This is a genomic window from Wolbachia endosymbiont of Kerria lacca (assembly GCF_051602725.1).
Classification (GTDB): Bacteria; Pseudomonadota; Alphaproteobacteria; order Rickettsiales; family Anaplasmataceae; genus Wolbachia.
In genome coordinates, this window is the sequence record NZ_CP192272.1 from 692055 (window position 1) to 749725 (window position 57671).

Here is a 57671-nt window from a genome sequence, read left to right on the forward strand (position 1 = left end):
GCCACTTTTGATCAGGCGATGGAGGGAAGAGTTAGAGTTTCTGTTCTTGCAACTGGCATTGATAGCTGTAACGACAATTCATCTGTTAATCAAAACAAGATCCCAGCAGAGGAAAAAATTTTTAAATGGCCTTATAATCAAATTCCAATATCAGAAACAAAAGAATATGCTTCAACTGAGCAAACAAATGAAAGAGTTAAGTGGGGCAGCAATGTTTATGATATACCAGCTTATTTAAGAAGAAAAAAATAATGCAATTTTGGCTACTAAAGTCAGAACCAAGCGAATACTCCTGGCAAAAAACGGAAAAGGAGCAGGTGACGCAGTGGAATGGTGTATGCAATTATCAAGCTCAAAATTACATGAGAGCTATGAAATTAGGCGATCTTGCATTTTTTTATCATACAGGTAAAGAGAGAGTTATACTTGGAATAGTTGAAGTATTAAAGGAGTATTATCATGTTTATAATTCCAAATTTGGACTAGTGAATGTAAAATTTTTGAAACCTTTAAGTAACCAAGTGACGTTAAACAGTATAAAACAAAACCCACTTTTGAAAAATATGGTTATATTAAAACAATCACGTTTATCAGTTTCTCCAGTTTTAGAGACTGAGTGGAATGAAATAATAAGGATGAGCGAATGTTAGAAGTGAGCATTCTTGATAAGAGGTGGCATAGTATTACGAAGGACCCACAGAGTTTTGTATTAAATATTATTAATGCTTCTCTAAAAGAATTAAAAATAGATCATTATAAACCAAATATATCAATAGCTCTCGCTGATGATAACTTGCTACATCAACTTAATCTTAAGTTTAGAGAAATAGATAAGCCAACTAATGTACTATCATTTCCATGCGAACAGTTATCTAGTGAATGTGATCTAGGAGACATAGCAATTGCAGTAGATACAATAGAAAGAGAGTCTCATGAGTACTGTATATCTATCCTCACTCACACTGCACACATGTTAGTTCATGGATTGCTGCATTTACTTGGCTATGATCATCAAAAAGAAGATGAAGAAATTATAATGAAAAGTTTAGAGAGCAAGATTTTAGCTTTGCTTGAATTTGAAAAGGAAAAGTATGGTAGATAATACCAAAATATGTTATTTACAAAAAAGGGGTTTTAGCTGTAAAAGGTAAGCAATATGGTTCAGTTTTCTTTACCAAAAAATTCTAAAGTTAATAAAAAGGGCAAGGTTTATCCTACTCCTACCGGAGCAAAAAATATTAGAAGATTTCAAATTTATCGTTGGTCTGCTGATGATGATAAAAATCCAAGAATAGACACATTTTTTATCGATATGGATAATTGTGGCCCTATGGTACTTGATGCATTAATAAAAATAAAGGATGAAATAGATTCAACCTTAACTTTTAGACGCTCTTGCAGAGAAGGAATATGCGGATCTTGTGCAATGAATATTGATGGTACCAACACTCTCGCATGCACTAAATCTATACATGATATAAAAGGTGAAGTAAAAATATATCCACTACCTCATATGTATATAGTAAAGGATCTAGTTCCAGATCTAAGCCAATTTTATGAGCAATACAAATCGATTAAACCTTGGTTACAAACAGATAAATCTGCCTTACAAAATAAAGAATACTTTCAATCTCCTGAAGATAGAAAAAAATTGGATGGTCTGTCTGATTGTATACTATGTGCTTGCTGTTCGACTGGTTGCCCAAGCTATTGGTGGAATGGTGATAAATTTTTAGGGCCAGCGGTATTACTGCAAGCTTATAGATGGATTGCTGACAGTCGTGATAATAAGAAAGAAGAAAGACTTGCTTCTTTAAACGACCCATTTAAGTTGTATCGTTGTCATACAATAATGAATTGTACAAAAACCTGCCCGAAAGGTCTTAACCCAGCAAAAGCGATAGCGAAAGTAAAACAGCTTATGGTAGAGAGAGGAGGAATTTGAGTGTTATTTCTGGCACTCTTCGTAAGAAAATAGTAGACCCTCTGAAGCATAGGGTATTGTTAATACTCTAAACGTTCTTCCGTTCATGAAATGTATTGTTTCACCATATGATTCCAGTAATCTTTTGAACAACTCATGTCTTTGATTATTAATAGTTTGAAAATCATTTTTTCCTAAAAGCTTTTTAGATTCAAATAGGTGAAGCATAATCTCGTGATAAGTTGGATAAGACTCCAAAAATTTTGGATCAAACTGAAAAGTTTTTATAAAAGCATTATTATAAAATTTTAGCTTTTGATTCTTACTATATATCGCTACAGCAATCGATAGCTTCTCAAGCAAACTTTCTTGTGCAGCTAAACAATTGCTTAGCTCAGTATGTAATTTTTTTTCATCACTAATATCTTTTCCATACATTACTATGCTATTAGAATTTTGCACTGGAACTTCAACAAAATTAAAAACCTTAGGTTCGTTCTTGTAAGTTATTACACACTCTCCTGGTTTTACGTTATAGGAGCCACTCGCAACAGTAAATTTTTTAGAGCTGCCTATATATTTATCATAAAATAAGTTATAAAACCTTACTTTTTTATTCTTATTGTGCTTCAGTATTGGAAATGGTAAAGAGTCAAAAATTTTTTTATAGTTCTCCAATTCTCGCATAAGCTTACTATTTTCTAACTCAAGTTCATTAGCTTTTATCTTATAATCGGAGATATTCCTTATCCATAACAACACACCAATCACATTATTAGAATAATCTATTATGCTTTTACCATAACATGTGCAATAAACCTCACTGTCTTTTGACTTTAAATCTAGAGTAAAAGATTTATTTATTTCCTTTGCCTCAGCAAAACTTTTAATTAAGCTTTCTGATTGCTCAAAAAAATTTACAAACTCATTAAATGAATAAAAAACAGTATTAAGCAAAATTAGTAAATTGGGAGAAAATTTTTCTATACGTTTTTTTGCGTCCCAAATATAAAATCCATCATTCACAGTATCTATTAAATTATTTATGATAACATTTTGATGTTGTAAGTCCTTAATTTTATTACTAATTTTTAATTTAGAATATGAGAAAAAGAAGAATACTAGAATTAGTAGTAAAACTATTTCATACAAAAAAAACATGGCATTCCAAAACAAATATAAAAATTTGTAACCTCTCAGCAAAGAGATTGTACTGAAGAGGTATATAAGTGAAGATTGCCAAATACCCTAAAGCCTAATCTCTTATAAAGGTTTACAGAAGATTTCATGCAATGTGCTACTATGTATTTGCATTCAAATTGCCTAGCTATCTTTATTCTTTCTAGAACCATTTGAGTTCCTATTCCACGACCCCTGTAAATTGGTAAAACTCCATCGCTATAAAAACCAGCTATGCTGTCTTGAATATAAAGACCGCATGTTCCAACAATTTCGTTATTTAGCATTACAAGAAAAAATCTTAACCTTGAGCTCTTATCATCATAATTCGATAATTGGCGAAAAAACGTGCTAACAATACTAATTCTATGATAAAAAATTTTAGAAGTGTGTAAATCTAATTGCTCTAAGAGCTCACTACTATTTACAACATTGAACTTCAAATTTGGAACAGCATCATCAGGCAAAAAATAATCTTTTATATTGAGTAAAACTTTTTTTGGTGCGTTAACGTGTTTTATTTCGCATTTTTCTAAAATACCCCCTATTTTTATACGTGGACTTATTATCCATGTTGCTTCTATATTTCGTGCTTTGAGATAATCTAGAGTTCTGCATATGGAAAGCTCAGTACATTGATCTTCACAAAACACAAAATTAAATAACGATTCTCTGGTACCATTTACTGTAAATATAACATTATCAAATTCGTCATGTATTTCCCACTTGGACAAATTCGTTGCATAAAGTATATAATCCTTTAGGTTCTGAATAATTAAGCTTGAATAACAAATTTTTTTATTCTGCATAAATCAACAATAAACAATAAAAGGCTCCTATAAAAACAAAGGCTAAAATTGCAGCTACAACATCATCTAGCATAATACCTAAAGGACCTTTTGTATTTTTATCAATCAAATTTATAGGCCACACTTTTATTATATCAAAAAACCTAAAGGAGAAAAAGCACACCAACAATACAGAGCTATTCATTTCTTGTTCTAATAATATTGAAACTAGAAGTACTGTCAGCAATTGACCAACTACTTCATCAATTACTACCTCTTTTGGATCATGCGGAGCTTTGTAATGTTGTATATAATTGCCTGTAGACCATAATCCAACTAAGAATAAAAAAAAAATAATTGCTGTACCTAAAATTCTGTCATTGAGTAATATAGGAACAATTGGGTAAGCAGCCAAGCTGCCTATAGTACCTGGCATGTGTTTTACCGTGCCAGATAGCCACCATGTTGATATTAATTTATATAAAAATTTCACAATATACCGAAATATAAAACTAATTTACAAGAACAGAAATAGTATCTTCTATAGAAGTATTTTCATATAGCAATCTATAGATCGCTTCACATATGGGCATTTTTATCTTTAGCTTTTCTGCTAAATCAAATGCAGACTTAGCAGTGTTAAAACCTTCAATTACCGACTTACCTTCTGATAAAATCTGCTGAGCACTAGAACCATTACTATTAGCTACTTTAGATCCAAAAGATAGATTTCTTGAATTTAATGATGTGCATGTCACAACCAAATCGCCTAAGCATGCTGGTCCAAGTAGTGTATTTATATCTACATTGCCGTCACCAACTTTTGCTGAGTATAAAGCCTTAATTTCACTCATACTTTTCGTAATTAATGCTGCATGAGCATTAAACCCAAACCTACCTAGAACAACCCCACATGCTATAGCAAAAACATTCTTTAACGCTGCACAAACCTGTATTCCTATAACATCGCTACTAAGGTACAATTTAATATTTTCTTGCTGTAGCTCTGATACTAATTTTAAACCTAATACTTCATTTTGACATGCAAGAACCATCGAATATGGTAATTTTCTTGCAACTTCTATAGCAAAGCTAGGACCAGAAAAAACAGCAAGAGGATTATTAGGTAAAACTTCATTGACTACTTCACTAGGTAATTTTAATGTAGATTTTTCTATTCCCTTACAAGCCAAAATTATTGCTACATTTTTTTTTAGGTTACAATCATTCAATTGATGACATATCTCCCTTAGAGACTGAGTGGGAACAGCTAGAATTATTACTGAAGCATTCACTGCATCTTCAATAGCTAATTTTACTGATACATTATCAGAAATTGGACAATCAGGTAGCTTGTCACTTTCTCTTTTCTCTTTAATTGATTCAAATATGGCCTTATTGCGAGTCCACAAAATTACATTTTTCTTACCACTTAATGAAATCGCAATTGCTGTACCCCATGCGCCAGCACCTAAAACTGATATTACCACTCAATATTCCTGAAAGTATTACTTATAATTTAAAACTGTAGAATAAGTAAATTAAAAATATAACATAAAAGTATAAAATAGTTTAAATATCTATTAACCTAAGTATTCTTTTAATAAAAATAGCTTCTATTCAATATTTACTAAAAATAGTATTATTATAGTATATCTATTGTATTTTAGATCTATTTGTATAATTTTGGAACGACACATTAACTATTAATTAATAAGTGTAATTTCTATTATTCATTAATAAAAATTTGATTTGTTACTTTCCTTGGTTATATATATTACTAAAATTATAAATTATTTATGGGGTGTAAAATATGCGTATATTATTAATTGAAGATGATCAAGTAAGTGCAAGGACTGTAGTTAATGCCTTAACTTCTGATGGACATTTTTGCGACGTTGTTACTTCTGCACAAGATTATAACAATAATATGGTTTCCTCGGGTGGAGACTGTTACGATCTAGTTATTCTAGATATACACCTGCCTGGTGATATTGATGGATATGATATACTGTTAAGATTAAGAAGTGCAAAAATCAAAGTTCCTGTTTTAATACTTTCGTGTATCTCCGCTGCCAACCATAAAGCTAAAGGACTTGGGTATGGTGCCGACGATTACTTAACCAAGCCATTTCACAAGAGCGAATTATTAGCTCGAATTAAGGCCATAGTCCGACGTACTAAAGGCCATCCCGAATCAGTGATAAAGATTGGTAATATGAATATCAATTTTGATCACAGGATTGTTGAGGTAAAAGGCAAAACAGTTCACCTTACTAACAAAGAGTATTCCATGATAGAATTGCTGGCATTGCGTAAAGGAGCAGTGTTGACAAAAGAAATGTTTTTAAACCATCTTTACAATGGCTTGGACGAACCTTCAGACAACAAAATAGTTGATGTTTTTATGTGTAAATTACGTAAAAAACTTGAAAGTGCAAATGACGGAATAAGCCACATAGAAACCGTTTGGGGTAGAGGATATGTTCTAAAAGAGTATGTTGACGATGAAGAATACTCTAGTGTTAATATAAGCGAAAGCAGTAGTGACTATCAAGCAGAACAAGTCAAGGACAGCGCATGAAATGCTTTATTTACTTGTTGATTGAAGAAGCGAAAAGGTAGATTTAGTAAGATAAAAACTAATCCTAAAAGTGAGGTAACGTGGTCAGTCTTTTAGAACTTTACAAAGATTTGCAACAAAAGATAGAAAAGTTGGAAGCGGAGCTAAAAAGTTATAGGTAAGAAAGTAAGGCTTTAGAGATAGAGAATGACTAGTTAAAGGAAAAGCTCGGTTAAAATTCAAGCTTTGTTAAGTTCAAAAGGAATTCAACCACTATGGATTAAAATCCAAAGATTGAGAGAGAGCATAGAATGCTAACTTTCGACTTGAAAGTCACCAAATTTATCTTCTTTTTTAGAGTGATTTTCAATATAATTTTTTATCATTTCGTCAGTTACATTTCCGCTAGTCCTGACAAACTAGCCTACTGCCCACAACCCAATATCTCTTTTTTAGCTCTGGAAAGTTTTGCTGGATTTTTCTGGAACTTTTTCCTTTTATTAACTGCACTAACTTACTAATACTTAAGTATGGGGGTACAGAAACGTATACGTGTACATGACTTGACGCAACTCTACCTCTGATAATTTCTACTTGATTATTTGCACATACTTCTTGTACAACTTCTTTAGCTTTCTGTCCAATATCTCCAACTAGTACTGGATATCGATATTTTGTTATCCACACTATGTGATATATATACAGAGTGACTGCTTTTTCTATAATATTCCACATTCTTTCAGATTTTTCACCTTTAAATTATATTCTTAAAAGGATGGACTTCAAGTCCAGGGTTTTTCTCCCAAATTTGGGACAATAAAATAAAGAGATAAGCCAAGAAGTAAAAGGAATATAGGTGGTCAAATTGAGCGTACAGGGTATGTGAAATGTTTGATACATTTACATAGTATGGCTGACATTCATGCATTGCCTAGGTGAAATATAAGCCGAGTTCTGTTTATGTAGCTATTTATCTGGAGTAAATGTTACCATTTACTTCGTGCGATTTACCCGAGTAGATATGAGAAAAACATAAAATCTACTTCTATTTAATCTTGCTCCTAGTGTTGGTTACTTGACTACCAATGTTGCCATTGTTATGGTGTGCTCTTACCACACCTTTTCACCCTTACCTAATAATATTTAGGCGGTAATTTTCTGTAGCCCTATAACTGGAGTTACCTCCGGCGGGCGTTACCCGTCACTACCTTTTCTTGGAGCTCGGACTTTCCTCTGCTGTGTTTATCACACAACAGCAGCTACTTATTGCACCTAGGAATTATACTTTAACATTAAAATCATAAAAGCAAAAGAAAATTTCCTAACAGTCTACATACTAAAAACATTCAGACAAATAGCTAAAGGTGATATTCCGGTACATCATCGCTATCCCAAGATAAGCTTTTTTCACTTTTAGACTCTAGCTCAGTCAGTCAAGATCCTGGTCCACCGCTTGAAGACGATGAGCTACTTCTTGACCGACTACTACTCTCCACCGATATACTGTTTAGCACTGTTTCAGATTGATCCATAGTTCGCATAGATATATGTCTCATTCTGTTATTAGCGATAAAAATTTCTTCATCGCTATTGCCACTTGAAGATGATCGCCTTCTATCATTGAAATTAGTTAGTTCTAACACAGGGGCAGAATTACGACCCTTAACATATTTGTATGTTATGAATCCTATAATTCCAGCAATACTTATTATCGCTCCAACCAAAGACCCACCTATCATTCCTGCCCTATTAGACTCTATAGCAAGCTGAGCGGGCTGTGGTGAAGGAGTAGTTTGAGGAAGTAAAGTTGTAGTGAACAAAGGAGTTGTTACCTTTGTTCCAGTATTTGATATAGTGGACACTGTTTGTATAGTTGCCTCTGAGTTTGTTGTTGGCACATTAGTTGGCATTGTAGTAATCATAGTCGCTTGTGAGGTCGCAATAGTTTCAGCTACTGTTGTTGATTCTGATGCCGTACTCATCTTAGTTGTTAATTCTGTTAAAGGCCTACTCATCGTAGTACTGCTTGCTGTAAAAGTTGACTCAACAGTCGCTGCTGTAGATTTTACAGTACTTGTCTCAGTTTCCGAAGGCACACTAGTTGACGTTGTAGCAACTGTGGTCGCTTGTGGAGTAGTAGTTGTTTTTGCTACTGTTGTTGGCCCCACTGTTACTGTACTTGTTTGAATTGTTGACTCTGTTGAAGGCCTACTCGTTGTAGAAGTAGGTGCAGTGGTAGTTGATGCTACTGTTGTTGACTCCACTGTTACTGTACTTGCCTGAGTTGTTGACTCTGTTGAAGATTTACTCATTATGGAAGTTGGTACAATGATAGTTGATGCTTCTGTTGTTAATTTGGTAGTCTTTACAGTGTCGGTTTCTGTTGTGCTAGTAATTGCAGCAGTCGTCGTTTTCTTAGAAGTCACAACCGTCTCTGTAACAGTTATAGGAGCCACAGTACTGCTGGAAATAATACTAGGCATCAATTGGCCGTTAATGATATTAACAAAATCACTGAGAGCTTTGATACTGCTTGTCGGTATTATCGTTGCTTCAGAAGATTTTCCAGAGCTCTCTCTATTAAAAGTTATAATACTCTCTCCACTTACCGCAGTGACGATAAAACCTCCTTGACCATTGTCTTTAACATACAATTGTTCTATAGGATCTTCACATTCACAAACAGTAAAATTTGATTTTGGTCCTCTCTTAGCAAGCCTTGCTAAATGCAATTCTTGCGTATTAGAAGATTGTTTTTTCGCAAGAAAAGCAACTAAATCATCACCTTCAGTTCGTCTTACATACTGTAAAAAGTTTATTTTTCCTGGATTATAGATAGTAGATGGTGCTATATTTAATTGGCCGCTTTTATTACCAAGCAAAAAGTCATTAGCTCCCTTTCTATCTTTCAGATTCTGAACTACTTCAGCCACATCAAATTTAAAAATGTTTGTTCTTACTTCTTGATTTTTAGTAATCTTTCTCATCTGTGCATAAAGCATCGTATTTTCATCTAGTACTAATTGCCCTGGATTGTCAAATTTGAATAATTTTCTTTCTATAATACCTGCTTTTCCAGGTAAAGCTCTGAACTTTCCATCTACTTTTAATTCTAAGTACCAAGAAACTAAAATTTGATCCTTTAAGTTATGAGCAATTACAATGACATTACCATTACCAACTTTTACTGCTTTTGGTTGAAAGTAACTATTGTCTTCATTTGCAAGATTATTTATATCAATGTTCTTGTACAATTTTACTTTTCCTACGTATTCAACTAAGGGAACATTAGTTGAATGCTTGATTTCGTAAGTGTTGAATGTTAAGCCTTTGATGCACTTTTCTTTTTTGTTAATTTCTTCTGTAGGAAAGATAACTCCAACTTTATCTACTTCAGCTGAATTTTCTATTAGTGTGGGAGATAATTGGCCCTTAAATTCATTTGCTACGTTAACACCTGTATCACACTCGTATGTTTTTGATTGATATAGTGAGCTAATAAGTAACTTTACTCTACTGCTTCCATTGCCGTTATCTTGATAGCTGAGTCCATAAGTAACTCCATTTCCTTCAATCAACCCTACGTTTACTGGGTTAAAACCTATCGCTTCTTTAACTTTCAGTGTAGTTGTATTAACTCTAAATAATCTACTTAATATAGAAATAATTATATTTAAAATTTTAATAAAACGCTATTATGATTATTTCTATATGTAACGTCAATAAAATTTTAACTAAAATTAAGAAATTAATACCTTTATAATCTGCAAAGCGAAATATGGAAAATGAGTAGCAGTAAAGAATTCACAAATTGAATGCACCCACTCTACAGATATAATATTGTAGAGCTCAAAAAACCAACAATTGCAATTGTTAACTCTTCAAGTATAATTTGTTGAGATTTACACGAACTTTATTAGATGAAAGAGAAAGAAGAGCAGTTTAGTTTTACATCAGACAACCTCAGAAAAGCGAAAAAGTCTATAGAGATGTATCCTAAAGGTAGAGAAGGTAGTGCCGTCATGCCTTTACTATACCTGGTTCAAGAACAATGCGGATGGGTTCCTGAATCTGCCATGCGCTACGTTGCTGACATGCTTCATATTCCACATATTCGCGTGTATGAAGTGGCAAATTTTTATACCATGTATAATTTAAAACCAGTAGGTAAATATCTCATACAAATTTGTAGAACAACTCCTTGCTGGTTGTGCAATAGCGAAGAAGTGTTAAATACCTTTAAAAAGAAACTAGGAATCAATATCGGTGAAACTACTAAAGATAATCTATTTACTTTAAAGGAAGTTGAATGTCTTGGTGCATGCGTTAATGCCCCTGTGGTGCAGATCAATAATGACTTTTATGAAAACCTCACTCCTGAAAAAGTGGAAAATATCATAGCAGAACTTTCAAGTAAATAGATGGAAAAGTTCTCGTTTAGGATAACTAAGCAATCAGGTTCTGCAAGAGTTGGAACGATCAAAATTCCAAATGGAAGTATAGAAACACCAGCATTTATATTTTGTGCAACCAAAGCTGCTATTAAAGCTGCAGATATCGAGAGAATCAGAGAAGCAGGTACTCAGATAATACTTTCCAACACCTATCACCTAATGCTCCAACCGGGAGAGGATACTGTGGCAAAGCTTGGTGGCTTGCACAAGATGATGGGATGGAGTGGGCCAATGCTCACTGATTCTGGTGGATACCAGATATTTAGTTTAGGGCACGGGTCAGTTTCGGAAGAAATAAAGGGAATAAGACAGAAGCAAAAAACTCTGATCAAAATTAACGAGGATGGGGCAATTTTTCGTTCTTACATAAATGGTAAAACTTATTGTCTAACTCCTGAAAAGTCGATACAAATTCAACAAAAATTAGGTGCAGATTTAATCCTAGTTTTAGATGAATGTACTCCATTCCATGTCAGTAAAGAATACACAAGAAAATCAATGCTCATGAGCCATAGATGGGCTGAACGTTCTTTAAATAAGTTTGAAAAAAATAATGATGGCAAACAGGCGCTTTATGGAATTAGTCAAGGCGGAGTGTATCAAGATTTGCGTAGAGAAAGTTGTGATTTTATCAACGATTTGCCATTTTTTGGTCAAGCAATAGGTGGATCACTTGGTCAAAGTAAAGAGCAGATGTATGATGTAGTTTCCTTTACTATGGAACATTTAAAAAAAGATAGGCCTACTCATTTGCTTGGTATTGGTGGAATTGTAGACATTTTTCGTGGAGTAGAGCTTGGAGTTGATACATTTGATTGCGTGCATCCAACTCGCCTCGCAAGACATGGTGGCGCGCTTGTTAAAGTAAAAAACAGAGATTCTATTTCTTCAAAGCGTAAAGAGCATATTAATTTGCGAAATCAACGATTCGAACTAGATGATAACCCAATTGAAAATGACTGTTTGTGCTTTACTTGCAGAAAACATTCAAGAGCCTATATACACCATCTACTGAAAGCTAAAGAGTTGCTGGCTTATACACTCGTTACCATTCACAATGTTTTCTTCATGAATAAGTTGATGGAATCAATAAGACAAGCAATATTGAATGATAGGCTAGATCAGGAAAAAAATAATTGGATTAGTGAAATACCGCTGCATTGTGAATTATATACCTAGTTCATATTTTGCACATGTGCGTTGCATTTTTTAATCTTCTTTAAAAACTTGACAGTACATTATATATACGGATATACTAGAAATATAATTTTTGTGAGGCATTTATGGTTAAAAATAAAGAAAAACATCAAATAGCGTTTTGCGTTTCAGCCTTTACACTCTTAGCTGGTTTATCATTAATCGCAACTGGAATTGCAGTGGGTACTGTACCTGCTATAGCTTCTTGTTTAGTGATAGGAGGAGTTTTAACTGCCTTGTCTATTGTGCAATCAGTAGAAAGCTATTTATTTTTACAAAACAGCGAAAAAACTTTCAATAAAATGATTAGTGGTATACGCGATGAACCAGAAAGCAAACTTTTTATAGAAAGGATTTTGCAACCATTCATTGAACTTTTTAGTGAGCATAAGCAACATAACTAAAGTACACTAAGCATAGAAACCACTTTATCGTAACTTGGCAGTGAATTAATTTCTCCAATCGCAGCTAAAGTAATTTTTTCATGCTGAGATAGCAATTCTTCTGCTGCTTTTTTTATATCGTAAATAGTAACAGCACTAATTTTTTCTATTAATTCGTTTTTACTGATGTATTTATTATAGTTACCGTAGTAGTGTCCTAATGTTTCAGCACGTGAGCTAACACTTTCGCGTGACATTAAAATTTGAGATTTTACTCGTTCTTTTACTCTATTTACTTCTTCTTCCTTTAAATCATCTGTAGACAATTTCTTTAGCTCTGTCGTTATGGATTTTAAAAGCTTATCTAGATTACTACTATCTGTACCAGCAAAAATCGAAAGCATTCCCGTATCAGCATAGCTAGAGTTGAATGAGTAAATGGAGTAAGCAAGACCCTGCTTTTCTCTTACTTCCTGAAACAGGCGTGATGACATGCCACTTCCCAGTATAGAATCAAGCACTTTAAATGTGTGATATTTATTATCATCACGGGAAACACTAGGTAGCCCAATTAACAAGTGCACCTGATCTAATTTACGATGCTCTCGATACTCACCACTGGTATAACCTGCATTCTCGCTTTTTTTCAGCTCTTTTGAATGAATCTTTGAGAGAAAGTCTTTGATTAATTGAACAACTTCCTCATGCTCAACATTTCCTGCAGCAGCAAATATCATATTTCCGCCAAAGTAATGCTCCTTTATGTAGTTATTCAGATCTTCTCGAGTAAAAGATTTGACAGTATCTTGCGTGCCCAGGATTGATCTACCAAATGGTTGATCTTTATAAGCTGCTTCAAAATACTTATCAAAAATGATATCGCTCGGTGAATCATTAGTTTGAAAAATCTCTTGTATTACAACACCCTTTTCGCGTTCCAATTCATCCTCTGGAAATGTAGAATTCATTAATATATCTATTAATATATCAATGCCAGTTTTTATATCTTTTTTAAGAACCTTTGCATAATAACTGGTGCTTTCTCTACCGGTGCAGGCATTGAAGGCTCCACCTATATCGTCAAAAGCTTTTGCAATTTCAAAAGCAGTTCTTGTCTTTGTTCCTTTGAAAGCCATGTGCTCTAGGAAATGAGATATTCCATTTTGACTTGCACTTTCAGCTCTACTGCCAACACCAACTCGTATATTTAAAGCTACGGAATCAACTTCATGCACTCTCTCAGTTATTATGCGCAGACCATTATCTAGTTTTGTTACTTGTGGTATATTCATCTTATATATTCTTCTTTAAATTCTCTTCTACAAAATCCCAATTGATCAAATGATCAAGAAAAACTTTTATGTAGTCAATTCTGCGATTTTGGCAATCCAAATAGTATGCATGCTCCCATACATCCATAGTAAGTAGTGGCACCTGGCCATAAATTAGCGGTAGATCCGCATTTGGAGTTTTAGTGATTTTGAGTTTTCCTTTTTCAAGCACTAACCACACCCATCCACTACCAAATTGGCTTACTCCATAATTTGAAAATTCTTCACAAAATTTGTCAAAGCCACCAATATCATCTTGAATTTTTTTTGCTAGAAGACCATCATCTTTAGGTTTACCACCACCATTTTTTTTCATTGAATTCCAATAAAAAGTGTGATTCCAAACTTGTGCTACATTGTTAAAAATAGGAACTGTATTATTATTTCCATGAACTTTCGTTACTAATTCCTCAATTTCCATATGTTGATAATCTGTGTTTTCAACCAGTTCGTTGAGTTTATTTAAATATCCCTTATGGTGCTTATCATAATGAAAATTCAATGTATTTGCAGATATGTAAGGTTCTAAAGCTGCTTTATCATATGGCAACTCAGGTAAAGTAAAACTCATGCTGACCTCTTTATTTTCGATGGTATGTTAATATGTGCTTTTGCGCAACACATAATTTGTAAGATGTTTATTGCAGTTATTCTAAAATGAACTATACTGACAAGGTAATTATTTTTTATTTTTAGAGGGGTAATATGTCAAGTTTATTCAAGAATTTTAGTAGATATGCTAAGTTCGGAGATATTCCTAGAAAAAGCGTTGAAGGTAACGAAGTTCCACAAAATAGTTTCTATAAGTCCGTTTATTATATTAATAGTGTTATTGAGCCAGTGAAAAATGTAGCTTTTGGTAGTTTGAGGTGTCATTCTCTGACTTATCTTACTACTTATACATTAGCTAATATAGCCCTACAACCTTTATATATCTAGCATTGGCGTATCTATCATATTGGCCGGCAAAAGGATTGGCGAAAGTAGTAGGTAGCTATGATTTTGCAGAAAATACAAAATCATTGATAGATTATTCATCCATGTTGTCACTTAAGGCATGGAACCATAGTGGAGCATTATCTGAATTTGTTAATGCAGTTTTGGATTATGCTGTTAGTGCTGTTATCTGGGCTGCTGCGCTCGTTGTTACACCACTCGTTTGGACTATTGATAAAGTGGCAAGTAAATTTAGTGATGCAAACGCTGAAGGTGTTGGTGGTCCTTCTTTTTCAAAATAGATAAACTATCAGGTTTATGTGAAACCATTGTATCTGTGTGGCAAAATAAAGTAGACGAGATAAAGACACCTATAGAAGCAAGAGGATGTCATGCAAGTAGCTGACACTGGCATCCCGATACAATGTTGAACACTTTTTTTTGCCTTTCGAGAGTAAGTTCTTTCAATCGAAACACTATATGTACGTTATCATCGTCAATTTCAATGCGTTGAACTAACTTTCTTATTATATCAAGTTTAGTTTCATAGTCTGCTTGATTAAGCTCTCTCAGAGGAAAAACTTTCTACACTGTTTGTGATAAAATCTAATTCTCTCTGTAGACTCTTTTCATCGATAGCTTCTTCCCTTTGATCTCTGATTCCTTTAACTCCTTTTCCATGCTCTCAACTTCTAAGTCATACTTTTCCTTCGTTATATGACCCCTTGCATATACATAAGCTAATTTTTCTATACCTTGTTCTATTTTACTTGCACGCTTTTCAAGTTAATCCTTTGCTTGCGTACTTTCATGTTTTACGAGTCTGAGCTGATATTCCTTAGTCATTGCCTCTGGTTCTTTGAGTACCATCTTCATTTCTTTCCATACTGCTTCTTCTAGTATATCAACTCGTATTGATTTGCTGTTACACACCGTATTCCCACCAAAACGAATTGATTTTTTCTTTCAGTCCTCGGAAAAATCTTACTTAGCTTAGCTATAGATGTTTACAAAAGAAATTCAAGTGAGTGAAGAAAGAAAAATTATTTTTGCAATACCGTAGGTACGCTCCACAATTATATTGAAGTTTTTATTGCACTCAAAACCTTCATTTTTCCTCATTTCTAGAATTATTAACGCATTATCATTTAACCAGCCTGAGTGAGCTAACTCGTCTAAAGTTGAGTTAACCAGATTGATATTATAAGGTGGGTCCATAAAAACTATATCGCACTTTGAAATAGGTCTTGGTAATCCGTTAGCATTGCAACAAATTAACGTGATATCGTTCGTAATTCCAAAATCTTCTGCTGTTTTTTTAGGCAGTTGCAAATTGTAATAATCTGAATCTACCATGAATGCATGTTTAGCACCTCGAGAAAGTGCTTCAAATGAAAAAGAGCCACTTCCGCAGAATAAATCAAGTACATTTAGGTTATAAATAGGTTTTCTTGAAGAAAGTATACTAAATATTGCTTCTCGGACACTACTCATAGTGGGCCGTGCAGCTAAATTCTTGCCTGTAGTTATTTTTCTTCCACGATATTTACCCGCAATAACACGTAACATATAAAACAAGTTCGAAGTTAACTAATTATTTATAATACACATTTAATGTCAACATAGCTTCAGCAGTCTAATAGAAAGAAGGTTGCTTGTGGAGGAACGCAAGATCAATCGCTTTTCTTTGATTTATTCTCTATACTGATTGCACGACCAATCTCGTCTTGTAAATCATCATGGTTGTTTTTTTCATCATGACCCATCCCTTCAATTCTACTTTCTAACTCTAACTTAATTAAAGTATTGATTTTCTCTATACTATCGAGGAAATTGTGACACTCTTCATCACTATATTCCTCACCAGATGCTTTTTTTTCTATAAATAGACTTTTGAACCCTATTAGATCAGAACTCTGATCGGCATTCAACACAATATTTCTCTCTATAAAACTAAGATCTGATAGTAACAAACTAACCTCTAATAGATCTTCACTTTCAATGTTTGCAAGATTATCAAGATCGTCTAAAATAGAGAACATCTTAAGCTCCTTCTGTGCAATTTCTTTGTCTTCTTTGTCAAATTCTGACGATAGCCCTTTATCATCTATAAGTCTCTCATTCAGAGCTTTATTTAGCTTTGAAAGACTAACATCACCTTGCTTAGTGCTATCTAGTAACAAATCTACCCTCGCTCTGCGCGCATTTAAAACATCATTGTAATCGTTTAACTTGATATTACCATCTTCGTCTTGCTGAAGACCATAATAACTTAGTCCTTTAAAATTAAGATTCCTCGTCATTATCACCTCTGCTATCAGCTCTTTCACTACCCTCACGTTCTCTGTCTTCTCCAAAAAGTGATGAGGTATCATAACTTTTGTCTTCCTGATCTCTTTCTTCTTTTCTTCTAGCTCTTTCAGCACGTTTTTCTATCGCTTCTGAAGTATTCATCTCAAAAAGTGATAAAGGACTGTAAACCTCATTTTGCTTTCTTCTTCCTTCTCTTTCAGTACGCTTTTCCATACCTTCAAAAACAGACCCAAAATCATCAACATCATTCTGATCTCTTTCTTCTTTTTTTCTAGCTCTTTCGGCACGTCTTTCTATAGCTTCTGTAGTGTTTTTTAAATTTTCTGGTTCCGTGCCTAAATTTCGTGTCACTTCATTTGATTGATCAGGCTTATCTTCTTCTGTTGTCTGATCATGCTGTAGTTGATTAGGCTTGTCTTCTTGTTCTGTGCTTAGTTCTCGTACTACCTTATCTGGCTGACCTCCCCCTCGTAGTCGAAGAGGGTCGCCTTCTTCTAGTGACTGATCATGGTTATCTCTTACTAGTTCCGTGCCTAACTCTCGTTCTACCTTATTTGATTGATCAGGATTGTCTTTTTCTGGTTCTCTCTTACGGCCGATAGTGTAATCATGAAGCTTCTCAAGAAATTCCCGTCTATATGTTTTTGCTCTATAGAGTAGATTATGCTGGTAACCATCCTTTTCTCCTGTAGCAGGGTTAATTCCTATAGAGTCGAGACCATGTTCCCAAGTAAACTTCATAGCATCTTCTATTGTATAGCCCAAATGTGATCCTACATATCCTTTATAATATTCTAAATATTTATCAATTCTTCTATGTGCAATATCTTCTTTATCAATTCCAAACGCCCTGTAGATTTTTTCCTCAAGCTTATCAACATCATTTTTAGGTGATGTTGCAAATTTTGTTGCTTCAATAGTAGCACCTACAAGCTTACGTGGCACATTAATAGCATATTTCAGCACACCCCCAACTCCTGGTATTCTACCTAGCAAATTAGCTGTACCTCCAGCTAATCTGTCCGGTACATGAGTAGCCCAATTACCTAAAGACTCTAGCCCTCCACCAATTTTATCTTGCATCTGTTGTTTTAATCCCTGCATTAAACCAGTCACAGGTGATGCTTGATACATACTAGATATATTGTAAACACCAAACCCACCACCGGCAATGCTTGAGCCCATCTGTTGTACAAACTCCTTCAAAGAAAACATCAAAAACGAAAGCAAGAACAATACAAAGATCTCTCCTGCGTTGATTAAATAACCTCTCTGTATGTCTTGCACCCTTTGGTAATCACTATTTTCTTTATAATTTTTGCAATCCTCACAATCTTTACATTTCTGACAGTATTCACTGTTGGGATCCTTATATAAATCATGAAGTTTCAGTATTCTACAACCTTGTTTTTTTATCGCACTCCGCACTAAAGATCTTATTTCATTAATTATTTCCCTATAACTATTGCATTTATTTATATCTTGACAGTAGCGTTTTATTATTTCACTAACATCACCTATCCTTTTCTCTATATTGTTGATCAGTAATATAATGTCAGCCCTCTCTGATGCATGAGATAAACTATTTGTTAAGCGTACTAGATCTTTTGCACTACAGCCATTACTAACTATCATATCACTTTCCGCAATATAGTGGTCTGCTGGATTATCTTTAGTTCCAGGAATTGGATTAAAGAAAGGATAATCTATATAACGAAAACCTTTATTAATGTAATCTGGTGGAAGAGGGATATATCCAGCGCCACCAGTAAACTTTACTGTACCACCTATTCTGCTTAGTTTTTCTATACCTTCTATATTCTTATCTACGTTCAATGTAGAAGCCTCTCCAATAGCATAAGGTACAAAAATTTGCCCTGGAGTCCAGCTAAAGTATTCTTTATCAATTATACAAAAACCACCAAATACCCATTTTGGAGCACATAACTTTATTTCAAGCCATTTATTATAGCACACAGTAAAGCCTAACTGTTTATAAAAGGTATTCATTATCATCGCAGCAAGTAATGACAGCAGGGTAAATATCATAATTGATTGCAAACAGAAACTAATACAGAATTTTATCCAACCCTCAAATAGACTTTTCAGTGGTGAAAATAAAATAGAGATTAGGAATAGCGGCATTATAGCTACAAGAAAAGCTATACCCATAAAACCAGAAAGGAATATTATGTAAGCATACATACACAGCAGGAAATATAAGACAATCCCTATAAAAATTGCCGGTATCATAAGGAGACTTGCCCACATTTGATAATGTAAAAATGCTGCAAACTTTTTCCAAACAGAGTAAGCAAAAAACTTATTAAACATATCCTCCATGAAGCTAAACAATTTAGCTTCATTTCCTTGAGCAACGTTTGAATTACCTCCGGTGTTCATGTTGGGAGCAAAATTAGTAATTATGCTTATCAATTGTTCAAGACCTTTAACAAATAAAACAAGAAAATGATCATAGAAAAATCTAAAACTTCCAGGAGATATAAGCACTATTACTAGAGTGATTTTCATCATTCTGATGAGCATATCATGCTTAGTTTCTCTTATCATTCCAAAAAGATAAAGAAGCGATGAAATCACTATAAATAGAACAAGCAAGGAAAGAACAAAATTGTGAAAGCTCGTACTTTTTTCAGCTATATTTTCGAACATCGCCTGTGCAGCTGCAGGATCATTGCTATCAAAATGCTTTTTACAATTTTCGTTAATCAATAATACACATTTTAGATAGTTATAAATGTAATCAAAAAATCCAAAGTTACTTGGTTTCTGCACTCCGCTCAAAAATTCAAAAGAGTAGCCACCTGCATTATCTAGATAATATCTATCTAATATCTTTACATATATTTTCCATCCTTTTTCTAACCTCACCGTATTACAACTCCTGTCCTGTAATGTGGTGTTATCTCTGTCTAAAGTAAAAAGCCCACTTCCATCTTCCGCTACGGAATTGTAACCTAGATGTACAGTAGGAGACTCAGGGTTACGCATGGATTTTAAATTTTCGTTAGGACTAGAATCGCTAGGCCTTTTAAATAAAAGATAAGCACCATGGCCGTTAGTAAACCAACATGGAGCACCACGTGATACTGTATTTGCGCTATCATCTTCATTAATGCACTTGCACTTTACAGTGCAACTTTCTTTAGGCTTACTTGAAAATTTTTGTATGCTAGGTTTATAATCATTACAAACTAAGTGAAAGTCAGGCAGACTGTTTTCACCTTTCCCTCTTTCAAATTTGGTTGCATATTTTAACTGCTCCAAACTTTCCAAACTATAACTACTTTGAGATTTCTTCTTATTACTATTGCTCCAAGATGTCCATGCACCATTTACTCGTACTACTAAACTATCTCCATTGGTTTCAAGGCCGGTATCCTTCCACTTCACTACTTGATTAGGGTGAAAACCATAATTGATTTCTCCGGTTTCAGGATCAATAGGTTCTCCACTTTCACCTTCTGGAAAAAACGCATCATGACCGATTGGAAAATGAGCACCAATTGCAATGGGTTCAGGACCAAAATAATCAGCAGATATGCACCTTGGAAAAGGCATATCATTCTTACTACAACCTGTAACCAGAACACAGATTACCAAAATTAATAACCTAAACCAACATTTGCCTAAGCGTGATTGCATACCTAAACTTTTTCCAATACAGAATAAATTTCTAAAACCTTACTTCAAATATCTTTTTAATTAGTTACTCCATATATCTCATCAATCTTCCTTGACTTGTCCTTTTGTTTTATCAGAATCCTTTTGCTTATCTGGCTGGCTTAGTGTTTCAGATTTGCTCATTTCTCTGCCAGCACTCCCTTTCCCATCTGCTTGCTTTGGTGTATCAGGCAATTTAGCTTCAATTTTGCTACGATCTTTACTCATTCCCTGCTTGATGTTATGTATCATATTTTGGGTTCTATCATCAAGGCCAACAGTTGACAGCATAGCTTGTGATGCGCTCCTAGAAATATGACTAACACTTTGAGCAACTCCATAACCAGAGCTGAACAACGCCTGCGCCATAGTTTCTGATATAGAAACAAAAGCTTCCATTGCACTAGCAATGATGAGATATATAAATGCCTGGATTAGATCTATAGGTAATGCTGCAAAGTGCCCACCAGCCCTTTCTCCAGTACTGAGCGCAACATCAACACTAGTACCAGGACTATACCCAAGAGGTAATATTGATTTCATAAGACACAGATCATACGATAAAAAATTTACACTAATTAAGCATTGATAGCATGCAGAAAAATTTGTGAGGTTGTATAGAACTAAATACATTAACTGGTTTAAAAGAGACAAGGATGAAAATAAAATGACTGGTTGCAATGAAACATGAGCCAGCGTTTTTATCCAATTATCAAATAATGTTTTAGTTTGTTGAAATAGAATAAATACGATAAATAAAGGTGCCAATGACAATAAAAATGCCACTAAAACAGTAGATATTACATACTTAAACGTAGCACTAATAATGCATCTTAAAAACACAAAAGTAGCATAAAGTATTGCCAAAAATGCAATAAAGCCAAAAGGTCCTGATAGCATTAAAGATAAAAATTTCAGCCATGTTTCTCCTGTAAATAATACTCCGGCTGTTAAATCTAAGAATGCAAATTTTTTACCTCCTTCTCCTATATAGCCAGAAAAACTATCAACTAAATAAATGCTACCCTCAACAAAAAGCCCAGACAAAGTTGTACCAAAGAATTCCCAACTTCTATCACTAAAAGCAAAAGCTATAAATGCTATTTTGAATATTCTTATAATAAAATCGAATTTACTTAATTGTATTGTTCCAAGCATATAGCCAACAACAGTAAATATAACGTATAGAATAAGCAAAGCTCTTATTCCTTGTAGAAGCCCATTTCTATATCCTTCATATGGAATTTTAATTCCTTCTTCACTCCCGTCTGTTATGAAATCAAAAATCTTGTTTACAGTTGATGAAATAAAATCGTTTATTTTTCTTTTTAAAAATAAATTTACTGTGTATTTGTTATCTTCATAATATTTGCTATCTTTGTCCGTAATATCATCTTTCTCTACGTTTTCTACATTAATACCAAAATATATTTTCTTAGACTCTTCATTTACCAAATGACTTCCATCTATTATGTAATAGTCTACATTATCCTCTGTTATTTTATCCAACCTCTTTACTTTTTTGAAATCATTAGTCTTTCGAGCAGATGGATCCCTTGGCGGATTATCACCTAAGTACACATACAATTTTTTACCACCATCAAAGTTACATGATCTAGTTACTTCAACATGATATCCACCTCTATGAAGTTGGTAGTTGCCATTACTTGCTATAGCAAGCATCACACTACTACCAGGTGTTATACCTTTTATTTTATAATCATGATTTAATCTCAGAGAGTAATCTTCAAATTTATAATTAATCTGTGAACATACATTATCTCCTTTCGCACCTTTCTCATTTGGAAAACATTGAATACCTTTAGCAGTATCCTGATCATCAAAATCGCCAATTTTTGCAACAAGAGCTTCGGCCCAAGAAATATCTCCTCTGTCCTCTTTGAAGTTTAATTTAGAATTTGATATTAAATTAATGTCAATCTGCTTAGAATCCCTCTTATTTTCTTCAATCTTTTTTAGTTCATCCTCAATACGTTTAAGGTGAGAATACATGTCACATGTATTTCCTTTATCATACTTCTCATACCTTATAGAAGAGACGCAATTCTCCCCTATACCTTTTGCGTTGTAACATATATTCTGATAGTAACAATTAAGTTCATAAGAACTGTATTTGTTCAGCTCATTAAAATCACACCTTTTCCCATTACATAATTCATTCAGTCCTATTTTAGTTCGTCGTAGATCTAACAACGCACCATTTATCCATGAATTTTGAATATAATCCTTATTAAAATGTACCTTATTATCATATGGAGTGTAGCCATTGCCAACTAGCACTCTTCTTTTATTCATTTCTTCTTTATTCAGCGGCGGAAATTCTACTACAGTTCTTTTACCACTTTCTCCACAAAAGAACTTTCCTCCGTTTAGCATGTCTCTTATTGTAGCTCTATCTTTTTCATCCCCTTTTTCAGTTCTATAGCAATTATCATCAAAACTGATACCTTTTCCTTGTGGATTGTCATAATCAATCGTTATCTCTCTGGGAACTAAGCTAAAGCTTAACTTATCACCAGGATTTGCTTTAATTCCAGTATCTACATAACGTCTATTGCTATAGAATTCATTATTTCCAAAGCCTATATCCCCACATATTTCTCGTTCATCAAGACTAGCATTATCAGTTAACTTATTACTGTAATTTGGTATTAAATCATTAGCACAAAATACAGCGGGCACAAGTACTCTCTTTGGATTTTTCCCTTCTTTAAGAGGACAAAAATTTACTGACCCACCAAGAGTAAATTTGATTTTCTCATCCTTGCTAATTACTTGACCAGAATCAACCCAATGAATTTTAACTCCTTCGCCAGCTTCACGAACTGGAACATCTATACTGACACTAGTATTTCTGCTCTGCAGCCCAGGTTCAACACAATCCATTGTGCAGCCAGTAATTACAAGACATAGTATCAATAATAATGATTTTCTGCTCATCATTGATTTCCTGTGTTTGTCGGTATTTTAGGTGCTGATCTTTGAGCTGATTGTGGTATTTGAGGTCTTCGACTTGGTGTACCAGATTGCTGACCTGCTCTTCTTTGGATACTTTGTTCATCTAAACCTACTGTTCCCATTAAGCTTTGCTGATATTGCCTTCCTGGTTCGCTTGCCACATAAACACCAAACAACGAATCAGATATTGTTGAAGATGCCTCAACTAAAGCTTTCATAGCATGTCCCAAAATCACAAAAGCCATCATAGCGGTGATATTAGGTGCATGTTTGGAAGCATAACCATAAATAATACAAGGATTAAAAATCTTTAAGTTAAGATTAAGTATACATGTAGGACAGACCTCAAAATTAAAGACCGAATACACAATATAATCCATAACCTGGCTTATTAATGATATAAAAATTAAAAGCACTACCGGATGAATTGCAAATCTTGCTAAATTTTTGACCCAATTGTGAAACATCTGTCTAGTATATCCAAATAGAAGGCAAATAATAAAAAGAGGCGCCAAGGAAAGCAATAATGCAACTATTGCTATAGATGTGATAAAAGAAAATAAGGCGTTAAACATCGATAAGCTCACTGTTATCAAACCCCAAATCACCAAGCAAAACGATACAATACCCAAAGGACCGGAGAATATAAGAGATACTATTAGTAACACTGAGTGTGCTGATAAAAACCTATTGAGCGGTAAATCAAGAAATTCAAACACATTTGATGTTGTACCTCTGAAATTTGCTATTTCTATTAACTGTTTTGGAGCATTAACAAAAATAGAAAATGCATTGTTATAAAAAAAACTCCAACTGTTATCGTTCAGCAATTGGGTAATAACTCCTATCTTTACACATATAATTAAAAATTCATATATAGAAGCATGAGACAATCCAAAAAAGTAATAAAGGGTGTATAAAACTATATATAATACTAATAACGACACTATTGTAGATCTGATGGTATTTGTTCTCTTTGATGCTACAAAACTTTGATAAAGAGACTTCACAGGGCTAGTATCAGAGTGAATCGCGTTAGTGTCTTTGTAGCTAGAACCGAAAAATGCAGTTTTTACTTTTTCATCAAAAAAATTATATATCGCACTAAAAGTTCTTACAGGTGGCTCTTTAGTTGTAAGGTTAATACTAAACTGACCCTCATTTTTCTTATAATCACAGCCATGATCTCTTATTCCGTAATATATAGTGCCACTCTTGTCTTTTAGCTTTTCTTTTAATCTTTCCATATACTCAGTATTATGAACTTCACTGATATCCACAGGTATATCCCCCAGAATTTCACCAGGATTGTGCTCAGGAAACTTATCAGAAACATGTATATATAAGTTGTTTTTTAGACTATGGTTCTTCGTTACTCTTATATTGAAACCACCCTTGCCCTTACCATCACCTAAACTAAAAGTTAACTCTGGTTTTGGATGGTTACGATCTATCTTATGATCACAGTTAATACATATACCGCCTCCTGGAATGTGTTCAAATTCCTCATTATCCATGTGAACACGTAATAGTGTAATGTCAGTTTTTACCCGTTTTTCCTTTAATACGTTATCAATAATTTCAGCAATAACAGATTCACCTCTAGAATTTAAAGTATTGAATATCTCACCTTCTATACTATTGTATTCAATATATACGCAACCTTTTTCTCCGCTGCCGAAAGAAAATTTACATATACGTCCACAGAGTAAATTTAAAATGCGCGTATCTATCTTACTTGCACTGCTCTCTGAAAGCTTGCTACAGTCTACATTTTCCCCTTGCTGTTTTATAGAGTCGATGACATTTCTAATTTCCTCTCTTTCACTTTGATCTAATTCTGAAGACCAGTACTCTTTTCCATTTAACCATTGTGCATTGCCTATTTCATATTTATTAGGACATATTTCACCTTGACACTTCTCTTGATTTAAAACATGTGAAAAATACTCCTTTTCCCCTTCACTGCAATTTTCGTCAATTTTTTTGCAGGTGACCATGCCATTATTGTTTTTACACATTTTACTTCCAACAACACTAAAGCTTATCGCATCGCCAGCTTTAAGCGCAAACGGTAATGTAACGTTTCTTACTCCAGGTTCAATTGCAAAATCTTTATATTGCGAACAAAAATTAACCTTATTAGGTACTATATTAATCTCTGTTACTTTTATTTTATCCGAAATATAGACTCCAGAATCAACCCATTTCTGCTCTGTTGACACTATATCCAATTTCTCACGCAAGCCTGATGAATCTTCTGGCTTAATACACCCGCACCCAGATAATAAAAAGAGTATCACAAAACTTATGCATAGCTTAACCAAATTTTGGTTGCTCAAATGTTCAAACATCTGTTACTCACCTGCGCTCACTCTCCACCTGATTTTATAGATTCACTAGAGGAAGATCCCGATCCCTTATTATCATCTCCACCTCCTCCAATAGCCCCTCTTGCCTTATTTACAGCCGCAGCAGCAACTTGACCAGCACCTCCAGCAGCAGCTTTGGCAGCAGATAAAGCTTTATTCACCATTTGTGCAGGAGTGCTACCTGAACCAAGTGCTGCTCTGTGATTACCAGCAAGCTCAGCAGCCATGCCGGGAAGAACGTTTAAAAAGTGGTAAAAGAGGAATAATACTAAACACAATTTTAATAATTCTCCGATTAGAGAGCTGCCAAACTCCATGTATCTAAAGTCGAATAGACCAAGTATGCTGCTCTTTTTAAAGCTATAATTTTGCATCATACATGCGAGAGTAGTTTCATTTTTATCACATTCCCCATCTTTCAATTTAAACCACTGTTTTTTCTTACTATATGAGATTTCTGCTTGTTTCTTTTCATATGACTTGTCTGGTTGTTCATTTTTATATGACTCGTCCAGTTTAAAATTTAAATTTTTAAAATAGATTTTATCACATGCTATGAACATAAAAGATAGAAATGCAAAGAGGATAACTGGGTATAAACTGTAGGTAATTAACTCTTTTAGCCAACCATCAAAATATCCTTTAGTATGTTGAAACAAAACCATAGGAATGAATAAAGGCGATAAGATGATAATTACACTAAGCGCAACTAAAGATAAGATAAATACATAGCACATCCATAAAATAACCATCATCATCAAAATGGCCATAAATATACAGACAAGAGCTACTAAAATTTGTCCACCAGCGAAAATAATACCAATCACCGAACCTGCAACTAACAAGACAGGAGCAGCGCCAAGCAAGACCGCTAACGTTGCAACACCTCCAGTACCAATTTTGCCACCAATTCCATCTAAAGGGGCACCTAAATAAAATAAAATTCTGCAATCAAGCCTATCCCAAGGTGCAAGATAACTGTAGGATACCTTCTGCCCTGCACGATCGTATTCATAATCTTTACCTGCCTCATAATTACATATATTTTTACTCTCAGATGAAGCTTTAAGCACTATTTCTGATAAGCCGTTCGAAAGTTTTGTTAATTCCCCGTAATAATGAGACATAGTGCTACCTGTCGTAAAGTAAATCACTAAAGCGAATTTAATGATCAACATGTACATTTCTTGCGGACTACGCACTCCACCAGACATAACTTTTATAGAGAACAATATCAAAGCTAAAATTAAGATAGCAGTAACAGTGTTCTTCAGTCTTTTTTGTGCTACAGACAAAAAACTACCCTTAGCATGTCCATTTTTGTCTGTAAGTAAGTTACCACTTGAATCAATACCTGCCACTAAATTATCTAACGACTCCTTAATACATTGCACTATCATAGAAGTTATAGGAATAGGAGATAATGACTTACTTCCCGCTTGATTGTAGCAAGCTTCAGAGACATACTGGCTAAAACAACTGGCATTATTATAACCTACAAAAATTTTTCCCTCTCCTTTCTTTTCCCTTATAATAGTTTTGTAATCTTTGTCCTTATTTTTAGAATCATTAAGATCTTCCTCATATTCACCTGTACCATCTTTATTTTTGAATATCATCACAGATTTTTCACACATAGGAGCAAGTGGGTCAGGTGGCAATTCTGTGCATCCCATATCAACCCCTTGCGGCCAAGGAGTCATTTTGATACCAAGCATTCTCACACTTGCCAGCTCCACACACAATCTGTCCATTTTTTTTACTGCCTTGAATGTTGACCCATGTATGGTTTCGCTTTGTCCTGCTTTAAGAACTTTACATTCCAGATCACCATCAACTTTTGGAGACCATGACCCACCTTCATATCCAGTGTCCTTCTCTCTAACATCAAAGTCTGCTTTTATTGATGTATCTAACCAAAACAATCTGCTAAATGTTAAAGGATTTCTATGGCATACTTCTATATATTCACTGTATTGCACACCGTTTTTTGGCCAGTAATAACCACCAGTATTTTGGTCAGGTATGGAGTTTAAAATGCCCTTCTCTATTTTTCTACCTACTTCTATTGATCCATTTGCCCCATCAAAACATTTAAAATATTCATCTTCCTTTTGATAATTCTTATTTGTGCAATCTGAATATTTTGAGTATTCTGATTTTGAGAATTCGAAATCTTTATACTTTCCATCATGATCACGTGCAACTGGGTGTTTAACAAAACTATGCTCACAAACAACAAGTCCTCCTATCGCCTTCCAAACCCCAACAATTGCAGCTATCATTCCAACGATAACAAGAGCAGTAAATAAACCAGCAGAAGAGACAATCAAAACAATACCAGTAAATATTGCACCAATAGCAATTGCTATCCCAGCAACTGCTGCAGCTGTTTCAAACGCCTTACAGTCAGGATTAGAAGCACGACTAAAGCTGCCAGTAGAATTAAATCTGCTAACAAATTCCGTTTTGTCAGTACCACTTACTGTATCTGCAAACACTGGATACGAGAGCAAAAAATCTATATTTAACAAAAATATCGCAACTAACAGTAATGACAGTTTAGTTTTAAACATTTTTCACCTTTTGATAAAACACAGGCAACCACATCTTTGGATCATCTCCGACTTCTTTCAGTATATCATATAACAATAGAACACTTTCCGCACGTCCAGATAACACGTTGACCACATCATCCAAATCTTTCAGATCTATTCTAGCTACTACAGCATTAACTCCCTGCTTTACTAAAAAGAATCTAGTACTTGGATCTGTGTGTTTGATCAGTATGTACTCACGTTCAGTTAACATAAAAACATCTCGATAGACACTAGTAGCTTTCAGATTTGGCAAAAAAATTTGTGTTGCTGTCTGCTGTACAAGCGTATCACTAATAGCACTTTTACTTGCATCTTCAACACTCTGAGTAGCAAAAACCACAAAAGCATTTAACTTTCTCAGCACTTTCAACCAGTCTTTTATCTTAGGTGCAAAAACTGGATTATCTATTAACGCCCATGCTTCATCAAGAACAATAATGGATGGAGTGCCATCAAGCGATATACTAATCCTATGAAACAAATAAATCAAGACCGGCCCAAGAGCAACAGGATCTTTTAGCAAGCTAGCCATTTCAAAGCCAAACACTCTTGCTTTTGAAAAATCTAGCAAATCTTCTTTATTGTCAAATATTGCAGAATGAGAGCCATCATCATGCCACATAGATATTGCTCCAGCTAGAGTATCAGGGCCCGCAAGTCCTAAAAATGGTACAAGATTTCTCAAAAATCTGTCTTCTTTTTTTAATTTAAAATTTCCCTCAATTGCATCATTAATTCTAGCAATATCTTCTGAAGTGAATTTATCGTTGTACACTAAAATTAAAGATTTTATCCATTCCATCAAAAATGTTTTATTATCAGGAGTATCGTCAAGTTGCAGAGGATTAAAATTTGTCTTAGTTCTTGGTTCTATTATAGTATAGATACCACCAAGTGCTCTTAAAAAAATTTCTGCACCGCGATCTTTATCAAAAAAGAATATTCTTGGAGAAAATTTCATTGCTTGAGCACATAAAAAATTCATTAAAACAGTTTTGCCAGCACCTGTTGGCCCAATTATCATAGTATGTCCAACATCCCTTATATGAAAGTTGAAGAAAAATGGAGTGCCAGATGTTGTATCAAAAACTGTAACAGCATCTCCCCAGTGGTTATTGAATTTTTTACCAGTAGGATAATTATGTTGAGATGCAAAACCGGCCAAATTAAGACTACTTATTGTACCTTTTCTTACTATATAATCAAAATTACCAGGAATTTGCGCCCAAAATGCTGGTTCTAAATTAACCCTCTCACGAACAGGATAAACACCACAATTAGAAAGCTCCGATTCAACCAATGATAAAGCATTGTCCAATGATTTAGGGCTTTTTTCTATACATAAGATAGTTAAATGGTGTTCACCAAACGCAATTTTACCACTCATTGCATCATCAAGCGCATGAGAAATTTCTGCTATTTGAGAAATAGCTTTATCTGCAGATTGTATCATACGATTTTGCTGTATCTGCATTTTCGCAATTGCCATTTGCCTATTTGTAAATTGAAAAGACTGCGTGATAATAAATTCATAAGGAAGTTGTAAAAAAGAATCAAGCATTCCTGCGGAAGTATTATTTCCATATTCTTTGATACTAACTATTCCAGCATATTTACTTTCATTATGAGTCACAACCTGTATCATCTTATGGCCAAAAAATAACCTATGAACTGGTAAGTATCTTGATATTTCAGTTTTTAGTGGAAAAAGCGTATTTGTAACAAAGCCACAATTTACAACTCTAGACAGAAACTCCATTATTTCACAAAACAGTCCGTTTGGAGTTTCTTTTACTCCAAGGACTTTAGGCGAATAATTCCTAAGGCTTGTTACTATACGATTTGTCGTTTCCTCTAAATCTTCATAGGTATCACGCATATCACTTTCCCAAGCATGTTTTGAAGTTACATGCCCAAATTTTTTCAGTAGATGTGATAAAAATTCTACTCCCTTTGTATCTGCCCTACGAATAATCGTAATGTATAAATCATTAATAAAAGATTGCCTAGTTGCGTGTTTTTCTCTCCATTTTAGATTTACATGGTTAGCAAAAAAATTTGGTAAACTCTGATTTGCAAATTCATCAGAAAAAATATTTTTCTTACGTCTGATGGTATGAAAGTACAAACTAAATGCTGGAGATGAAATGCTTCTTAGCATCTGATTTCTGATATTATTTTGTATCACCAAGTCTTCATCATCGGCCGTTTCAAACGCAAAGCCATTTAATTTTATAAATTTAACTAACCAATTCTGCTTTGTTATCAAGGTTGTACTATTCCAATAGCAAGAATAAGGTATAAATTCGGCAGCGTGAACCTCTCTACTTAGAATAGATTTATTCTTTGATTGAATAGCTCTAAATCTCAACATTGCATAACATCAAGTAATGTCATAAGAATTGGCTCCATGATAAAACCGATTTAAACATTTGGAACATTTTCCCAACTTTACCATAAATAACTCAATAAACAACGGTTCCTTTGCAGAAGCTATATAGCCAAGTCCATGTATACCTGGTAACATCAGGAGAATTACTCTAAGATCATTTGTATTAATGAAAATTAGCATGCAAATTAGAACGTTTAATATTGCAAACATATAACTCACACCAAAGAGCATTGCAGGTCTTGTAAGACCTTTAAATAATTGATTCGTTTGTGTGCTGCCAGTAGACATATCTTTAACCTTCTAATAAGAGCTCTAACACTAATACTACATCATTAATTAAAAATCTATTGAAATGAATAGCACTTTAGGTAAGATAATTAATTTAAATTCAATGATTATAAGCTGGCCATTTCAAGAAGCAGAAAAAATACTACAAGAATTCCCTAATAAAAAAGAGATAATATTTGAGACTGGTTATGGTCCCTCGGGTTTACCACATATTGGTACTTTTGGGGAAGTTTTTCGTACCACAGTTATTGCAAACGCTCTAAAAAAAATAGCTCCTAGTATAAAAACCAAAATCATTGCAGTTTCCGACGATATGGATGGTTTGCGAAAAATACCAGATAATGTACCAAATCAGGAAATGCTAAGAGAGAATCTGAACAAGCCATTAACCATGATACCTGACCCATTTGGCACTCATGAGAGTTATGGTCATCACATGAATTCGTTGTTGTGTAAATTTCTTGATTTGTTTGGATTTGAATACGAATTTAGGAGTGCAACAGAGTGTTATAAATCTGGCGTTTACGATGAAAAACTTTTACTCCTGCTGAAAAATTATGATAAAGTGATGGACGTAATGCTTCCATCATTTCGGGAAGAAAGGCAGCAAACCTATAGTCCATTCTTGCCGATATGCCCAAAAACTTCCCAAGTTTTACAAGTTCCAGTAATTGAAACAAATACAGATAAAGGAACAATCACGTATGAAGACCCAAACGGGGAAAAAATAGAAGTTCCAGTGACAAAAGGAAAATGTAAACTGCAATGGAAACCTGATTGGGGGATGAGGTGGGCTGCATTTGGAGTCAATTATGAAGCTCATGGAAAAGATTTAACACCATCTGCTGTGCTTTCAAGTCAAATATGTAAAATACTTGGAGAAAAGCCACCGCTTCTGTTTTGCTATGAGTTATTTCTTGATAAAGAAGGAAAGAAGATATCAAAATCAAAAGGAAATGGTATTTCGATCGAGGAGTGGCTAACTTACGCGCCAACAGAGAGTTTAGCGTTATATATTTTTCAGAGCCCTAAAAAAGCTAAACGTTTATATTTTGATGTGATACCAAAATCAACTGATGAATATTTAGAGTTTGCTAAGCGTTATAATGAAAGTAAAGAAAAGGATGTAAATAGCCCTGTATGGCACATCCACCAGGGTAAAGTTCCAAACGTAGAAACTTCAGGCATAAATTTTTCTTTACTTTTAAACCTGGCAGCAGCTTGTAATGCTGAAAATAAAGAGATTCTTTGGGGTTTTATATCAACTTATGCACCAAACGTTACACCAGAAAGCAACAAAATGCTAGATAGGCTTTCAGATTTTGCAGTTAGGTATTATTATGACTTTATCAAGCCAATAAAAGCATATAAAACCTCAAACGAAAAAGAGAAAGAAGCGTTGCTAGATTTAAAGAATAACCTACATTCCTTGCCTATTACCGCCACTGCTGAAGAGATTCAATCTCAGGTCTTTTCCATTGGAAAAAAGCACAATTACAGCAACTTACGTGATTGGTTTCAGTTGCTGTATGAAACGCTGCTTGGCCAAAAAACTGGTCCAAGAATGGGATCTTTTATAAAGCTTTATGGGATAGATAATACAATCTCTCTTATAGAAAGTGCTACTGAACGTACACTTTAGAGTTTACCTTCTTTCATTTGAGCCCTCTAGTTTTATTACTTGACAAACCTTCCCACTTTCCTTATTATACTAATAAAGGTATTTATCCTTGTTTTTGGGCTCAACGACAAAATTCAGGTGTTTATTGGCAAATTACATAAAATTATAGCAGCTTTTTTTATTTTTTCTACATTCAGCCAAATCGCGCTTGTTAGCACATTATCAATTTACATTATTAAAACTCGCTATACGGGGATTCTTTTGTCTTTTTTTATTTAGTAAATTTCTTAATATTTGTAGCTAAAGTAATTTTAGAGAGCCAGCGCGTGACCAACCTGGTCAGTTTTCTGAATCCCAGTACTGGAATAACAAGAAAGAGGGCGCTGGGATGACACCATTTGCTGTCTTCAAAATGAATGTTAATACACCTAGGATGTTTAAACCTTAATTCTGTTTTGGTGTTAAGCAAGGTATCTAGATACCTTGCTAAATAAAAAATTGGAAAAAAAGGAAGAAGAGACTTCTTCCTTAAATAGCGCAAAAACTTTTTACATTATTTATAACACCTTTTATTGGTGCCAGTAAGCGTGTCCAGGATTACAATCAGGCTTACTATCGTCCACTGCACTATTCTGACTAAGCTTTGATATTTCTTTTGCAATAGCGTCCTTTAACTCATCACAAGGCTTATACACTTCATACGTAATACCACCAGCAACAAGTCCTGTGAGTACAGCAGCAGCCACAGCTATCCCAGCCATAGCACCTACTGATAATGACACACCAAAAAAATATGCATAAGTAACTACTATAGCAGCTATACAAGATGCAATAATAAATATATGAGCACCCAAGTCTACTGCTTTCCCAATTGCTTTTTTAGTAAATATTTCTGCCAAATTTTTGTTACAACGAACTTTTACTAAAGGATCAGCACCGGCTTTTAATAGAGCTCTTACTATCTTGTGATGACCTTTATCAAAAGCTATATACAAAGGAGTTTTTCCAGATCCATCTTGAAAATTAACATTTATACCTTTTACTTCTAATAGAGCTTTTACTACATTTTCTTGATTATATAGACATGCTACATTTAATAATGTTAATCCTTTTTTGTCATAATAATCATAAACACTAAATTTATAATTTATATCAAAACTTTCGTTCTTCCATTTTTCATAAGTAGATGGGTCTCTTTTTTCTATTCGCTCTTTTATTTTTTCAACTATGTTATTACCATTCAAATCATTTTCACGATTTACTGTACTTAATATCTTTTTCAACAATGCTAAACACATATAAAATTCTCCTATAATAATAATATACTTTAATTATCATATACTTAAGCAATAAAGTCAAGAGTTTAATTAATTATCATAAATATTTAAACAAGAAAAAGGGGCTTTTGTGCGAGCGTTATTAATCTTCAGTTTAATAGGATAAGATTCGTCAACATTTCTGTAAGTACCTGCTATACAGAATAGTTGCCACCAATAAAGCCTAAACTTACTAAATACATTTCTGTAGATTCAGATCTACTTGACTTTGGTTTGAAGTATCTTACTGTTTTAAACATTTTTTTTAGCTCATTGCAGAAATCTTTATCAGACTCTCCTTGAAAAATTTTTACTACAAATTTGCCATCATGATTCAAAAAATGCTTTGCAAAATTGAGCGCTGCTTCGCATAAAAGCATAATTCTGATATGATCTAACGATTTTAAACCGCAAGATTCTGGTGCCATATCAGATAAAATTACATCAAATTTGTGATCCTTGAATTTTTCTCTTAAAATTTCAAGTTCGCTGATAATATCACACTGTATACACTCTACTCCACTAATTGCGTTTATTGGTTTTATGTCAACAGCAATCACACTCGCTCCTTTCTTAGATGCAACTTGTGACCATCCACCAGGAAAAGCGCCAAGATCAATAATTTTTTGCCCTTGTTGGAGTAGTTTAAATTTATCGTCTATTTCTATTAACTTATATGCCGAGCGCGATCTATAACCGTCCTTATTGGTTTTTTGCACATACTGATCATTCAAATGGCGATGTAGCCATCTTGTTGAAGATAACTTTCTACCTCTAGCTGTTTTTACTCTGGTCTTTATACTAATAACCTACTTATTATTGATTATATCTTTGAGCTCTTTTTCAACTACTTCTTTTACCAATGCATGTAGATACTTATTCAGCCACTCTGAAAGCTGAGGTTTTAAAAGAGATACAACTAATTCTTCAACAGTAAGATCCGCTCTTTTTTGTTGTTTATGCCGTAGTTCGCTTTGCATCTTTTCAAGCAATGTTTTAATTTCCTCCATATTTTCTTTTAAAACTAAATGCTCGTTACTTTGTTCTTGATAGCTCACTTTGTTATTACTCATTTGGATATTATCATACAAATTTTTCTCTTCTGAGTTGTAACTATTAAATTGGTTATTCATTTTCTCACTTTGGCAATTATTCTCTTCTTCACTATTTTCTTTTTCTTCGATGTCTTCTGGATACTCCTCTTCAAGGCATAATACGTCATCATCTTCATCTATTATTTCTGCTCTATCACCACTTGGATTTTTACCCGATATAGCTTTTTTTATATCTTCTAGTATATCTTTTACAGATTGATTATCGCTCATACCATTAAATTTAAAGGTTTATACTATTTATCATAAAAAGCAAGTTGTAAACACTAATTACATAATTGCTTTTTGCCTGAATTAGATCGGAACGTGCTTTAAATAGTTCATCTTCAGTATCCAAAAGATCAATTGTGCTCTTTAAATTTAAGTTTACTTCTTGCGCAACTCCTTCCAATGCTAAAGCTGCTGCTTTTTCTGCTTCTTGACTTGCTTTAATAATAGCTTTTGCTGTCAGCACGTTATTCCAAGCATTTATAACTGCTTGTTCTATATTTTTTACTGCTTCGTAATAATCGTAAGTGGATTGTTTTGCATCCATTTTAGCTCTACTAACACCAAAAACATTAACTCCTCTTTTAAAGATCGGAATATCAAGAGTAAAGACAACATTCACATTTTCTAGTAACGTGTCCAATTTTATATTGTCCTTTCCAAAATTTTTACTTGCGCTTAGATTCAAAGAAGGAAGCCACTTGGAAGTTTCAGCGATCACTTCCATTCCGGCTGCTCTTTTTTGATAAACTGCTGCTTTTAGGGACAAGTTATTAGTTTTTGCTAATTGTAAACATTCATTTAATTCTGGTATAGAAGGTAGTTTACCATTAGTCTCGTGAAGATTATCAGCATCTTCACCAATTAAATGATAGTAAGCAATATTAGCGAGCTTTAATTCACCTTCAGCATCAACTCTTTTGGATATAGAAGATGAAAATTTTGCTTTTGCGAATAAAACCTCAGCATTAGTAACTTCTCCAAGAGAAAAGCGTTTTTTCATAGCTGACAAATGTTCTAAAGAAACACGTTCTTTATGTTCTCTCAGTTTTAATATTTCTGCCTTTTGTAAAACATTAACATATGCTTTCACAGCGCTGAGTGCAACTTCTTGCTTTGACTGCTGAAATCTAATTTTTGCTGCTTTAAGAAGATGACTTGATCGGCTAAATGTAGCAAAAGTGCCCCCACCGTCTATTATTCTTTGGCTTAATGTTAGACGCTTTCCAGAGTTTTGTCGATCGTTAATAATATTAAAATTACTATCGAAATTATATTGTAAATTAATGTCAGGTAAAAATCCAGCCAATCCAGAAGATTTCAGCTGTTTTTCAGCACTCTTATATTGGTAAAACTGAGACTTTATTTTTGAGCTGTTTTTGATAGCTTTGCTTATGGCTTCTTCCAAATCGATTGCATAGCAACCTATAGTACCAAAAGCAATTATAAGTATAATAATCAATCGAAACATTTTGCTTTCTAGCATGTTGTTTAAGTTATTAGCATAAATTACTTTAATAATCAATAACTAATGTTGTAACTAATGTTGTTGACACTATCAAGCAACTCAGTGTATCATAATCTACTGTTATGTATTGATATATGAAAACTTTTTTCTTAAAAGAGAAACAAGTCGATAAAAAATGGCTTGTTATAGATGCAGAAGGATTAGTAGTAGGAAGGCTTGCAGCGTTTGTAGCAGCGCTATTGCGTGGAAAGCATAAGCCTGAATACACACCTCATATGGATTGTGGAGATAATGTAATTATTGTTAATGCAGAAAAGGTACATTTTACCGGAAAGAAACTTAAAGATAAAATCTACTATAGGCATACAGGTTATTCTGGTGGTTTAAAGAAAACTACTCCAGATAATATTTTAAATGGCAAATTCCCTGAGCGTGTGATAAAAATGGCAGTAAAAAGAATGCTTGATGATGGTCCTATGGCACGTAGACGGTTTGAAAATTTGTATGTTTATTCTGGTTCAGAACATAAGCATCAAGGACAGCAACCTGAAAAAATAGATTTTGCCTCTTTAAATCGTAAAAATAAGAAATAATGGAGTAAAAAGTGAAAATAAATAATAATGATCAGCCAAAAAAGGCAATGATTGACTCACTTGGTCGTTCATATGCCACAGGTCGAAGGAAAGAATCTGTAGCAAGAGTATGGATAAAGCCAGGAAGTGGAAAATTTAGTGTTAATAAAAAAGATGATTTAATTTCTTATTTTAAAAGAGAATCAGTGTGTCAAATGATTAAAGCGCCATTCATAGTAACTTCTATGTTAGATAGGTATGATGTGTTTGCAACTGTAAAAGGTGGAGGACTATCTGGCCAAGCAGGTGCCTTAGCTCATGGAATAAGCAGAGCTTTAAGTAGTATAAGTCAAGATCTACACTCTATATTACGTAAGGGTGGATTCCTAACTAGAGATTCACGTGTTGTTGAGCGTAAGAAATATGGTCAACATAAAGCTCGGAAAAAATATCAGTTTTCTAAGAGATAATTGTTTCATAATGGTATTTTTTTGTAAATATTATACAAGTTCTTACAAGGTTTTATGACATTTTCTCTTTTTATGACGAATTTAGTTGACTATTGGTATTAGCATAATATGCTGTTTATGTAATTTTTCAATATTAAGGTAATTTATGAGTAAAGAAGATATAGTAAACCAACTGAGTCAAGAGTGCTCTAGTCAAGGTATAGATATAACAAAAGCTAGTTTGGGTAAGCTTTATGATATTTTTATGGAAACAATCAAGAACGATCTAAATCGTAAAGGTGAAATACGTTTGCATGGAATAGGGACATTCTCTACTGCTATAAGTAAGGAAAGACAATGCCGTAATCCTCAAAATGGTGAGATTATGACCGTTCCTGAAAAGAAAAGAGTAAGGTTTAAAGCAAGTCAAGCTCTTTCAAGTACTTTAAATACCAAAGAGAAAGTATAAGCTACTTAGATATTGTCATTTTCATCTTTTTAGTTACACTATGTAAGCCATGAAATATAGCCTCGCTGATTAAAGAATGGCCTATATTAAGAGCTGAGATGTGAGGTATTTCTTTTATTCTTTTAGCATGTTTATAATTTATGCCATGCCCTGCGTGGCATTCTACTCCTAGCTTATTAATGTATTCTGCAGAGTTAGTAATAAGTTTTAATTTTTCTTCTGATGGATTATCACAGTAATCCCCTGTGTGAATTTCTATTATGTCAGGCTTTCTTTCTAGCTTCTCAAGATATTTTAGTTGATTAATATTTGGATCGATAAACAGTGAGACTTTTATGTCAAAGCTATGCATTTCCTCTATTATACCAGAAAGTTTACTGTGCATATTCACGATATTCAGGCCACCTTCGGTTGTTAATTCTTCTCTTTTTTCTGGTACTATACAAATCGAATAGGGTTTTACTTCTTTTGCTATTTTGAGCATTTCTTCCGTAGCTGCAATTTCAAGGTTCAACTCAGTGCTAATGTTTTGTTTTAGATTGAATACATCCTCATCTCTGATATGCCTTCTGTCTTCTCGTAAGTGTACGGTGATAAAATCTGCTCCAGCATCAATAGCTATTTTTGCTGCTTTTAATGGATCTGGATAAGAAGCTCCACGTGCGTTGCGAAGGGTTGCAACGTGATCAATATTAACGCCCAATTTCACAATTTACCTCAAAAATTATTTATAAATTATACATATTATTAGATCTTATGCATGTCATTGTTTAATGCCATAGCTGAAAGACGGAGCTAGCAGTTATACCAATTCTCATTGTTGGCAAGTCAAATAAGAAACATTCAAAATTGTTTGATTGTGGAAGTGGAAAGAGAAGTAATAAATTTGCATACACTTGCCCTTTTTTACAGTTAATCTAGTTTATAGAACTACTCGTGGTAATCCAAATAAGATTTTTTCTCATAATCAAGTTATAGTAAACGGGGAAAATTTTTCGCATCTAAAAAATTTTAGATTTAGGATTGAAATTAATAAGTGGAGTGATTATGTAGTGCATGTATTAGTAAAAGGAGGTACAACATGAGTAATATAGTTCATTTAAATAAAAACAATAATCGTGATAATTTTAGTGTAAGAGGGTTACAAAGAGCCGTTGATGACATATTTGATAGCTTCTTTACAGGATGGAACCCAGAGCTTTCTAAAAGAGGCAGTAGCCTACTACCAGTTTGTGACCTTTATGAAACAAAGGAAAGCTATTGCCTATCATTAGAGTTACCAGGTATTCCTAAAGAAAGCATAGACATTAGTATATCTGGCGATAACTTAATAGTGAAGGGTGAAAAAACATGTGATAATGAATCAAAAGATAAGCAGTTTTACCACAAAGAAAGGTACTATGGTTCTTTCTATAGATCTATTCAACTTCCAACAAATGTAGAGCAAGATAAGGTATCTGCCAACTTTTTAGATGGGGTATTGCATGTAACCATACCTAAATCAGAGAAACACATCAAGAAAATTGATGTAAAGTAATCAGTAAGTAATAGCAGGCTTCTGACCTTGAGGCTTGCTATTTTAATATCTGTTCAGCAGAGTGGCAAAATAAGGTAAACGAGAAAAGACAACTAAATGAGTGTCATGAAAGTAGCTGATGCTGGCTCCCTTATGAAGGTGTCATCTTAGCACCCAGACACTGATTTTTTAATTGAAAATGTTGTCTTGTTTGTGATAAATTTTGCTCGATGCCAGTGTCGAGCACTGGCATGACATTATAGAAGCTGGAATTACAGTACTTGAATGACAATATTTGCTGTGTAATTTACCTTAAAAAATGAATATTCCTACAACTACGTGTAAGCTACTTTCATGACACTCATTTAGTTGTCTTTTTTGCCACTTTACTGAACAGATATGTAAAATATTAACTTAGCAATACAAAAAATTATCTATAGATTAGACACACCATTAGATCTTATGCATAGTCATTTTTTAATTCCATAGCTGAGACGGAGCCTGCTCCCCTTATCATGAAACTGAAGTCTATATGGTACCACAGTATAATGATATAATAAAATATGAAAAAAATACCAATAAAAAAAAGGCAAAAAAAGCCCGTATTAACTTTAACAATTTAAAATGATTTAATGTGAAAACCATAGGCGCCAATTGTTTTTTTAACTTAAAAATAAAAGTCAAGTATCAGGAATTCTAGACATAAACCCTCCTATATGAATAAAGAGCTAGCAAAAATAAACTTATATATTTTTTGCTGAAATTTGATTATTTGGTGAAAAAACCTGCAGGTGAAGATAGATTTTGGATCCTAAAAAATCTTCATTCTCCACTATAATGAAGCTACTAGAGTCTGTCAAGCAATTTTTTATTTAAATTGCTTGCAATCTTTTTATACACTCATCTTTACCAAGAATTACCATGATATCGATGATTCCAGGCGCATCCATTATTCCAGTTATTGGAGCGCGTAATGAGTGGTATATATCGCTCATTTTTATATTATGTAATTTTGAAAATTCCTTAATCTGAGAAGATAAAAAATTCTTATTCCAATCTTCACTACCTACACTCGAAAGAAATGATGCAAGTAACTTAATTACATTGAGGTTAGATTTGACAATTTGCTGAGCTTCTTCACTTAAATCAACTTGAATATAAAATTTTGCTAAGTCCAATAATTCGGTCAGATAGTTTGCTCTTTTTTTCAGCTCTGTCAGTCCCTGCAGTAAATAGCCCTTTTTTTTGTCAGTTAGAGTATTTTCTCTAAGCATTAGAGTCAGAATATCTTCATTGCTCATATTACTAATATAGTGGTTATTCAAATGCTCCAGTTTTTTGAAATCGAGCCGTGCAGGTGAGCGACCGATGCTTTCTAAATTAAACCACTCTATTGCTTGCTCATCGCTAATAATCTCATCGTTGCCATGACTCCAGCCAAGTCTTAGCAAGTAATTACGCATTGCCTGTGGCAATATTCCCATCTTTTCATAATCGCAAACACTTGTTGCACCATGCCTTTTAGATAACTTATTCCCGTCTTCTCCATGAATAAGCGGTACGTGTGCAAAGCGTGGGACATCAAAATCAAGAGCTTGGTATATTAGTAATTGCTTGAAGGTATTAGTGAGATGATCAGAGCCACGTATAATATCGGTTATTCCAGCATCATGGTCATCAACCACTACAGCAAAAATATATGTTGGAGTATTGTCAGAGCGCAAGATTACTATGTCATCAAGCTGGTCGCTCCTTATTGTAACTTGGCCGTATATTTTATCGTCAACAACAATATCTTCTGAGTCTGGCACTTTGAAGCGAACAACAGGCTCTGCATTTGATGTTGAATGAGTACACTTATGCTTATATATTTTTCCTTCTTCCCTTGCTCTTATTTTCTTCTCCGCAACTTCATTCTCGGGGCAGTAACAATGATACGCCCTACCCTTTTCAACTAAAAGATTTGCAACTTCAATATGTCTATCTATTCTTTTTGATTGATATACTATTTCTCCATCATAGCTTATTCCAAGCCATTTTAACCCATCTATTATTGCATCAATTGCTTCCTGTGTTGAACGTTTTCTGTCGGTATCCTCAATCCTTAGTAAAAACTGGCCACCATGACGCTGCGCATAGAGCCAATTAAACAAAGCTGTGCGAGCTCCTCCAATATGTAAAAATCCTGTTGGTGATGGAGCGAATCTAGTGACTATACCTGGCATATTTGTCTATTGTGATAACGTAACCGATGATAACTAAAATTTGTACTTGCAACAACGTGGAACTATAGTAAATTTGAAAGATCAATTTACATTTATTTTTAACAAACTGCATTGTATAATTTAATATTAGTGAATGCAGTGAGGTGTATATATGGATAATTTATTTGAAATTGCAAGAGAAGTTGTAACAGAAGAGGATGAAAATAAATTTATTGAAGCTTGCAAGAAAAGAGTTGCTTGTGTAGCTAAGCATAGAATTGATGAAAATGGAAACCCATTTCATATAGCAGCAAGTAAAGGGTTTCTATTATCTGCGTTACAGAAGATCATAAAGGATTTAGAAGAAAGTACCAGGGTTGAGGTTGAAAAAGCAAAAGAAGCCAAAGAATGGGAAGAAGTAAAAAGATTAGAAAAGGAACTTAAGAATAATAAGAAATATATTAAGGAAGCACTCCTCGATAAAAGCTATATTAAGGATAATAAGGCAGTATCACCTCTTTACTTCTTGGATCCTTCAGAGCAGAAGGAAGTTAAGCAAATTGCAGATATAAAATGTGGCTTTATATGTAATAAGAAGTTTCATATATGCTTATATATAGTAGGAGCTATAGTGTGTGCTACCGCTATGTGTGTATCTTTGTATCTTCTATTTTCGGCTTCTCAATCTCTTGCATTGGCTTCAATAGCAACAATAGCTTCTGGAGGATCTTCATATCTGTTATTTAAGGCATGTAATGAAGTATATGGCCTCTATAACGAAAGTACTATAGTGACAGATCCTGATGTTATGCAACTTTTAGATAGTGGTTTAGCCCCAGTGTGAAGTATTTGCAGGTAGTAATATAGAAATTTACTTTCTTAACTTAAGAAAGTATACTTATAAGATGATAAGAAAGAAGTATAGTAAGATTTTAGTAGCGAACAGAGGGGAGATTGCCTGCAGAATAATCAAAACTGCGCACAAGATGGGCATATCTTGTGTGTCTGTGTACTCAGATGCAGATGCAAATTCTGTGCATGTAAAGCAAGCAGATGAGTCAAGGCACATTGGCCCTTCGCCTGCTTATCTTAGTTACTTAAATATCGAAAAAATATGCGAAGTAGCAGTTGAAACAGGTGCCGAGGCGGTTCATCCTGGCTATGGGTTTTTAGCAGAAAATCCAGATTTTCCCCGTGCTCTGGAAAAACATAACATAGATTTCATTGGTCCAAGTGCAGAAACAATAGAAGTTACAGCCAATAAAATAACGGCAAAAGAAGAGGCAAGAAAAGCTGGAGTAAATGTAGTGCCAGGATATATGGGTAAGATCGAAGATGCTGCCCACGCAGCCATCGTTGCTGAAGAGATTGGTTTTCCCGTTATGCTCAAAGCTGCATCAGGTGGTGGTGGCAAAGGAATGCGAATTGTATATTCCAAAAAAGAAATTGAACTAGCATTTACATCAGCAACAAATGAAGCAGAGAAAAGTTTTAAAGATGGCAGTATTTTTATAGAGAAATATATAGAGCTGCCAAGACACATTGAAATACAAATCATAGCAGATAAATACGGCAATATAGTGTGTCTTGGGGAGAGAGAGTGCTCGGTACAGAGGAATAACCAGAAAATAATAGAAGAAACACCAAGCCCATTTATTAGTGAAGAAGTAAGACAAAAAATGTATGCTCAATGTGTTTCTTTGGCAAAGCAAGTTGATTATTTTTCAGCAGGTACTGTCGAGTTTGTTGTAGATAAGAACCAAAACTTCTATTTTCTTGAGGTAAATACGAGATTACAAGTTGAGCATCCAGTCACAGAATTTGTCACTGGAATAGATATAGTGGAAGAGATGATCAGAATTTCTTGCGGAGAAAAATTAAGATTTGGTCAGAATGATATTAAACTTATTGGCTCTGCAATAGAAAGCAGAATTTGCGCTGAAGATCCATCAAAGAGATTTTTTCCTTCCAGCGGAAGAATCAAATATTACGACAAACCAGATGATGTAAGAATAGATGATGGAGTAGCTAGCGGTTCAGAAATCAGCATGTTCTACGACTCAATGATTGCAAAAATTATAACCTATGGAAAAGATAGAATAGAAGCAATCAGCAGAATGCAAAAAGCATTGTCTGAATGTTATATAGAAGGAGTAACAAATAATATAGAATTTCTAGAATCCATTTTCCATCATCCAAACTTTATTGCAGCAAAACTCCACACAAGATTCATTCCAGACCATTATCCTAGTGGGTTTCAAGGCGATTTTATCACAGAGGAATATATTAAAATATTTATTTTTGCTGCACTGTATGTTCACTTAGAAAATGAGGGAAAGTATTACAGTAAGTCAACAGACGAAGCATTCATAGTGAAAATAGATGACAATGAGTACTCCGTAAATGCAAAGTATCAAGATAACACATTAACAACAGTATATAACCACAATAAATACTCCGTGGTGGGTAAGTGGAAATCAAGTTACAGATTACTATATATCACAATTAATGATGATACCAATATAGCACTTAAAATAGAAAGACAAGGTAGCAAATACTTTATAAGACACGCAGGTATGAAAGCTAAATGTTGTGTATTGAAACCTCATGTAGCTGAACTAAGCAAATTAATGCTAAACAACAAAACAGAAGGGATTTCAGTAGACGCTGTAAAATCTCCAATATCCGGTTTATTGGTTAAATTACACGTCAATGCTGGAGATCAGGTAGAGGTAGGACAACCTCTCTTTGTTGTGGAGGCAATGAAAATGGAAAATATAATATGTGCTGAATCAGAAATGGTGATAAAAAATATCCCTGTTAAAGAAGGAAAAAATATACATGCTGGTGATTTGGTATTAGATCTGATTTCTTAAATAACGCAAGCAGTATAAACCTGATCCAAATAAGATAAATGAAAACATTTGATGGGCTATAGCAATAGCCATTGGTATATGCAGCAACAAAGTGACTATTCCTAGAATTACCTGAATGATGACGGAGAATAGCATAACATATAATGGTTTTATACTGGCATTTTTTATTGTGAGTATTGCTGTCAGAACTAATATCAGCAATGCCAATGCCCGGTGTATGAATTGCACTGTTACTCTATTTTCAAAGATATTTAGCCAAGCAGGCTGTAAGTAAAATAAATCTTCCGGAACAATTTGTCCATCCATTAGTGGAAAGGTATTATAAATTAAACCAGCATTTAGCCCTGCAACAAATGCACCGAAGATTATTTGTACTGTCACTAGGATTAAAATTATCCATATGTAACATGTAATGTTGCTATTAATTTTAATTATCTGTTTTGGTTTGATTTGGTAATCAAAAAATTGATATGACAATAATGCAAAGATAACCAACGCAAGCAGTAAGTGAAGTGCGAGCTTATAGTGACTAACATGAGGATTAGATACCAAACCGCTTTTAACCATATACCAACCGGCAAAAGCTTGTAAAATTCCAAATAATAGTGCTGTAGATAACCTTATTACTGCATTTTTAGGTATTCTTTTTTTTAGTGTAAAGTATATAAATGGTAAGATAAAAACTAAACCTGTCAGCCTTGCAATTAACCTGTGCACATATTCTATTAAGTATATGGTGCGAAACTCTTCCATACTCATACCATAATTAAATGCTTTATATTCAGGTGTAGCTTCATATTTTGATTTTTCTTTTAGCCAGTCTTGTTCACTCAGCGGTGGCAATGTTCCGGTAATTGGTTTCCATTCCGTGATTGACAATCCTGCTTTTGAAAGTCTGGTAAATCCACCAATTCCCACCATGCAAATCACCATGAGAGAGCAGAGAAAAAGCCAAATAGCTACAGGTTTTGCTTCCATAATCCATGCTGAGTTTTATTCCATTGCTGAGGGTGAATAACAAATTCCCACAAAGCGAGAAAAGCTGCAACGCTATGTAGTAGACTATAGACGGGAAAAAATATTGATACTATATAAAAATAAAAAGGCATTTTTTGTTGTCTGATAGCTATTATCAAAAAAATCAAGTTAATACCGTATACTATTATAAAATAATATAAGAATAATTCATTCAAAATTTGAGTCAGCACCAATGAAAGTAACAAAAAAGGAGTCGTGAAAAATATAAAAGCTGAGGAACCAACAAAAAGGTTTAATAGCAAAACTCCCTTAAGCCCAGTGTGCTTAAAAAGTAATTTTATATTTTTTAAATGAACGATATAAGTTTGCATATAACCTTTAATCCAGCGTGCTCTTTGTTTGATCCAAGCAAACACAGTAGTTGGTGATTCTTCCAATGTTTCTGAATCAATAATCCTGGTTTTATATCCCATTTGCGCAAGTCTCAAACCAAGGTCAGCGTCTTCAGTGACATTGTAAGCATCCCAAAAAAGCACTTTCTTTAAAATTTCCACTGAAAAATGGTTACTGCTACCACCCAAAGGTATTGGCATGTTCATTTTTTGAAATCCAGGCAAAAAATATTGAAACCAGTTCATATACTCAAGAGAAAAGAATTTTGTAAGAAAATTGCAACCAAAGTTATAGTAATTTAATTTCGCCTGTACACAAGCCAACTTTTCGTCGCCCTTATTAAATTCAATTAGTGCTTTTTTTAACTGCAACGGATCTGGCTTGTCATCTGCATCATATATTACCACATACTTTCCTCTAGCAAAGCTCATAGCATAATTGCATGACTTAGCTTTTGTTCTAGGCAGAGAATGAGGCACTTTTATTACTTCAAAATACTGTGGTAAAGTGCATTTTTCTATAGCTGCCAACATTTCTTGATCATCGCTCTCTATCACAAGCTTTACATCTAATTTTGATTTTGGATAATCCAAACTTTCAATGCTCTTAATCAATTGCTTTATAACCGCATTCTCTTTAAAAGCAGGCAATAAAATAGTATATATAGGTTCATTCATCTTATCATAATCTGCTTTTTGGTTAGAAATTTTACGCAAGCCAAAAATTTTAGTTACAAATTTGAATAAAGAACTAGAACATCCGATTATAAATATCAACACCAAAGCAAAATATGCATATTTTTTTGTCAGTGTTAAAGTCGAAATCATAACAAAGAAAGAGGAAAAAAAGATTGAACTGAGCCTAATGCTTTTAGCTGAAAAATTAGGATTCTTATAATATAAGTAGTTACTTGCGAATTCTGAAATACCAAAGTGTGAGTTAAGAAGATTTAAAATCTGTTTGCTATCTACTTTTATCAATACATATTCAATACCGTAATGAGATTCGACCCAAAGGTTGATATCTTGGCTTATGTCTTCAACCATAAAAAAAGTAGTATCATTTAATTTTTGCCAAGGAATTATATTAAACCTATAGTAGAAAAGTTTCTCTTGTTCTTTGCATAAACTAGAATCAAATTTAATTTTTTCTACATTATCAGTTTGAAGTACAGGCATTAAACTTAATGCAACTTTTTGCTCAAGTCACGTGAAAACGAAGATATAACCTCACTACTACGCTTATCATCTTTACGTTCATGCATTATTTTTTTTACAGCATCAGCAGCTATACTCGCTGTGTTAGCTTGTAAATCCCCAAGAGCTTTTTCAACTTGGTCAGTAACTTTCTTCAAATTAGAATGGGCATTTTCATCTAACGTTTGATCGAGTTGCTGTCTATTATGCTTAATAATACTATTAGCCTTATCAAGTGCTTCATTCATCATTTTGTTAACTTCTGCATCTAATTTTTTGTATTTTTCAGAAGATTTTTTGTAATACTCCAATATATCTTTTCTGAATTTTTCAGTTTCTTCACTTGAAAACTTGCTTTTGTTACGTTTATTGTTAAGCGCGTTTTTTATTACCTTCCTTAGCAATTTATATGAGAGGATAAAACCTACTAAAAAAGCAAGGCTTATAACTAGTAATGTAGACATAAAAACCCTAAAATTCTTTTGACACCAAGTCAGCAACAAATTCCTCTTCAATCTCAGAATTAGTTAACTTAGTATAGTAAATCAAAGCAATACTAGTAGCCATTTGTTTTAATTCACTAATATACTTAGATTTAAATTGTACTACCTTTTCTTCAACAAGTTTAATCATCTTCTTGTCTTCCTCTTCCAATATATCCTTAACATTCGCTCTCATTTCTTCTACTTGAGCAAATGCATCATCTATGATTTTTTTTGCCCGTACTCTAGCTTGATTTAAAGCTGCATTATACTTGGCAATTTGCTCTTCTGTAAGTCTTAAAAGGTGAATAGAACTATTAAATGAATCTAACACTTCTTTACTTCTAGTGCTTATTATTTCATCTAACTTCGGTAAAAACAAACAACTGACTACAAAAAAAAGTGAAGAGAAAAAAATTAAAAACCAAAAAATTTGAGAAGAGAAAGTTGAAACATCAAGCTGTGGCATCTGTTAAGCAGCAAATATTAATAACATTGCAAGTACAAACGCAAGCAACCCCATGATTTCAACCATGGCAGCACCAATATAAACGTAACTTTTCATTTTACCTTCTGACTCAGGATTTCTCGCAATCCCATTTAACATAGCAGAGAAGATATTAGCTATACCTAAACCAGCACCGAGCATTCCAAATACAGCCAAACCAATTGCTATAAATTTTAAAGCCACTAAATCCATATATTACCTTTAACTATTTCTTTATAATATAATTGTAAAATATTCTGCAAGGAAGTCAATTACTTTACTGCATCTGACAAATATACACATGTTAATATAGTAAATATATAAGCTTGCAAAACTGCAACAAATACTTCAAATCCTATTAGTGCAATTATAAACAAAAAAGGTGCAGGTGTAAAAAATATGTTCATATTTATGACGAATCCTGCTATCACTTTGATGATTGTATGACCCGCAATCATATTTGCTGCAAGCCTTATTGATAAACTAATCGGTCTTACTAAATAAGCAAATAATTTAATAATGATGATTATAGGTGCAAGCCACGAAGGAGTTCCTTTTGGTAGCAATATGCGTAAAAATTCTACTCCTCTTTCTTTAAACCCAACAATCGTTATATAAGTAAAAACCACCATTGATAAAGCGAAGGTAACTATCACATGACTTGTAACTGTGAAACTATAAGGAAGAACACCAACTAAATTACACGATAAAATGAAAATAAATACTGTAAATATCAAAGGAATGTGCTCCAAACCTTTGCTTCCAGTGTTACTTTCTATTATTGAAACAACAAAATCATATACATATTCAACTGCAGCTTGCAAATATCCTGGTATTACTGCACCTTTTCTTATTCCAAGGAGCAAAAACAGTACCATTAATATCACCGAGATCATCATAAAAAGAGATGAGTTGGTAAAGTTTATGTCATACCCAAATAATTTTGGTAGTTCTATTATTGTATATACTTTAAATTGTTCTAGCGGATTTAACGCCATTTTGACCCTGTATACTTAAACTGCAGCAGTAGATAAAGTATAAATTTTATAAAATAAAGTCAAGAATTAAGATAAGGAGCTCTGTATTATTATAGCATTAATATATTAACAAAATATACAATTAAAATGCAAATTATAGTCAGCTACCAATCTTATTCTAAATTCTTGACTTAACATCTTATTTTAACTATAATTTAATTTTAATATGAGGCAATTATGAACGAAATAGATTTTACTAATCCACCTTTAAATTTAGAACAGGAATGTGGTAACGGGTACATCAAGTTTACAGATTATTCTTCTAACTCAGACACTGGTCTTTTCCACATGGCAGGTGAAATGCTAAATGAAAGCCATGATGTTATAGGAAATTTCACTGGTGATGCTTACATTTATAATTTCCATATAGATGATCACAATATGAACATTCAACTCTGCATGGAAATGGACTGCAAAGGTGATATAAAGAAAATTCTTTCTTTGTAGAAAAAGTAGGCTTCTCCTTCGTTTTTTACAATTAGAGAAGCTACTCACTACAACAAGCTTTAAAATCATTATATTTTACATTACAATAATTTTTTTATTTTCTGTTAAATAAATGAAGTTCACATTATCTTGGTTATTAGAGTACTTAGAAACCAATGCTAGTTTAGAGGAAATTATTGATAAATTAACTCACATAGGGTTGGAAGTAGAGAATGTGATCGACAATTCCAGGTTGGCCGGGTTTGTTGTTGCAGAAGTATCAGAAGTCGCACCTCATCCAAATGCTGATAAATTAAAATTATGTAGAGTAAATGATGGAAGTAAAGTTCTGCAGATAGTCTGCGGAGCAAAAAATGTTAAAGAAGGCATGAAGACTGTACTTGCATCTCTTGGTAGCACATTGCCAGAAAGCAACTTTACAATTAAGCCTACAAAAATAAGAGGAGTGCTAAGTGAAGGGATGCTCTGCTCTGCCTCTGAGCTTTCGCTGACTCAAGATGAAAGTGAAGGAATAATCGAGCTTTCTGATGATTATAAAACAGGAGATAAATTTTTCAATTGCGATCCTGTAATTGACATAAACATCACTCCAAACCGTGGAGATTGCTTAGGTGTTTATGGAATAGCACGTGATCTAGCAGCAACTGGAATTGGAACGTTAAAGACTTTAATCATTCCACAACTTACCGCTTCTATGAACTCACTAATAAACGTCAAAGTCATCGATGGGGAGAGTTTTATTAGTGGAGTATATATCACTAATGTAAAAAATAAAGAGAGTCCAAAATGGCTAAAAGATAAATTGGAATCGATAGGAATGCGCTCCATTTCTGCAATAGTTGATATTACTAATTACATTATGATATCTTTCGGGCGCCCGATGCACGCGTATGATGCAAAAAAAATAGAAGGAGAGCTCATAGTACGCAAAGCAAATGACGAAGAAAAATTTATTGGTTTAAATGATAAAGAGTACTTATTAAACAAAGACATAAGCGTTATTTCTGATGATAAAAATGTTCATGGAATTGCTGGAATTATGGGCAGCAAGTATAGCGAATGTACACTTGAAACTACTGATATCTTTTTAGAGTCTGCTTGGTTTGACCCCATCTCCATCACTAAATCTTCAAGGCAGCTAGGCATCTCCACAGACTCAAGTTACAGATTTGCACGTTCAATTGACCCTGAATTTACCCTTGATGGACTCAATCTTGCAGCCAAAATGATTTTGGATTTATGTGGCGGAGAAGTGTCAAGCATAGTGTCTGCTGGCAATTTGAATAAGGCTTATACCAAGATAAATTTTGATTATCAGAATGCAAACAAACTTGGAAGTGTATCTGCATCACCTAATGAGGTATTCGATATTTTAACAAAGCTAGGGTTTAGTATCGATAAAAAAACCGAAGGTAATTGGAATATACAAGTACCAAGCTGGAGACCGGACGTAACCATACCTGCTGACTTAGTTGAAGAGGTAGTAAGAATATACGGCTATGATAAAATAAAGGAAGAGCAACTAGCAGAAGACGTTACAGTAGAAGAAGAGACACAAGATGATTTGCGCATTTTAATGACAAGCAGAGGGTTTCATGAAGTGATAACTTGGTCTTTTATGAGTGAATCAACAGCTGAAAAGTTTGGTTACTTGAATAAGTTATTCATTATCGATAATCCATTTAATAATAACTTCAATATAATGAGGCCAAGTGTCATACCAAATTTGTTGCAAGTCACTGCAGATAATATTGCTCACGGGATATCTGATCTCGCAATTTTTGAAATTGGACCAATTTATAATGGTGAGGCTCAGTCTAAGTACGTTTTAAGTGGAATTAGATCAGGAAATAATTCGCCGAAAAACCACTATAACACTGATAGGAAAATAGATATTTTTGACGCAAAGGCTGACCTCATAACAGCTTTGGAACTTTTTAATGTCAATTGTGATAATTTAGCAATAGAGAGAGCAGAAAAAGAATATTATCACCCAGGAAAATCAGGCTCCTTATCTTTTAGAAGTAAAATAGTTGGTTATTTTGGAGAATTGCATCCGAGTATATTGGATTTTTTTAACATCAAACAAAAAATTGTAGGCTTTGAGTTGATATTAGAAAATATCGAAAATTTACCTATAAGTAGAAAAAAATTTATCGATTATAAATATCAAAGTGTAAAACGCGACTTTGCATTTATTGTAAATAAAGATGTAGCAGCAGGCAGTATAATCAATATGGTGAAAAAAAGCTCAGAGCTCATCACAGAAGTTTTGATATTTGATGTATATCATGGAAACAATATAGAATCGAATAAGATGTCTATAGCATTTTCAGTTACTTTCTGCTCTCCAACTCACACTTTAACTGAAGAGGAAATCCAAAAAGAATCAAATATGATAGTCAACTTAGTGTGTGAAAATACTGAAGGAACTTTGAGAGCTCATCATTAAGCCGTAATCGCCGTTTCCTGATTTTGCTGTGTCACGTTTACTTCATCCAATTTATTTCCTATCTTGAATTCAATATTCTTGAAAAACCTATCCCAAATTCCATGCAAATGCTCTTCTGCTTTAGGCCATACATCATTTTTAAATGTCGTTCCATCATCAGAAAATAAATTACCAAAAAAAACTCCTACTTCCTCATAACTTGATTGAAAATGTTGAAGAAATGTTTCTACTTCCTTATGAGTATCATGTGCCACACTCAACGTTTTTCCTTCTGTGCTCTTATCTCCACGCATTGCAACGGCAAGACCTGTTTGAATATATCCCAAGCCTGTCCTAATAGCTTTTATAGGCTGCAGCCATGAACTCTTATCACTTTTTGGTACATTATTTACTATATTTTCCACCAACCTATTTATTAAAGGAGACAATAAATCTTGACAAAAATGTTTGATATTGTCTTTTGTCTTAATCACAGGACTTTTTATGCACTTTTCTGCAAAATAGTACTCAAGTTCTGCTCTCTCTAATAATTTCTTAATTGCTTCTTCGTTAAAAGTTTCATGCTCGAACGCCTTCAGTAAATCATCTTCTATTATTGCAAATTTTATTTTTTTACGAGATTCTAGTTCTTCTCTATAATCATTTATTGTTTTTTCATTTATCAATAATCCTTTTTCTTCCAATTTCAACTGTTCTAATGTTTTTAGAATTTCTTGGTTATTTCGCAAGCATAACTCTATTAACTCCATACTTGAAGATTTCTCTTCTTTACTATTTTTCTCAACATCCAAATCCTCATTCTGCTTTCCTATTATTTCCTTCAGTCTTGTAGGTTGCGTAAAATATTCTCCAATTTTTTTTCGATAAGAAACAATCTTGTTTACTAGACGTTTTTCATCTTCTCCATTGAATAGCCTGTCCTTATTATCTTCTACATTCTTTATACTTTCCCCTTGCTTTTCAAATAACTCTTGAATTCTACATCTTGTTATTTCTAAATACATCTTCTCTACAAAGTCATTCACTTCACCCGAAATCCTTATTTCATTTAATTCACATTGCTTTATTTTTTTATCTGACTTATTCGGTAGAGTTTGAATAGTCCTTATTCTCGATTCTATTAGCATTTCCTCAACTTTTTGACCATCATATTCAAATTTAAAAAAATCTTCTAATTTCCTTTTTAAAGCACCATCTTTTAAGTTACCGTTTTTCCTATTTTTATGCATCTCTTTTAATTTTTCACCATTATATCTTATCTGTACTATTTCTCTTAAATCCTCAATCTCTCTTTCAGCATTATCTAGAGCTTTCTTTGTTTCTTGAGGGTACATATCTTCATAAGTATTAATTATTGTCCTTTCAGCTATTTTCCCTTCTTTTATAAGCTGTTTCCATTTTGCTTTAAATACAGGAAGTGCATCATCACTTATATCATCTACTTTCATAAGGGACTCTAGCCGATCATCTTCATCAGTCAAATTAAGTAACTCCTTTATTTTTAGTTCTTTCAAATCTTTGATTATCACTTCTTTCTCATTTGGTAATTCCTTACCTTGACTTTCTAATTTCTGTTTCACTAAAGTATTTTTTAGCTCATCCTCCAGTGAAAAATCTTTTCCCCGTCTATTTTGCTGAAACTTAATTGCTTGTATAAAAGCAACTTGATAAGCATTTTCTATTAAGTGAGTTGTCAACTTAGAATCTATGCTACTCACCACTTTCAGCCTGAATTTACTCAATAATTCCTTCAGTTTATCATGTGTAATATCTTTCTTTTCTAGATTCACCAGCTCTTCCATAGTTCTTGCGCATTCTTGAATCGAAGTTGCAATTACACTTCCGATCTCATTACGCAAGGGCTGAAGACCATTTTTTAAATTGATATTAGCTGATAATTTCAGTATGGTATTATGCTCTGAATCTCGTGTCACATTAAACCACTTATTATCTTCATTCTCGCATAAATCTTTAAGTAATTGTTTAAATTGCAGTGGAAACTTTATTTCCATATCATATGCAATGCTTGACTCAGAAACCTCCATTTCATGAAAAGATACCTCTATATTTTGGTGCTTATTAGAATACTGCCCCATACTTATTTTAAGAGCAGTAACTAAAGAGTGAGATAACTCTCTATTTAAAAGATAAAAAGTAGCCAAAGCAACTGTTGCAGGAACGATTAAGGCTACAAGCACAGTCACATTAACAAAAATTGCCATTGCAGCAAGAGCGCCATATGCCAATCTTTTTGGCACACCTGTTTCACTCTTTTTTATCTTATCTTCCACTACACCTTCTTGTGTCTTGCTATTTGCTTTAAATCTACTGTATATGACTAACCCCAGTGCAGTAAAAGCAATATAAGGGAGCATTAAAACTGACAGAGCTAAATTTAATACTTTCTTCTCTGGGCAAGCTCTGTTTATCTCTTTCAATATTTCGCTTGACATATTATACCAAGAGGTAAAAAAGTCAGAGTCATAATCCTTATAATGGAATATACTGAGCGGAACATTAAAAGCAGCTATTTGTTTAATTAACCAATCCTGCTTACTTACAGCATCAAAAAACTCTTCTTCCTCTTCTGAATTAGCAAGACCTAAATCATTCCCTTCTTCTACATTAGAAACATCTTCCATAGCATCAAAAAACTCTTCTTCCTCTTCCAAAGCAACATTGGAAATAGATTCTACTTTACCTGAACCATCACTGTTGTTATTTAAATCAATAACTTCTCTATGACCATCTGCAACAACTTGATTCATATCACCACCCTACTTAAGGTAATTTAAGTATAGCATAAACATTACTAACTTTGCAACTTTATTAACTTAATACCAACTGTCAAACCTTGGTATTCCTTAGAATAGAAATCGGCCTCGATCTCTTTATTAGTGTCCAAAGATAAGGCAAGGGTCTGCTCTTTTATATACTCATCCCACCTGTTTATTGCCTCTTTAACTTTCTCATCTTCTGCTTTGATTATTACTCTGATTCTATCTGATATATGGAAATCAGCCTGCTTTCTAGTTTCTTGAATAAGCCTCACAACATCTCTTGCGAGTCCTTCTAGAATTAGTTCGTCATTGAGCTCAGTGCTCAGAATAACAACCCCTTTATTGTCATCAAATACAGAAGAATATTCACTGTTTGCTTTTAACAATAGTTCATATTCACCTTTTTCTATAGTATAGTTCTCTGTTTCATCCCCCAGAAATATTTGCTCATTCTCAATTTGCTTCCACTTTTCTTCTTTGACATATTGAACTAGTTTCTTGATTTTATCTGGAATCTTCTTACCAAGTAGCGGAAAATTTAGTTTTAGCTCTAGTGACGCAACTTCTTTCAACTCACTTACTATTTCTAGTTCTTTTACATTCACCTCATCTCTTATTATCTCTTGATATTCATTTTCAAGGAAATCGCAGGAAGACCTATGATAAATGGTCATACTGCCAAGTGGCTGCCTGATGCGCATGTTAAACGTATTTCTGATGGATAATGCAGAGTTACATATCTCTCTTACCAAATCCATCTTGGCAATGAGTTCACTGTCATATCTATCTGATTGTGGAAAATCAGCCAAATGAACAGATGTTTCTTTGTACTCAAGCCCTTGCCATATAGTCTCTGTTATGAGTGGCAACAAAGGAGCTGCAGCCCGTAGTATGTAATAAAAAACTGTGTATAGAACATTATAAGCATCAGTTTTGTCTTGATCTAAATCATTTTTCCAAAAACGCTCACGACTACGACGAATATACCAATTATTTAACACTTCAAAGAAATTCATCAGGGTTTTACAAGCCTCTTGGGAATTATAGTTGTTCATAGAAGCTTGTATACTTTCCACAGCTTCAAAACATTTGGAAATCATGTAGCGATCAATGGTAGTCTGATAATCTTTACAAACCTCAGCTCTAATTCCATCTGCATTTGCATACATGGTAAAAAAGTGATAACTATTCCAAATAGGTTTTATTACGTCCTTCAGAATATCTCGTATCGATTTTCCTTCTTTGTCGAGTAGTAAATTACCACCGCAAACAATGGAACCAGATAGCATAAGAAAACGCAGCGCATCAGAACCACATTTGTCAAAAACCTCCATTGGATCTGCATAATTATTTAAACGCTTGGATAATTTCTGACCTTTCACATCAAGAACCACACCGTGGCATATGCAATTCTTAAATGGCTCACTATCAAATAAAGCAGTGGAAAGCACAAAAAGCGTATAGAACCATCCTCTTGTTTGTGCTATATATTCAGTGATAAAATCCGCAGGGAAATTTTTCTCGAACCATTCTTTATTTTCAAACGGATAGTGAACTTGCGCGAACGGCATCGAGCCAGACTCAAACCAACAATCAAACACATCAGGCACACGACGCATAACTGATTTTCCTGTTGGATCATCAGGATTTGGTCTTATCAAAGTATCGATAAATGGTCTGTGCAAGTCATCTATTTTAACATTAAAATCTCGCTCTAGTTCTGCTATTGAGCCATACACATCCACTCTTGGATATTTTGCATCATCTGATTTCCACACAGGAATTGGCGTACCCCAAAATCGATTGCGTGAAATAGACCAGTCGTGCGCTCCTTCAAGCCATTTTCCAAATTGACCATCTCTAATATGATTCGGCATCCAATTAACTCTCTTATTTAGCTCTGTCATTCTTCCCTTAAACTTTGTCACAGCAACATACCAAGAAGGCATAGTGCGGTAGATTAAAGGAGTGTCAGTTCTCCAGCAGTGTGGATAATTGTGAATATATTGCTCAGTTTTAAACCAGCTCCCCTGCCTTTTTAATTTCTTGATTACTGTATCATTGGCATCAAAAACATGAACTCCTGCCAAATCTGAAACTTCAGTAGTAAATTTTCCAGCGTTATCAACTGGACAAACAGCTCGAATATCATGGCTTTGGCAAAGGTAAAAATCTTCTTCACCAAATCCAGGAGCAGTGTGCACAACACCAGTACCATCTTCTCCTGTAACATAATCAGCAATGAAAACACGGAACGCATTCTTTGTATCTTTAAAGTAATCAAACAGTGGTTTATAGGAAAGACCTGCAAGATCACTCGCTTTAAGTTTTGTATTACAGTTTTCATATTGAATATTGCTTTGTTCACAGTGGCTGACAAATTTCTCTAAATAACTTTCAGCAAAGATGCAGACTTCACCATTTACTAACACCATACAATACTCA

47 protein-coding genes, 1 other RNA gene and 2 pseudogenes (2 of these 50 cut by a window edge) are annotated in these 57671 nt (G+C 33.8%); 18 read left to right on the forward strand and 32 right to left on the reverse strand.

Annotated elements, in window-relative coordinates; all coding sequences use genetic code 11:
• The 4 genes in view from ftsZ to ACQ4M0_RS03110 are tightly spaced (at most 54 nt apart) and all read left to right on the forward strand, a layout consistent with a single transcriptional unit that may run on beyond the window.
• Window positions 1–252, forward strand: the end of a protein-coding gene (gene ftsZ / locus ACQ4M0_RS03095; protein ID WP_213863995.1) for a cell division protein FtsZ. It extends 933 nt beyond the left edge of the window; the window shows 252 of its 1185 coding nt (coding positions 934–1185); its start codon lies beyond the left edge, outside the window; its stop codon occupies window positions 250–252.
• Window positions 252–650: an EVE domain-containing protein gene (locus ACQ4M0_RS03100; RefSeq protein WP_438456210.1), complete on the forward strand. Its 399-nt coding sequence runs from the start codon at window positions 252–254 to the stop codon at window positions 648–650. Before ftsZ ends, ACQ4M0_RS03100 begins: the two co-directional genes overlap by 1 nt.
• The gene (ybeY, locus tag ACQ4M0_RS03105; protein ID WP_007302008.1) at window positions 644–1102 is read left to right on the forward strand and encodes an rRNA maturation RNase YbeY; all 459 of its coding nucleotides are present in this window, start codon (window positions 644–646) and stop codon (window positions 1100–1102) included. The genes ACQ4M0_RS03100 and ybeY overlap by 7 nt, the downstream gene beginning before the upstream one ends.
• Before the next feature lie 54 nt (window positions 1103–1156).
• Window positions 1157–1945: a succinate dehydrogenase iron-sulfur subunit gene (locus tag ACQ4M0_RS03110; protein ID WP_213863994.1), complete on the forward strand. Its 789-nt coding sequence runs from the start codon at window positions 1157–1159 to the stop codon at window positions 1943–1945.
• A 3-nt stretch (window positions 1946–1948) separates the two neighbouring features.
• Here ACQ4M0_RS03110 and ACQ4M0_RS03115 read toward each other — a convergent pair whose 3' ends face one another.
• The 4 genes from ACQ4M0_RS03115 to ACQ4M0_RS03130 form a co-directional block, all read right to left on the reverse strand.
• A complete protein-coding gene (locus ACQ4M0_RS03115; protein ID WP_213863993.1) occupies window positions 1949–3085 on the reverse strand; it encodes a hypothetical protein in 1137 nt (378 codons plus the stop codon).
• A gap of 35 nt (window positions 3086–3120) precedes the next feature.
• On the reverse strand, window positions 3121–3912 hold the full coding sequence (locus ACQ4M0_RS03120; protein ID WP_019236659.1) for a GNAT family N-acetyltransferase: 792 nt from the start codon (window positions 3910–3912) through the stop codon (window positions 3121–3123).
• Window positions 3902–4327: a phosphatidylglycerophosphatase A family protein gene (locus ACQ4M0_RS03125; RefSeq protein WP_007302012.1), complete on the reverse strand. Its 426-nt coding sequence runs from the start codon at window positions 4325–4327 to the stop codon at window positions 3902–3904. Before ACQ4M0_RS03125 ends, ACQ4M0_RS03120 begins: the two co-directional genes overlap by 11 nt.
• A 76-nt stretch (window positions 4328–4403) precedes the next feature.
• Window positions 4404–5381: an NAD(P)H-dependent glycerol-3-phosphate dehydrogenase gene (locus ACQ4M0_RS03130; RefSeq protein WP_007302013.1), complete on the reverse strand. Its 978-nt coding sequence runs from the start codon at window positions 5379–5381 to the stop codon at window positions 4404–4406.
• 323 nt (window positions 5382–5704) lie between these two features.
• Here ACQ4M0_RS03130 and ACQ4M0_RS03135 point away from each other — a divergent pair, with 323 nt between their 5' ends.
• Window positions 5705–6475, forward strand: coding sequence for a response regulator transcription factor (locus tag ACQ4M0_RS03135; protein ID WP_007302014.1), 771 nt, complete (start codon window positions 5705–5707; stop codon window positions 6473–6475).
• A gap of 293 nt (window positions 6476–6768) precedes the next feature.
• On the opposite strand, the pseudogene tnpA reads toward ACQ4M0_RS03135, so the two are convergent.
• From tnpA to ACQ4M0_RS03150, 3 genes and pseudogenes are all read right to left on the reverse strand, one after another.
• Window positions 6769–7187: pseudogene (tnpA, locus tag ACQ4M0_RS03140) on the reverse strand (IS200/IS605 family transposase).
• Window positions 7188–7381: 194 nt separating this feature from the next.
• Window positions 7382–7730: RNase P RNA component class A (gene rnpB / locus ACQ4M0_RS03145), an RNA gene on the reverse strand.
• Between the two features lie 157 nt (window positions 7731–7887).
• The gene (locus ACQ4M0_RS03150) at window positions 7888–10119 is read right to left on the reverse strand and encodes a hypothetical protein (protein ID WP_438456667.1); all 2232 of its coding nucleotides are present in this window, start codon (window positions 10117–10119) and stop codon (window positions 7888–7890) included.
• A gap of 255 nt (window positions 10120–10374) precedes the next feature.
• On the opposite strand from ACQ4M0_RS03150, the gene nuoE reads away from it, so the two are divergent.
• From nuoE to ACQ4M0_RS03165, 3 genes are all read left to right on the forward strand, one after another.
• Entirely contained in the window at window positions 10375–10875 is a 501-nt protein-coding gene (gene nuoE / locus ACQ4M0_RS03155) for an NADH-quinone oxidoreductase subunit NuoE (RefSeq protein WP_007302017.1), read from the forward strand.
• Entirely contained in the window at window positions 10876–12087 is a 1212-nt protein-coding gene (gene tgt / locus ACQ4M0_RS03160; protein WP_438456211.1) for a tRNA guanosine(34) transglycosylase Tgt, read from the forward strand. It begins immediately after the preceding gene.
• A 104-nt stretch (window positions 12088–12191) separates the two neighbouring features.
• Window positions 12192–12509 (forward strand): WD_0736 family protein, encoded by a 318-nt coding sequence (locus tag ACQ4M0_RS03165; protein ID WP_052264788.1) that lies wholly within the window; start codon window positions 12192–12194, stop codon window positions 12507–12509.
• Here ACQ4M0_RS03165 and ACQ4M0_RS03170 read toward each other — a convergent pair.
• Both ACQ4M0_RS03170 and ACQ4M0_RS03175 read right to left on the reverse strand, forming a co-directional pair.
• Window positions 12506–13780 (reverse strand): M16 family metallopeptidase, encoded by a 1275-nt coding sequence (locus ACQ4M0_RS03170; RefSeq protein ID WP_264684948.1) that lies wholly within the window; start codon window positions 13778–13780, stop codon window positions 12506–12508. The two genes, ACQ4M0_RS03165 and ACQ4M0_RS03170, sit on opposite strands and share 4 nt — an antisense overlap.
• Window position 13781: 1 nt before the next feature.
• Entirely contained in the window at window positions 13782–14390 is a 609-nt protein-coding gene (locus tag ACQ4M0_RS03175; protein ID WP_007302021.1) for a superoxide dismutase, read from the reverse strand.
• A 134-nt stretch (window positions 14391–14524) separates the two neighbouring features.
• On the opposite strand from ACQ4M0_RS03175, the pseudogene ACQ4M0_RS03180 reads away from it, so the two are divergent.
• Window positions 14525–15057: pseudogene (locus tag ACQ4M0_RS03180) on the forward strand (hypothetical protein).
• Between the two features lie 484 nt (window positions 15058–15541).
• Here the strand turns inward: ACQ4M0_RS03180 and ACQ4M0_RS03185 are convergent.
• The 9 genes from ACQ4M0_RS03185 to ACQ4M0_RS03225 form a co-directional block, all read right to left on the reverse strand.
• Complete coding sequence (locus ACQ4M0_RS03185; protein WP_164819305.1) at window positions 15542–15688, reverse strand: hypothetical protein; 147 nt, start codon at window positions 15686–15688, stop codon at window positions 15542–15544.
• A gap of 87 nt (window positions 15689–15775) precedes the next feature.
• Complete coding sequence (rsmD, locus tag ACQ4M0_RS03190) at window positions 15776–16324, reverse strand: 16S rRNA (guanine(966)-N(2))-methyltransferase RsmD (protein ID WP_007302024.1); 549 nt, start codon at window positions 16322–16324, stop codon at window positions 15776–15778.
• Between the two features lie 104 nt (window positions 16325–16428).
• A complete protein-coding gene (locus tag ACQ4M0_RS03195) occupies window positions 16429–17058 on the reverse strand; it encodes a WD_0853 family protein (RefSeq protein WP_019236666.1) in 630 nt (209 codons plus the stop codon).
• Complete coding sequence (locus tag ACQ4M0_RS03200; protein WP_438456212.1) at window positions 17042–20734, reverse strand: type IV secretion system protein; 3693 nt, start codon at window positions 20732–20734, stop codon at window positions 17042–17044. Before ACQ4M0_RS03200 ends, ACQ4M0_RS03195 begins: the two co-directional genes overlap by 17 nt.
• A gap of 81 nt (window positions 20735–20815) precedes the next feature.
• Window positions 20816–23716 (reverse strand): type IV secretion system protein, encoded by a 2901-nt coding sequence (locus tag ACQ4M0_RS03205; RefSeq protein ID WP_438456213.1) that lies wholly within the window; start codon window positions 23714–23716, stop codon window positions 20816–20818.
• Complete coding sequence (locus ACQ4M0_RS03210; protein WP_438456214.1) at window positions 23713–26085, reverse strand: type IV secretion system protein; 2373 nt, start codon at window positions 26083–26085, stop codon at window positions 23713–23715. The genes ACQ4M0_RS03205 and ACQ4M0_RS03210 overlap by 4 nt, the downstream gene beginning before the upstream one ends.
• Window positions 26086–26102: 17 nt before the next feature.
• Window positions 26103–28679 carry a type IV secretion system protein gene (locus ACQ4M0_RS03215; RefSeq protein WP_007302029.1) on the reverse strand — a complete coding sequence of 859 codons (2577 nt, stop codon included), beginning with the start codon at window positions 28677–28679 and terminating at the stop codon, window positions 26103–26105.
• Window positions 28672–31077: a VirB4 family type IV secretion/conjugal transfer ATPase gene (locus ACQ4M0_RS03220; RefSeq protein ID WP_007302030.1), complete on the reverse strand. Its 2406-nt coding sequence runs from the start codon at window positions 31075–31077 to the stop codon at window positions 28672–28674. The genes ACQ4M0_RS03215 and ACQ4M0_RS03220 overlap by 8 nt, the downstream gene beginning before the upstream one ends.
• 9 nt (window positions 31078–31086) lie before the next feature.
• On the reverse strand, window positions 31087–31383 hold the full coding sequence (locus tag ACQ4M0_RS03225) for a type IV secretion system protein VirB3 (protein ID WP_438456215.1): 297 nt from the start codon (window positions 31381–31383) through the stop codon (window positions 31087–31089).
• 64 nt (window positions 31384–31447) lie between these two features.
• Between ACQ4M0_RS03225 and ACQ4M0_RS03230 the strand changes: the two genes are divergently transcribed.
• Window positions 31448–33025 (forward strand): lysine--tRNA ligase, encoded by a 1578-nt coding sequence (locus ACQ4M0_RS03230; RefSeq protein WP_214303236.1) that lies wholly within the window; start codon window positions 31448–31450, stop codon window positions 33023–33025.
• A 548-nt stretch (window positions 33026–33573) separates the two neighbouring features.
• Here ACQ4M0_RS03230 and ACQ4M0_RS03235 read toward each other — a convergent pair.
• The 4 genes from ACQ4M0_RS03235 to ACQ4M0_RS03250 all read right to left on the reverse strand — a co-directional run bounded on the left by ACQ4M0_RS03235 (window position 33574) and on the right by ACQ4M0_RS03250 (window position 36891).
• Window positions 33574–34302 carry an ankyrin repeat domain-containing protein gene (locus tag ACQ4M0_RS03235; protein WP_438456216.1) on the reverse strand — a complete coding sequence of 243 codons (729 nt, stop codon included), beginning with the start codon at window positions 34300–34302 and terminating at the stop codon, window positions 33574–33576.
• A gap of 173 nt (window positions 34303–34475) precedes the next feature.
• Window positions 34476–35054 carry an RlmE family RNA methyltransferase gene (locus tag ACQ4M0_RS03240; RefSeq protein WP_007302033.1) on the reverse strand — a complete coding sequence of 193 codons (579 nt, stop codon included), beginning with the start codon at window positions 35052–35054 and terminating at the stop codon, window positions 34476–34478.
• 75 nt (window positions 35055–35129) lie between these two features.
• Window positions 35130–35645 (reverse strand): PopZ family protein, encoded by a 516-nt coding sequence (locus ACQ4M0_RS03245; protein WP_007302034.1) that lies wholly within the window; start codon window positions 35643–35645, stop codon window positions 35130–35132.
• A 10-nt stretch (window positions 35646–35655) separates the two neighbouring features.
• On the reverse strand, window positions 35656–36891 hold the full coding sequence (locus ACQ4M0_RS03250) for a TolC family protein (protein ID WP_026097234.1): 1236 nt from the start codon (window positions 36889–36891) through the stop codon (window positions 35656–35658).
• A 131-nt stretch (window positions 36892–37022) separates the two neighbouring features.
• Between ACQ4M0_RS03250 and rplM the strand changes: the two genes are divergently transcribed.
• The 3 genes from rplM to ACQ4M0_RS03265 all read left to right on the forward strand — a co-directional run bounded on the left by rplM (window position 37023) and on the right by ACQ4M0_RS03265 (window position 38378).
• Window positions 37023–37481, forward strand: a complete 459-nt coding sequence (rplM, locus tag ACQ4M0_RS03255) for a 50S ribosomal protein L13 (protein WP_006014941.1) — start codon at window positions 37023–37025, stop codon at window positions 37479–37481.
• Window positions 37482–37528: 47 nt separating this feature from the next.
• Window positions 37529–37930 carry a 30S ribosomal protein S9 gene (gene rpsI, locus ACQ4M0_RS03260; protein ID WP_438456668.1) on the forward strand — a complete coding sequence of 134 codons (402 nt, stop codon included), beginning with the start codon at window positions 37529–37531 and terminating at the stop codon, window positions 37928–37930.
• Window positions 37931–38075: 145 nt separating this feature from the next.
• Window positions 38076–38378: an HU family DNA-binding protein gene (locus tag ACQ4M0_RS03265; RefSeq protein WP_438456217.1), complete on the forward strand. Its 303-nt coding sequence runs from the start codon at window positions 38076–38078 to the stop codon at window positions 38376–38378.
• 1 nt (window position 38379) lies between these two features.
• Here the strand turns inward: ACQ4M0_RS03265 and ACQ4M0_RS03270 are convergent, their stop codons facing one another.
• Entirely contained in the window at window positions 38380–39087 is a 708-nt protein-coding gene (locus ACQ4M0_RS03270) for a pyridoxine 5'-phosphate synthase (RefSeq protein WP_019236674.1), read from the reverse strand.
• 372 nt (window positions 39088–39459) lie between these two features.
• Here ACQ4M0_RS03270 and ACQ4M0_RS03275 point away from each other — a divergent pair, with 372 nt between their 5' ends.
• The gene (locus ACQ4M0_RS03275; protein WP_007302039.1) at window positions 39460–39915 is read left to right on the forward strand and encodes an Hsp20/alpha crystallin family protein; all 456 of its coding nucleotides are present in this window, start codon (window positions 39460–39462) and stop codon (window positions 39913–39915) included.
• An 851-nt stretch (window positions 39916–40766) separates the two neighbouring features.
• Here the strand turns inward: ACQ4M0_RS03275 and gltX are convergent.
• Complete coding sequence (gene gltX / locus ACQ4M0_RS03280; protein ID WP_438456218.1) at window positions 40767–42119, reverse strand: glutamate--tRNA ligase; 1353 nt, start codon at window positions 42117–42119, stop codon at window positions 40767–40769.
• 151 nt (window positions 42120–42270) lie between these two features.
• Between gltX and ACQ4M0_RS03285 the strand changes: the two genes are divergently transcribed.
• Window positions 42271–42942, forward strand: a complete 672-nt coding sequence (locus ACQ4M0_RS03285; protein ID WP_438456219.1) for an ankyrin repeat domain-containing protein — start codon at window positions 42271–42273, stop codon at window positions 42940–42942.
• Between the two features lie 61 nt (window positions 42943–43003).
• Window positions 43004–44974, forward strand: coding sequence for an acetyl-CoA carboxylase biotin carboxylase subunit (locus ACQ4M0_RS03290; RefSeq protein WP_012481866.1), 1971 nt, complete (start codon window positions 43004–43006; stop codon window positions 44972–44974).
• Here ACQ4M0_RS03290 and ACQ4M0_RS03295 read toward each other — a convergent pair.
• The 6 genes from ACQ4M0_RS03295 to ACQ4M0_RS03320 are packed head-to-tail and all read right to left on the reverse strand — an operon-like array spanning window position 44957 to window position 49508.
• Complete coding sequence (locus ACQ4M0_RS03295) at window positions 44957–45952, reverse strand: COX15/CtaA family protein (protein WP_012481867.1); 996 nt, start codon at window positions 45950–45952, stop codon at window positions 44957–44959. The two genes, ACQ4M0_RS03290 and ACQ4M0_RS03295, sit on opposite strands and share 18 nt — an antisense overlap.
• Complete coding sequence (locus ACQ4M0_RS03300) at window positions 45934–47523, reverse strand: glycosyltransferase family 2 protein (protein WP_052264898.1); 1590 nt, start codon at window positions 47521–47523, stop codon at window positions 45934–45936. The genes ACQ4M0_RS03295 and ACQ4M0_RS03300 overlap by 19 nt, the downstream gene beginning before the upstream one ends.
• Before the next feature lie 5 nt (window positions 47524–47528).
• Window positions 47529–48005: a F0F1 ATP synthase subunit B family protein gene (locus ACQ4M0_RS03305; protein ID WP_019236676.1), complete on the reverse strand. Its 477-nt coding sequence runs from the start codon at window positions 48003–48005 to the stop codon at window positions 47529–47531.
• Between the two features lie 7 nt (window positions 48006–48012).
• Window positions 48013–48492, reverse strand: coding sequence for a F0F1 ATP synthase subunit B family protein (locus tag ACQ4M0_RS03310; protein ID WP_007302046.1), 480 nt, complete (start codon window positions 48490–48492; stop codon window positions 48013–48015).
• Window positions 48493–48495: 3 nt separating this feature from the next.
• On the reverse strand, window positions 48496–48723 hold the full coding sequence (locus ACQ4M0_RS03315) for a F0F1 ATP synthase subunit C (RefSeq protein ID WP_006014985.1): 228 nt from the start codon (window positions 48721–48723) through the stop codon (window positions 48496–48498).
• A gap of 59 nt (window positions 48724–48782) precedes the next feature.
• Complete coding sequence (locus ACQ4M0_RS03320) at window positions 48783–49508, reverse strand: F0F1 ATP synthase subunit A (protein WP_007302047.1); 726 nt, start codon at window positions 49506–49508, stop codon at window positions 48783–48785.
• A 216-nt stretch (window positions 49509–49724) separates the two neighbouring features.
• Here ACQ4M0_RS03320 and ACQ4M0_RS03325 point away from each other — a divergent pair, with 216 nt between their 5' ends.
• Entirely contained in the window at window positions 49725–49994 is a 270-nt protein-coding gene (locus ACQ4M0_RS03325; protein ID WP_010402566.1) for a hypothetical protein, read from the forward strand.
• Between the two features lie 112 nt (window positions 49995–50106).
• Window positions 50107–52446, forward strand: a complete 2340-nt coding sequence (pheT, locus tag ACQ4M0_RS03330) for a phenylalanine--tRNA ligase subunit beta (protein ID WP_264684942.1) — start codon at window positions 50107–50109, stop codon at window positions 52444–52446.
• Here pheT and ACQ4M0_RS03335 read toward each other — a convergent pair.
• Complete coding sequence (locus tag ACQ4M0_RS03335) at window positions 52443–55214, reverse strand: hypothetical protein (RefSeq protein ID WP_438456220.1); 2772 nt, start codon at window positions 55212–55214, stop codon at window positions 52443–52445. The genes pheT and ACQ4M0_RS03335 overlap by 4 nt on opposite strands.
• A 44-nt stretch (window positions 55215–55258) precedes the next feature.
• Window positions 55259–57671, reverse strand: the 3' portion of a protein-coding gene (gene ileS, locus ACQ4M0_RS03340; protein WP_438456221.1) for an isoleucine--tRNA ligase. It continues 758 nt past the right edge of the window; 2413 of the gene's 3171 nt are visible here — the last part of the coding sequence; its start codon lies off the right edge, out of view; its stop codon occupies window positions 55259–55261.

Excerpts from the sequence above, each read along its gene's own strand:
- ACQ4M0_RS03100 (WP_438456210.1), top strand. The coding sequence starts at position 252 with ATGCAATTTTGGCTACTAAAGTCAGAACCAAGCGAATACTCCTGGCAA.
- ybeY (WP_007302008.1), top strand. The coding sequence starts at position 644 with ATGTTAGAAGTGAGCATTCTTGATAAGAGGTGGCATAGTATTACGAAG.
- ACQ4M0_RS03110 (WP_213863994.1), top strand. The coding sequence starts at position 1,157 with ATGGTTCAGTTTTCTTTACCAAAAAATTCTAAAGTTAATAAAAAGGGC.
- ACQ4M0_RS03115 (WP_213863993.1), bottom strand. The coding sequence starts at position 3,085 with ATGTTTTTTTTGTATGAAATAGTTTTACTACTAATTCTAGTATTCTTC.
- ACQ4M0_RS03120 (WP_019236659.1), bottom strand. The coding sequence starts at position 3,912 with ATGCAGAATAAAAAAATTTGTTATTCAAGCTTAATTATTCAGAACCTA.
- ACQ4M0_RS03125 (WP_007302012.1), bottom strand. The coding sequence starts at position 4,327 with ATGCCAGGTACTATAGGCAGCTTGGCTGCTTACCCAATTGTTCCTATA.
- ACQ4M0_RS03135 (WP_007302014.1), top strand. The coding sequence starts at position 5,705 with ATGCGTATATTATTAATTGAAGATGATCAAGTAAGTGCAAGGACTGTA.
- nuoE (WP_007302017.1), top strand. The coding sequence starts at position 10,375 with ATGAAAGAGAAAGAAGAGCAGTTTAGTTTTACATCAGACAACCTCAGA.
- tgt (WP_438456211.1), top strand. The coding sequence starts at position 10,876 with ATGGAAAAGTTCTCGTTTAGGATAACTAAGCAATCAGGTTCTGCAAGA.
- ACQ4M0_RS03165 (WP_052264788.1), top strand. The coding sequence starts at position 12,192 with ATGGTTAAAAATAAAGAAAAACATCAAATAGCGTTTTGCGTTTCAGCC.
- ACQ4M0_RS03170 (WP_264684948.1), bottom strand. The coding sequence starts at position 13,780 with ATGAATATACCACAAGTAACAAAACTAGATAATGGTCTGCGCATAATA.
- ACQ4M0_RS03175 (WP_007302021.1), bottom strand. The coding sequence starts at position 14,390 with ATGAGTTTTACTTTACCTGAGTTGCCATATGATAAAGCAGCTTTAGAA.
- rsmD (WP_007302024.1), bottom strand. The coding sequence starts at position 16,324 with ATGTTACGTGTTATTGCGGGTAAATATCGTGGAAGAAAAATAACTACA.
- ACQ4M0_RS03195 (WP_019236666.1), bottom strand. The coding sequence starts at position 17,058 with ATGACGAGGAATCTTAATTTTAAAGGACTAAGTTATTATGGTCTTCAG.
- ACQ4M0_RS03200 (WP_438456212.1), bottom strand. The coding sequence starts at position 20,734 with ATGCAATCACGCTTAGGCAAATGTTGGTTTAGGTTATTAATTTTGGTA.
- ACQ4M0_RS03205 (WP_438456213.1), bottom strand. The coding sequence starts at position 23,716 with ATGATGAGCAGAAAATCATTATTATTGATACTATGTCTTGTAATTACT.
- ACQ4M0_RS03210 (WP_438456214.1), bottom strand. The coding sequence starts at position 26,085 with ATGTTTGAACATTTGAGCAACCAAAATTTGGTTAAGCTATGCATAAGT.
- ACQ4M0_RS03215 (WP_007302029.1), bottom strand. The coding sequence starts at position 28,679 with ATGTTTAAAACTAAACTGTCATTACTGTTAGTTGCGATATTTTTGTTA.
- ACQ4M0_RS03220 (WP_007302030.1), bottom strand. The coding sequence starts at position 31,077 with ATGTTGAGATTTAGAGCTATTCAATCAAAGAATAAATCTATTCTAAGT.
- ACQ4M0_RS03225 (WP_438456215.1), bottom strand. The coding sequence starts at position 31,383 with ATGTCTACTGGCAGCACACAAACGAATCAATTATTTAAAGGTCTTACA.
- ACQ4M0_RS03230 (WP_214303236.1), top strand. The coding sequence starts at position 31,448 with ATGAATAGCACTTTAGGTAAGATAATTAATTTAAATTCAATGATTATA.
- ACQ4M0_RS03235 (WP_438456216.1), bottom strand. The coding sequence starts at position 34,302 with ATGTGTTTAGCATTGTTGAAAAAGATATTAAGTACAGTAAATCGTGAA.
- ACQ4M0_RS03245 (WP_007302034.1), bottom strand. The coding sequence starts at position 35,645 with ATGAGCGATAATCAATCTGTAAAAGATATACTAGAAGATATAAAAAAA.
- ACQ4M0_RS03250 (WP_026097234.1), bottom strand. The coding sequence starts at position 36,891 with ATGTTTCGATTGATTATTATACTTATAATTGCTTTTGGTACTATAGGT.
- rplM (WP_006014941.1), top strand. The coding sequence starts at position 37,023 with ATGAAAACTTTTTTCTTAAAAGAGAAACAAGTCGATAAAAAATGGCTT.
- rpsI (WP_438456668.1), top strand. The coding sequence starts at position 37,529 with ATGATTGACTCACTTGGTCGTTCATATGCCACAGGTCGAAGGAAAGAA.
- ACQ4M0_RS03265 (WP_438456217.1), top strand. The coding sequence starts at position 38,076 with ATGAGTAAAGAAGATATAGTAAACCAACTGAGTCAAGAGTGCTCTAGT.
- ACQ4M0_RS03275 (WP_007302039.1), top strand. The coding sequence starts at position 39,460 with ATGAGTAATATAGTTCATTTAAATAAAAACAATAATCGTGATAATTTT.
- gltX (WP_438456218.1), bottom strand. The coding sequence starts at position 42,119 with ATGCCAGGTATAGTCACTAGATTCGCTCCATCACCAACAGGATTTTTA.
- ACQ4M0_RS03285 (WP_438456219.1), top strand. The coding sequence starts at position 42,271 with ATGGATAATTTATTTGAAATTGCAAGAGAAGTTGTAACAGAAGAGGAT.
- ACQ4M0_RS03290 (WP_012481866.1), top strand. The coding sequence starts at position 43,004 with ATGATAAGAAAGAAGTATAGTAAGATTTTAGTAGCGAACAGAGGGGAG.
- ACQ4M0_RS03295 (WP_012481867.1), bottom strand. The coding sequence starts at position 45,952 with ATGGAAGCAAAACCTGTAGCTATTTGGCTTTTTCTCTGCTCTCTCATG.
- ACQ4M0_RS03300 (WP_052264898.1), bottom strand. The coding sequence starts at position 47,523 with ATGCCTGTACTTCAAACTGATAATGTAGAAAAAATTAAATTTGATTCT.
- ACQ4M0_RS03305 (WP_019236676.1), bottom strand. The coding sequence starts at position 48,005 with ATGTCTACATTACTAGTTATAAGCCTTGCTTTTTTAGTAGGTTTTATC.
- ACQ4M0_RS03310 (WP_007302046.1), bottom strand. The coding sequence starts at position 48,492 with ATGCCACAGCTTGATGTTTCAACTTTCTCTTCTCAAATTTTTTGGTTT.
- ACQ4M0_RS03315 (WP_006014985.1), bottom strand. The coding sequence starts at position 48,723 with ATGGATTTAGTGGCTTTAAAATTTATAGCAATTGGTTTGGCTGTATTT.
- ACQ4M0_RS03320 (WP_007302047.1), bottom strand. The coding sequence starts at position 49,508 with ATGGCGTTAAATCCGCTAGAACAATTTAAAGTATATACAATAATAGAA.
- ACQ4M0_RS03325 (WP_010402566.1), top strand. The coding sequence starts at position 49,725 with ATGAACGAAATAGATTTTACTAATCCACCTTTAAATTTAGAACAGGAA.
- pheT (WP_264684942.1), top strand. The coding sequence starts at position 50,107 with ATGAAGTTCACATTATCTTGGTTATTAGAGTACTTAGAAACCAATGCT.
- ACQ4M0_RS03335 (WP_438456220.1), bottom strand. The coding sequence starts at position 55,214 with ATGAATCAAGTTGTTGCAGATGGTCATAGAGAAGTTATTGATTTAAAT.